General features: G+C 70.8%; 48 protein-coding genes and 3 pseudogenes (2 of these 51 running past the window's edge). 32 read left to right on the forward strand and 19 right to left on the reverse strand.

The features are described from left to right. The 8 genes from AB0D93_RS16535 to AB0D93_RS16570 form a co-directional block, all read right to left on the reverse strand. Positions 1-149: the 5' end (the start) of a 3-hydroxybutyryl-CoA dehydrogenase gene (locus AB0D93_RS16535; protein ID WP_362119706.1), read on the reverse strand. 712 nt of this gene lie to the left of the window's left edge; 149 of the gene's 861 nt are visible here — the first part of the coding sequence; its start codon is at positions 147-149; its stop codon lies beyond the left edge, outside the window. A gap of 8 nt (positions 150-157) precedes the next feature. Continuing rightward, positions 158-2,158, reverse strand: coding sequence for a biotin carboxylase N-terminal domain-containing protein (locus AB0D93_RS16540; protein WP_362119708.1), 2,001 nt, complete (start codon positions 2,156-2,158; stop codon positions 158-160). 9 nt (positions 2,159-2,167) lie between these two features. Further along, the gene (locus AB0D93_RS16545) at positions 2,168-3,772 is read right to left on the reverse strand and encodes a carboxyl transferase domain-containing protein (RefSeq protein WP_362119710.1); all 1,605 of its coding nucleotides are present in this window, start codon (positions 3,770-3,772) and stop codon (positions 2,168-2,170) included. Between the two features lies 1 nt (position 3,773). Further along, positions 3,774-4,961 (reverse strand): MFS transporter, encoded by a 1,188-nt coding sequence (locus tag AB0D93_RS16550; RefSeq protein WP_362119712.1) that lies wholly within the window; start codon positions 4,959-4,961, stop codon positions 3,774-3,776. 88 nt (positions 4,962-5,049) lie between these two features. Then, on the reverse strand, positions 5,050-6,249 hold the full coding sequence (locus AB0D93_RS16555; protein ID WP_362119715.1) for an aminotransferase class I/II-fold pyridoxal phosphate-dependent enzyme: 1,200 nt from the start codon (positions 6,247-6,249) through the stop codon (positions 5,050-5,052). 371 nt (positions 6,250-6,620) lie between these two features. Further along, complete coding sequence (locus AB0D93_RS16560; protein ID WP_362119717.1) at positions 6,621-7,439, reverse strand: helix-turn-helix transcriptional regulator; 819 nt, start codon at positions 7,437-7,439, stop codon at positions 6,621-6,623. A 305-nt stretch (positions 7,440-7,744) separates the two neighbouring features. Continuing rightward, the gene (locus AB0D93_RS16565) at positions 7,745-8,431 is read right to left on the reverse strand and encodes a glycerophosphodiester phosphodiesterase (protein ID WP_362119719.1); all 687 of its coding nucleotides are present in this window, start codon (positions 8,429-8,431) and stop codon (positions 7,745-7,747) included. 20 nt (positions 8,432-8,451) lie between these two features. Beyond that, positions 8,452-9,519, reverse strand: coding sequence for an adenosine deaminase (locus tag AB0D93_RS16570; protein WP_362119721.1), 1,068 nt, complete (start codon positions 9,517-9,519; stop codon positions 8,452-8,454). Positions 9,520-9,672: 153 nt separating this feature from the next. On the opposite strand from AB0D93_RS16570, the gene AB0D93_RS16575 reads away from it, so the two are divergent. Continuing rightward, positions 9,673-10,530, forward strand: coding sequence for a DUF4190 domain-containing protein (locus tag AB0D93_RS16575; protein ID WP_362119723.1), 858 nt, complete (start codon positions 9,673-9,675; stop codon positions 10,528-10,530). Positions 10,531-10,562: 32 nt separating this feature from the next. On the opposite strand, the gene AB0D93_RS16580 is transcribed toward AB0D93_RS16575, so the two are convergent. Then, the gene (locus tag AB0D93_RS16580) at positions 10,563-11,129 is read right to left on the reverse strand and encodes an NADAR family protein (protein WP_362119725.1); all 567 of its coding nucleotides are present in this window, start codon (positions 11,127-11,129) and stop codon (positions 10,563-10,565) included. A gap of 208 nt (positions 11,130-11,337) precedes the next feature. On the opposite strand from AB0D93_RS16580, the gene AB0D93_RS16585 reads away from it, so the two are divergent. The 9 genes from AB0D93_RS16585 to AB0D93_RS16625 all read left to right on the forward strand — a co-directional run bounded on the left by AB0D93_RS16585 (position 11,338) and on the right by AB0D93_RS16625 (position 22,421). After that, positions 11,338-12,873 (forward strand): gamma-aminobutyraldehyde dehydrogenase, encoded by a 1,536-nt coding sequence (locus AB0D93_RS16585; protein ID WP_362119727.1) that lies wholly within the window; start codon positions 11,338-11,340, stop codon positions 12,871-12,873. Between the two features lie 87 nt (positions 12,874-12,960). After that, positions 12,961-14,208 (forward strand): spermidine/putrescine ABC transporter substrate-binding protein, encoded by a 1,248-nt coding sequence (locus AB0D93_RS16590; protein WP_362119729.1) that lies wholly within the window; start codon positions 12,961-12,963, stop codon positions 14,206-14,208. 8 nt (positions 14,209-14,216) lie between these two features. Then, positions 14,217-15,368, forward strand: coding sequence for an ABC transporter ATP-binding protein (locus AB0D93_RS16595; protein ID WP_362119731.1), 1,152 nt, complete (start codon positions 14,217-14,219; stop codon positions 15,366-15,368). Then, entirely contained in the window at positions 15,368-16,303 is a 936-nt protein-coding gene (locus tag AB0D93_RS16600; protein WP_362119733.1) for an ABC transporter permease, read from the forward strand. Before AB0D93_RS16595 ends, AB0D93_RS16600 begins: the two co-directional genes overlap by 1 nt. Continuing rightward, entirely contained in the window at positions 16,304-17,104 is an 801-nt protein-coding gene (locus AB0D93_RS16605; RefSeq protein ID WP_362119735.1) for an ABC transporter permease, read from the forward strand. A gap of 36 nt (positions 17,105-17,140) precedes the next feature. After that, positions 17,141-18,571 (forward strand): FAD-dependent oxidoreductase, encoded by a 1,431-nt coding sequence (locus AB0D93_RS16610; protein ID WP_362119737.1) that lies wholly within the window; start codon positions 17,141-17,143, stop codon positions 18,569-18,571. 150 nt (positions 18,572-18,721) lie between these two features. Then, positions 18,722-19,921 (forward strand): hypothetical protein, encoded by a 1,200-nt coding sequence (locus AB0D93_RS16615; protein ID WP_362119739.1) that lies wholly within the window; start codon positions 18,722-18,724, stop codon positions 19,919-19,921. Between the two features lie 115 nt (positions 19,922-20,036). After that, positions 20,037-20,495: a hypothetical protein gene (locus AB0D93_RS16620; RefSeq protein WP_362119741.1), complete on the forward strand. Its 459-nt coding sequence runs from the start codon at positions 20,037-20,039 to the stop codon at positions 20,493-20,495. An 84-nt stretch (positions 20,496-20,579) separates the two neighbouring features. Continuing rightward, on the forward strand, positions 20,580-22,421 hold the full coding sequence (locus tag AB0D93_RS16625; RefSeq protein ID WP_362119743.1) for a glycoside hydrolase family 18 protein: 1,842 nt from the start codon (positions 20,580-20,582) through the stop codon (positions 22,419-22,421). 70 nt (positions 22,422-22,491) lie between these two features. Here AB0D93_RS16625 and AB0D93_RS16630 read toward each other — a convergent pair. Together AB0D93_RS16630 and gabT are read right to left on the reverse strand one after the other, a co-directional pair. After that, positions 22,492-22,743, reverse strand: a pseudogene (locus AB0D93_RS16630) (phosphatase PAP2 family protein); the annotation flags it as partial. A gap of 666 nt (positions 22,744-23,409) precedes the next feature. Further along, positions 23,410-24,744, reverse strand: coding sequence for a 4-aminobutyrate--2-oxoglutarate transaminase (gabT, locus tag AB0D93_RS16635; RefSeq protein ID WP_362119745.1), 1,335 nt, complete (start codon positions 24,742-24,744; stop codon positions 23,410-23,412). A 313-nt stretch (positions 24,745-25,057) separates the two neighbouring features. On the opposite strand from gabT, the gene AB0D93_RS16640 reads away from it, so the two are divergent. From AB0D93_RS16640 to AB0D93_RS16655, 4 genes are all read left to right on the forward strand, one after another. Next, positions 25,058-27,544, forward strand: coding sequence for an ATP/GTP-binding protein (locus AB0D93_RS16640; RefSeq protein WP_362119747.1), 2,487 nt, complete (start codon positions 25,058-25,060; stop codon positions 27,542-27,544). A gap of 106 nt (positions 27,545-27,650) precedes the next feature. After that, a complete protein-coding gene (locus AB0D93_RS16645; protein ID WP_362119749.1) occupies positions 27,651-29,306 on the forward strand; it encodes a PucR family transcriptional regulator in 1,656 nt (551 codons plus the stop codon). A 175-nt stretch (positions 29,307-29,481) separates the two neighbouring features. Then, positions 29,482-30,927, forward strand: a complete 1,446-nt coding sequence (locus AB0D93_RS16650) for an aldehyde dehydrogenase family protein (RefSeq protein WP_362119751.1) — start codon at positions 29,482-29,484, stop codon at positions 30,925-30,927. Between the two features lie 263 nt (positions 30,928-31,190). After that, positions 31,191-32,558, forward strand: coding sequence for a S53 family peptidase (locus tag AB0D93_RS16655; protein ID WP_362119753.1), 1,368 nt, complete (start codon positions 31,191-31,193; stop codon positions 32,556-32,558). A gap of 157 nt (positions 32,559-32,715) precedes the next feature. Here the strand turns inward: AB0D93_RS16655 and AB0D93_RS16660 are convergent. Together AB0D93_RS16660 and AB0D93_RS16665 are read right to left on the reverse strand one after the other, a co-directional pair. Further along, positions 32,716-32,960: pseudogene (locus AB0D93_RS16660) on the reverse strand (family 31 glucosidase); the annotation flags it as partial. Positions 32,961-33,011: 51 nt separating this feature from the next. Next, on the reverse strand, positions 33,012-33,944 hold the full coding sequence (locus tag AB0D93_RS16665; protein ID WP_362119756.1) for a LacI family DNA-binding transcriptional regulator: 933 nt from the start codon (positions 33,942-33,944) through the stop codon (positions 33,012-33,014). Positions 33,945-34,089: 145 nt separating this feature from the next. Here AB0D93_RS16665 and AB0D93_RS16670 point away from each other — a divergent pair, with 145 nt between their 5' ends. After that, positions 34,090-36,027 (forward strand): acyl-CoA dehydrogenase family protein, encoded by a 1,938-nt coding sequence (locus tag AB0D93_RS16670; RefSeq protein ID WP_362119758.1) that lies wholly within the window; start codon positions 34,090-34,092, stop codon positions 36,025-36,027. Between the two features lie 39 nt (positions 36,028-36,066). On the opposite strand, the gene AB0D93_RS16675 is transcribed toward AB0D93_RS16670, so the two are convergent. Further along, positions 36,067-36,534 (reverse strand): hypothetical protein, encoded by a 468-nt coding sequence (locus AB0D93_RS16675; RefSeq protein WP_362119761.1) that lies wholly within the window; start codon positions 36,532-36,534, stop codon positions 36,067-36,069. 260 nt (positions 36,535-36,794) lie between these two features. On the opposite strand from AB0D93_RS16675, the gene dxr reads away from it, so the two are divergent. From dxr to ispG, 3 genes are all read left to right on the forward strand, one after another. Beyond that, entirely contained in the window at positions 36,795-38,066 is a 1,272-nt protein-coding gene (gene dxr, locus AB0D93_RS16680) for a 1-deoxy-D-xylulose-5-phosphate reductoisomerase (protein WP_362119763.1), read from the forward strand. Beyond that, positions 38,063-39,367, forward strand: coding sequence for a site-2 protease family protein (locus AB0D93_RS16685; RefSeq protein ID WP_362119765.1), 1,305 nt, complete (start codon positions 38,063-38,065; stop codon positions 39,365-39,367). The genes dxr and AB0D93_RS16685 overlap by 4 nt, the downstream gene beginning before the upstream one ends. Positions 39,368-39,537: 170 nt before the next feature. Beyond that, on the forward strand, positions 39,538-40,695 hold the full coding sequence (gene ispG, locus AB0D93_RS16690; protein WP_362119767.1) for a flavodoxin-dependent (E)-4-hydroxy-3-methylbut-2-enyl-diphosphate synthase: 1,158 nt from the start codon (positions 39,538-39,540) through the stop codon (positions 40,693-40,695). 24 nt (positions 40,696-40,719) lie between these two features. Here ispG and AB0D93_RS16695 read toward each other — a convergent pair whose 3' ends face one another. Further along, positions 40,720-41,139 carry an ATP-binding protein gene (locus AB0D93_RS16695; RefSeq protein ID WP_362119769.1) on the reverse strand — a complete coding sequence of 140 codons (420 nt, stop codon included), beginning with the start codon at positions 41,137-41,139 and terminating at the stop codon, positions 40,720-40,722. Between the two features lie 136 nt (positions 41,140-41,275). Here AB0D93_RS16695 and AB0D93_RS16700 point away from each other — a divergent pair, with 136 nt between their 5' ends. From AB0D93_RS16700 to AB0D93_RS16735, 8 genes and pseudogenes are all read left to right on the forward strand, one after another. Continuing rightward, a complete protein-coding gene (locus AB0D93_RS16700; RefSeq protein ID WP_362119771.1) occupies positions 41,276-42,127 on the forward strand; it encodes a helix-turn-helix transcriptional regulator in 852 nt (283 codons plus the stop codon). Next, a complete protein-coding gene (locus AB0D93_RS16705) occupies positions 42,124-42,321 on the forward strand; it encodes a DUF397 domain-containing protein (protein WP_362119773.1) in 198 nt (65 codons plus the stop codon). Before AB0D93_RS16700 ends, AB0D93_RS16705 begins: the two co-directional genes overlap by 4 nt. 104 nt (positions 42,322-42,425) lie before the next feature. Beyond that, the gene (locus AB0D93_RS16710; RefSeq protein WP_362119775.1) at positions 42,426-42,803 is read left to right on the forward strand and encodes a hypothetical protein; all 378 of its coding nucleotides are present in this window, start codon (positions 42,426-42,428) and stop codon (positions 42,801-42,803) included. 199 nt (positions 42,804-43,002) lie between these two features. Beyond that, a pseudogene (locus tag AB0D93_RS16715) lies at positions 43,003-45,114 on the forward strand (RHS repeat-associated core domain-containing protein); the annotation flags it as partial. Between the two features lie 59 nt (positions 45,115-45,173). Then, positions 45,174-45,590 carry a hypothetical protein gene (locus AB0D93_RS16720; protein WP_362119777.1) on the forward strand — a complete coding sequence of 139 codons (417 nt, stop codon included), beginning with the start codon at positions 45,174-45,176 and terminating at the stop codon, positions 45,588-45,590. Between the two features lie 197 nt (positions 45,591-45,787). Beyond that, positions 45,788-46,111 (forward strand): hypothetical protein, encoded by a 324-nt coding sequence (locus AB0D93_RS16725; protein WP_362119779.1) that lies wholly within the window; start codon positions 45,788-45,790, stop codon positions 46,109-46,111. A 105-nt stretch (positions 46,112-46,216) separates the two neighbouring features. Beyond that, complete coding sequence (locus AB0D93_RS16730) at positions 46,217-46,555, forward strand: barstar family protein (protein ID WP_362119781.1); 339 nt, start codon at positions 46,217-46,219, stop codon at positions 46,553-46,555. Positions 46,556-46,596: 41 nt separating this feature from the next. Continuing rightward, the gene (locus tag AB0D93_RS16735; RefSeq protein WP_362119784.1) at positions 46,597-47,445 is read left to right on the forward strand and encodes a GNAT family N-acetyltransferase; all 849 of its coding nucleotides are present in this window, start codon (positions 46,597-46,599) and stop codon (positions 47,443-47,445) included. Between the two features lie 7 nt (positions 47,446-47,452). Here AB0D93_RS16735 and AB0D93_RS16740 read toward each other — a convergent pair whose 3' ends face one another. Then, positions 47,453-48,496, reverse strand: a complete 1,044-nt coding sequence (locus AB0D93_RS16740; RefSeq protein ID WP_362119786.1) for a questin oxidase family protein — start codon at positions 48,494-48,496, stop codon at positions 47,453-47,455. 533 nt (positions 48,497-49,029) lie between these two features. On the opposite strand from AB0D93_RS16740, the gene AB0D93_RS16745 reads away from it, so the two are divergent. Both AB0D93_RS16745 and AB0D93_RS16750 read left to right on the forward strand, forming a co-directional pair. Further along, the gene (locus AB0D93_RS16745; protein ID WP_362119788.1) at positions 49,030-49,560 is read left to right on the forward strand and encodes a GNAT family N-acetyltransferase; all 531 of its coding nucleotides are present in this window, start codon (positions 49,030-49,032) and stop codon (positions 49,558-49,560) included. 73 nt (positions 49,561-49,633) lie between these two features. Next, on the forward strand, positions 49,634-51,337 hold the full coding sequence (locus AB0D93_RS16750) for a proline--tRNA ligase (RefSeq protein ID WP_362119790.1): 1,704 nt from the start codon (positions 49,634-49,636) through the stop codon (positions 51,335-51,337). A gap of 74 nt (positions 51,338-51,411) precedes the next feature. On the opposite strand, the gene AB0D93_RS16755 is transcribed toward AB0D93_RS16750, so the two are convergent. From AB0D93_RS16755 to AB0D93_RS16765, 3 genes are read right to left on the reverse strand one after another with little or no spacing between them, the layout of a single operon-like run. After that, a complete protein-coding gene (locus AB0D93_RS16755) occupies positions 51,412-52,311 on the reverse strand; it encodes an aminoglycoside phosphotransferase family protein (RefSeq protein WP_362119792.1) in 900 nt (299 codons plus the stop codon). 56 nt (positions 52,312-52,367) lie between these two features. Further along, positions 52,368-52,859 (reverse strand): ferritin-like domain-containing protein, encoded by a 492-nt coding sequence (locus AB0D93_RS16760; RefSeq protein WP_362119794.1) that lies wholly within the window; start codon positions 52,857-52,859, stop codon positions 52,368-52,370. Continuing rightward, positions 52,856-53,356 (reverse strand): hypothetical protein, encoded by a 501-nt coding sequence (locus AB0D93_RS16765; RefSeq protein ID WP_362119796.1) that lies wholly within the window; start codon positions 53,354-53,356, stop codon positions 52,856-52,858. The genes AB0D93_RS16760 and AB0D93_RS16765 overlap by 4 nt, the downstream gene beginning before the upstream one ends. Before the next feature lie 254 nt (positions 53,357-53,610). Between AB0D93_RS16765 and rimP the strand changes: the two genes are divergently transcribed. From rimP to infB, 4 genes are all read left to right on the forward strand, one after another. Further along, positions 53,611-54,129: a ribosome maturation factor RimP gene (gene rimP / locus AB0D93_RS16770; protein WP_362119798.1), complete on the forward strand. Its 519-nt coding sequence runs from the start codon at positions 53,611-53,613 to the stop codon at positions 54,127-54,129. 2 nt (positions 54,130-54,131) lie between these two features. Further along, entirely contained in the window at positions 54,132-55,118 is a 987-nt protein-coding gene (gene nusA / locus AB0D93_RS16775; RefSeq protein WP_362119800.1) for a transcription termination factor NusA, read from the forward strand. Positions 55,119-55,248: 130 nt separating this feature from the next. Continuing rightward, positions 55,249-55,545, forward strand: a complete 297-nt coding sequence (locus tag AB0D93_RS16780; RefSeq protein WP_362119802.1) for a YlxR family protein — start codon at positions 55,249-55,251, stop codon at positions 55,543-55,545. A 146-nt stretch (positions 55,546-55,691) separates the two neighbouring features. Further along, positions 55,692-57,671, forward strand: partial view of a translation initiation factor IF-2 gene (gene infB / locus AB0D93_RS16785; protein WP_362119804.1) — the 5' portion only. 1,101 nt of this gene lie beyond the right edge of the window; only the first 1,980 of its 3,081 coding nucleotides appear in the window; the start codon lies at positions 55,692-55,694; its stop codon lies beyond the right edge, outside the window.

The following is a 57,671-nucleotide window of genomic DNA, read 5'->3' on the forward strand; positions in this document are numbered from 1 at the left end:
GAGGCGAGGACGCGCTGCCGGCCGGTGGTCAGGGACGCCTCGCGGGAGACCGCGACGAGCACGTCCATGCCGGCGAGGGCGCTCACTTCGGCGATTCCGGCGCCCATGGCTCCCGAGCCGACCACTCCGACACGGCTGATGGGGATCATCTGGTTCTTCACTTCCGTTCGTTCTGCTGTGACTCGATCACGACGAGGACCTGGTCGGCCGAGACGATGTCGGCGAGGGCACAGCGGATCTCCTCGACCACCCCGGAGACGGGCGCGAGGATCCGGTTCTCCATCTTCATCGCCTCGACGATCGCGACCGTGTCGCCCTGCTGGACCAGGTCGCCCACGGCGACCGGGAGTTGGACCACCGTGCCGGGCATCGGCGAGGTGACCGCGTCGCCGCCGGCCGCGCCGTCGTCCTCGCCGGCCACGCCGAGCGTGAGGCTCAGCCGACGGCCGTCGACGACGAGTTCGCAGCCGTCGCCCCGGCGCAGGCCCGTCCACCGTGCCTCGCCGACCGTGCCGCGCAGCAGCTCCCCGTCCGGTGCGCACGTGACGGTGAGGCGCTCGCCCGCCACCGACACCGTGAGCGTGTCCCCGCGCCGGGAGAGCAGCGAGGCTTCCAGCGGACGGCCGCCGACGCGCGTCGCCACCCGGCCCAACGGGGCGTCCGGGTCGAGGAGTCGCCGGTCGAGGGCGCCGAGCGAACCGCTCCACGGCGACTCGGCCGTACGGCCGCCGGTGCCGGCGGGCAGGCTCATCGCGGCCGCACAGGCCGCCGCCGACGGTTCGATGTCCGGCCGCGTGCCGGCGGCGCGGGCGGTGAACTCGTCCACCAGGTGGGTGTCGATCAGCCCGGCGCGCACCCGGGTGTCGCTCAGCAGGTCGGCGAGGAACCCGAGGTTGGTGGTCAGGCCGAGCACGGCGGTGGAGCGTACGGCGTCCAGCAGCCGGGCGAGGGCCGCGGGGCGTCCGGGTCCGTGCGCGACGAGCTTGGCGATCATCGGGTCGTAGAAGACCGGGACGTCGCCCGCGCGGTCGAAGGCCGCGTCGACCCGCAGGCCGGCCGGCCACACGGCGGCCAGTGCCCGGCCGGGGGCGGGGCGGAAGTCCGCGTCCGGGTCCTCGGCGTACACCCGGACCTCGACGGCGTGCCCGGACGCGGTGATCTCGCCCTGGGTCAGCGGGAGTCGCTCGCCCGCGGCGACCCGCAGCTGCCACTCGACCAGGTCCAGGCCGGTGACGGCCTCGGTGACCGGGTGCTCGACCTGGAGGCGGGTGTTGACCTCCAGGAAGTAGAACCCGTCCCCGTTGTCGCTCCTGCCCTCGCTGTCGAGGATGAACTCGAAGGTGCCCGCGTTGACGTAGCCGATGGCCCGCGCGCCGCGTACGGCGGCCGACAGCAACGCCTCCCGTACGTCCGCCGGAAGACAGGCGGCCGGTGCCTCCTCGACGATCTTCTGGTGCCGGCGCTGGAGCGAGCACTCCCGCTCGTAGAGGTGCACCACGTTGCCGTGCGTGTCGCCGAACACCTGCACCTCGATGTGCCGGGGCCGGCGCAGATACCGCTCGACCAGCAGCCGGCCGTCGCCGAAGTTGGCGAGGGCCAGCCGCACGGCCGCCTCGACGGCGGGGGCGAGGTCGCTCTCCCGCTCGATGACGTGCATGCCCTTGCCGCCGCCCCCGGCGACCGGCTTGAGGATCACCGGGTAACCGATGCGCGCCGCGTGCGCCCGGATCTCGTCCACCGAGTCCGTGGCGTCCGCCGAACCCGGCAGCACCGGCACACCTGCCTCGCCCATCCGCCGCTTCGCGGTGGCCTTGTCGCCCATGGCGGCGATGGTGTGTGCGTCGGGACCCACGAACACCAGGCCCGCATCGGCGACCGCGGCGGCGAACGCCGCGTTCTCCGAGAGGAACCCGTAGCCCGGATGGACGGCGTCACAGCCGGTGCGCAGGGCCGCGTCGACCAGGGCGTCGGCGCGCAGATAGCTGTCGGCCGCCGGGGAGGGACCGAGCAGGACCTGGTCGAAGGCGCCCTCCAGATGGGCCGCCGCGCCGTCCGCCTCGGAGTGGACGGCGACGTACTCGATGCCGAGGCGCCGGCAGGTGCGGGCGATACGGCGGGCGATCTCACCCCGGTTGGCGATCAGCAGTCGTTTCACCATGACGGACCATCACATCCTGAACACGCCGAAGCGCGTCTCTCGTTGCGGTGCTGCCGCGGCCAGGGCAAGGCTCAGCGTCAGCCATTCACGGGTGTCGCAGGGGTCGACCAGGGCGTCCACCCACAGCCGGGCGGCCACATACAGGGGCTGGCCCTCGCGGTCGTAGTTGTCCCGGATCGGCTTCTTGAAGGCCTCTTCCTCCTCCGGGGTCATCGCACCGCCCCGCTTGGCCAGTTGCTCGTTCTTGATGAGCGCCATCACGGTCGCGGCCTGCTCGCCGCCCACCACGGACGTCCGCGCGTTGGGCCACATGCCCATCAGCTGCGGGCCGATCGAGCGGCCGCACATCGCCAGGTTGCCCGCGCCGTAACTGCCGCCGACCAGCACGCTGAACTTCGGAACGGCGGCGCACGAGGCGGCGTTCACCATCTTGGCGCCATGTTTGGCGATGCCACCCGCTTCGTACTCGGCGCCGACCATGAACCCGTTGATGTTGTGCAGGAACAGCAGCGGGATACCGCGCTGGGAGCACAGCTCGATGAAGTTCGCGGCCTTCTGCGCGCTCTCGGAGAAGAGCACGCCGTCGTTGATGAGCACCCCCACCGGGTAGCCGCCGATCCGGCCGGTGCCGCACACGATCGTCGGCCCGAACCGGGCGCGGTACTCGGTGAACTCGCTGCCGTCCAGCAGCCGGGCGAGGATCTCCCGGGCCGGTATCGGCTCGCGCGGGTTGGCGCTGACGACGCCCGGCAGCTCGGCCGGGTCGTACAGCGGCGGCACCGGTGTCTCCGGTGGCGCGGCCGGGGTCCGCCTGCCGTGCCGGGCGGCGATCTCCCGGACGATGGAGAGCGCGTGCTCGTCGTTCAGGGCGAGATGGTCGGCGACACCGCTGGTCGCGGTGTGCAGGTCGGCCCCGCCGAGGGTCTCGGTGTCGACGATCACGCCGGTCGCCGCCCGCACCAGCTGCGGACCGCCCAGGAAGATCGACCCGTTGCCGCGCACGATCACGGTCTCGTCGCACATCGCCGGGATGTACGCGCCTCCGGCGGTGCACGACCCCAGCACGGCCGCGATCTGCGGCAGGCCCATCGCGGACATCTCCGCGATGTTGCGGAAGATCCTTCCGAAGTGGTTCTCGTCCGGGAAGATGTCCTCCTGCATCGGCAGGAAGACACCCCCGGAGTCCACCAGGTAGACACAGGGCAGCCCGTTCTCGCGGGCGACCTGCTGGGCCCGCAGGTGCTTGCGGACCGTCAGCGGGTAGTACGTACCGCCCTTCACGGTCGCGTCGTTGGCGAACACGACCGTGGGCCGGCCCTCCACCATGCCGACGCCGGTGACGATGCCCGCCGACGGCACGGCCTGCTCGTACACCTCGTGGGCGGCGAGCTGGCCGATCTCCAGGAACGGAGTGCCCGGGTCGAGCAGCCGGGTCACCCGCTCCCGCGCGGTGAGCTTGCCGCGCGCGGCGTGCCGGGCCTGTGCCTCGGCACCGCCGCCGGCCGTGGCCGCCGCCCGTGCCACGGCGATCTGCTCGCGCAGCACGCCGTAGGCCTCGCTGTTGCGGCGGAACACCTCGCTGGAGGGGTTGATGTGGGAACGCAGAACCGCCATGTCACTTCCCTTCCGTGGAGGCGGCGGACGCCGGCCCGTCAGCCGCCGCGGGGACGGCGATCCGGGTCATGAGCCAGGCCGCGACCCCCAGCGCGGCGGCGACCGAGGCCCAGGCGAGGTCGGCGTGCAGCAGCGCGGCACTGGCCGCGGCCACGCCCGCCATCGACTGCTGGAGGAAACCGCACAGCGAGACGGCGTAGGCGCCGTGGCTGTGCTGGCTGCTGACCGCGGTGGCCATGCTGTTGGGGAACAGCACGGACTGCCCGAACGTGGTCACGCAGTACAGCGCGACGAAGGCCACCAGGGCGCCGGTCTCCGGCAGTCCGGGCACCGACCACAGCACGATCATCAGCACACCGGTGGCGGTCATCACGAGCGATCCGGCGGTCATCAGACGGCCCGAACCCGCCCTGGCGACCAGGCGGTTGACGGCCATCGCCCCGGCGAAGTAGGCCAGGCCGAGCAGCAGGCCGAGGCTTCCGTACTGGTCGGTGGCGAGCCCGAAGTGCTGCTGGAAGACGAACGGGCTGACCTCCTGGAGCATCACGATCGTCGCGAACCCGGCACCACCGGCCAGCGCCGGCAGCAGGAAGGCCGGTTGCCGGCTGATGGCGAGGCAGATCCGCAGCACCTCCGACGGCCGCTGCACGGCACGGCCCGTCCCGAACGGCACGGTGAACGTCAGTGCCGCCGCGACCGTGCCGACCGTGGCGAGCACCACGAAACCGGCCTCCCAGTGGGAGTACCTGCCGATCAGGCCGCCGAGGAACTGGCCGCCGCCCATCGCCGTGATGAACGCGATCGACAGCACCGAAAGGCGCCGCGCCAGCTCGTCGCCGTTCCAGCGGTCGCGCACCAGGATGCGGGCGATGATCGCCGCGCCCCCCGCACCGATGCCCTGGAGCGCCCGCAGCACCAGCAGGACCTCGGGGGACCGGTTCAGCGTGATCGCCGCGCTGGTGAGCACGAACAGGGCCAGCGAGGCCAGCAGCGGGCCCCGGCGGCCGTACCGGTCCGCGGCCACGCCCCACAGCACCACCGGGGCCGCGGCGCCGATCACGAAAGCGGAAATGGACAGCGCCGCATAACTGCGTGACATTCCGAAGTCGTGCGCCACGATCGGAAGTGAGGGGAGATAGATGGTGGTTGCCATCTGGGCCATGAAGACCAGCAGACAGGAGAGTGCCATGATGCGCCGGTTCACACTCTGCGGCGACCGGGGCGGGTCCTGATTTTCTGCGGCCTTTTGGGTTCCGGCGGCCGGAGAAACCCTCGGCTCAGTCATTCTGGCTCCGCAGGTCATTGACCAGCCGGCCGAAGTGCTCGATGTCCGCCTGCGTCATGTCGGCGCGGAGCATGATGCGCAGCCCCGCCTTTCCGCGGGCGATGACCGGGAAGAACAGGGCCGAGGTGTAGTAGCCCTCGGAAAGAAGGGTCCGGCCGATACGGACGGTCTTCTCCTCCGAGCCGATGTCGATGAACCGGATGGGCAGCCCGTCGCCGCTCTGCGCGGTGGGCACCAGCGCGTCGAACCGGTCGATGTTCTCCTGGAGCCGGTCCTGGAGTTCCTTGAGCTCGGGCGAGGCGTGGAGCGCGGCGGAGGCGACGATCGCCCCGAGCCCGGCCGTGTTGATCCGCTGCGACCAGGTCAGCGGGCCGCCGTAGCGCAGGGCGAGGTCGCGGCGGCGCCGGGAACCCTGCGGCCCGAGGAAGATCGCGCCGCCGGACGCGCCGAAGCCCTTGTTCAGGGAGGTGATGATCAGCGTGCGGTCGTTGATCTCGCCCATCGTGTCGAGGACGAGTCCGCGCCCCTGGTCGCCGCAGGTCGACACGCCGTGCGCCTCGTCGAAGAACAGGAACAGCCCGTACTTCTCCTGGAGTCGCAGCAGTTCGCGCACCGGCGCGGCGCCGCCCGTGCTGTACACCCCGTCGGCCACGTAGGCGACGTTCCGGTGGGTGCGGCAGAGCTCTTCGAGGGCGTCGACGTCGTTGTGCGCGATGGTCCTGACCTCGGCCTCGTCGGCGACGCTCGGCTTCATCGCGTTCAGGCAGAAGTGCGCGTGCTTGTCGAACACCATGAGCGGCGGCACGTCGTCGGTGAAGGCGCCGGACGCCACCAGGGGCAGCGCGGACCAGGCCGCCGCGGCGCAGGAGGCGAGGGTGACCGCCTCCACCCGGAACAGGTCCGAGAGCGCGTCCTCGGCGTCCTTGAGGATTCCGAAGTGCACGCGCATCCGGGAGACCGAGGTGTTCAGCGAGGCGTTGTCGGTGACCGCGTCGGCGGCCGCGCGGATCAGCGCCGGGTGGGAGTCGAGACCGAGGTACGAGTACGACGACATGTTCAGGAACTCATGGCCGTCGGTCCGGGTGGCGTAGCGTCCGGCGCCGCGGTTCGCGGCGACGATTCCGGCCATTCCGGAGTCGGCGGTGACGTTCCAGAAGTCGTTGCTTATCCCGATCGTTTTCTTGATGTTCATGAAGGCGTGCAAGGCCGCTCCCGAAGAGATCCTCAGTCGAGTTCCGAGCCTGGAATCGCACCAGAGCGGGGCAGACGTGTGCCTCCAGGGGGGTCCCTACGGGCCCGGTGATCACAGAGATTCGCAACTGGGCGTAGCGAATGTCAACGGATTCGACCGGCAATGTTCTGCCGGTCGCGGGCGGGCGGCAGAAACGCGTGAGAAAGCGGTACCGGCAGATTTCTGCCGGTGTCCCGACCGGCAGAAATCTGCCGGTTCACGGCCTGTTCCGGATCGTTCCCGGACCGTTTCCCGGACCGTTCCCGGACCGGAAAATCTTTGCCGGTCGGCGGCCGTTGAAACACGCCGCCGGAATCGGCGAGACTGAGGGCTCAGCCTTCCTGGCCGTCGTCCTGGCGGCTGACGAAGGTGAGCCGGAGGCCGGGATAGCCGACGGGATGCAGGACCTGGGTGACGACGTCGATCGAGTGCGGGGCGAAGCGGGGGATGGTCAGGCGGAACGTGTGTCCGTCCCGGTTGGCGATGATGACCGGGCCGGCGTCCCAGATCCGCCGGCACTCGGGGACGGCGAGTGCGGTCCGCAGGATCTCGCGGAGTTCGGGATGCCCGGGGTACTGCGCCATGGCGTAGCGCAGCATCGCGAGGTAGGCCCGCGCGTGCCGGGGCCAGTCGCCGAGCTGCTCCCGGGCCTCGGGGTCGGTCAGCCCCCAGCGGATCAGGTTCGCGCCGGGGACCCGCACCCACGGGAACCACTCGGCCATCGCCGTGTTGTGGTCGAGCACGTTCCACGCGTTGTCGGTGAGATAGGCGGGCTGCGTCGGCTGGAGGTCCAACAGGCGGCGCAGCGGGGCCAGATCGACGCCGTCCACGGCGGACACGGCGGGGAAGGGCTCGCCGCCGGCGGCGTAGAGGAAGAGGGTCGCTCGCTCGTCGGCGCACAGCTGGAGCGCGTCCGCCAGCGCGGTCAGGGTCCGGGCGTCCAACCGGGGCGTGGACCCGCGTTCGAGGTCGCGGTACCAGCGTTCGCTCATGCCGACCTCGGCGGCGACCTCCACCTGCGGAAGCGGCTTGCCGAGGCCCAGTTTGCGGCCCGCTCGCGCGCGCCAGGCGCGCAGGAGCACGGCGAGGCCCACCGCTTCGTCCGGCGGCCCTACCAGGCCGGTCCGGTCTGTGGAGTTGTCGCGCTGCATGAAATTGGGCCTCTACTCTGAACTGCTTCCCCCGCGCACAAGGGTAACCCGAGCCGCCCCGGGCTCTGCGGCCTCGGCCCGTGAGCCGTGCGGGGCGCGGCTCCCCTCGGCCACCGCGTCCCGTACCGCCGGGGCCGGCCGGTGCGGTGGGTGGACGCCGGGGCGGTCACGGAGACGGCGGTCACGACGGCCCCCGGTGGTGCGGGCCGTGGACACGGGGGTCGCCGCCGACCGGGAAGCAGCTGTCCCGCACCCGGGGGGCACCCACCGACCAGCCGTGTGAACAAGGCTTCAGGTCAGCACACCTACCCGCCGTTGCGCAGGGCGTGCAGGACGTCGATCCGGTTCGTGGTGATCGAGTCGACGCCCAGGTCCAGCAGACGGCTCATCGCGCGGCGGGTGTCCGGGGTCCACACGGACAGCAGATAGCCGTCGTGGTGGACGCGGGCCGCCAACTCCTGGTTCAGCAGGGAGAACCGGTAGTTGAGCCAGCGGGGGCGGATCGCGTCCAGCAGCGCGGGGCGGACCGGGGCGAGACTCGTCCAGGTCAGTGCGATCTCGGCGGCCGGGTCGGCGGCGCGGACGGCGAGCATCGCCTCGGCACCCGCGCAGTAGTACACCCGCTCGCCGGCCCCGCTCTGCCGGACCACGTCCATGACCCGGTCCACCATCCGCCGCTCGACCCGCCCACACAGGTCCACCATCACCCGGCTGTCGCCGGTCGCGGCCAGTGCGTCCGCCAGCGTCGGCACACCGCCCGCCGTGAGCCCGCGCACCTCCTCGGCGGACAGCGCGGCGAGCGGCCGGCCGAGTTCCCACAGCCGCTGCAGCGTGTCGTCGTGCAGCAGCACGGGCACGCCGTCGCGGGTGAGCCGTACGTCGATCTCGACCGCGTCCGCGCCCCGTTCGAGCGCGGAACGCAGCGAGTCGACGGTGTTCTCACGGAAGCGGTAGGGGTCGCCGCGATGGGCCACGGCGGTCACGGTCTGCATGACCCCCATTGTGGGGTGCGTCAGGAGGCGAGCCAGGTGCTGGTGTAGGCGTCGATCTCCGCCGCGATCCGTGCCTTGCCCCCGGCGTCCAGGAACGAGGCCTCCACCGCGTTCTTGGCGAGGCCGGCCAGGCCCCGCTCGTCCAGGTCGAGCAGCCGGGCGGCGACCGCGTACTCGTTGTTCAGGTCGGTGCCGAACATCGGCGGGTCGTCGGAGTTGATCGTGACCAGCACCCCGGCCCGGGTGAACTCCTTGATCGGGTGCTCGTCCAGGGTGCGGACCGCGCGGGTGGCGATGTTCGAGGTCGGGCAGACCTCCAGCGGGATGCGGTGCTCGGCCAGGTGGGCGAGCAGCTTCGGGTCCCGCGCCGAACTGGTGCCGTGCCCGATGCGCTCGGCGCGCAGCTCGGTCAGCGCGTCCCACACCGTCTCCGGGCCGGTCGTCTCGCCGGCGTGCGGCACGGAGTGCAGACCGGCGGCGATGGCCCGGTCGAAGTACGGCTTGAACTGCGGCCGGGGCACGCCGATCTCGGGGCCGCCCAGCCCGAACGACACCAGGCCCTCCGGCCGGATCCGGTCGTCGGTGGCGAGCCGTGCCGTCTCCTCGGCGGACTCCAGCCCTGCCTCGCCGGGAATGTCGAAGCACCAGCGCAGCACGGTCCCGAACTCGGCCTCCGCCGCCTTGCGGGCGTCCTCGATCGCCGCCATGAAGGCCAGCTCGTCGATGCCGCGCCGGGTGGAGGAGAAGGGGGTGACGGTCAGCTCGGCGTAGCGCACCTGCTGCCGGGCCAGGTCGCGGGCCACCTCGAAGGTCAGCAGCCGGATGTCCTCCGGCGTGCGGATCAGGTCGACGACCGACAGGTACACGTCGATGAAGTGGGCGAAGTCGGTGAAGGTGAAGAAGTCGGCCAGGGCCTCGGGGTCGGAGGGGACCTTGGAGTCGGGGTGGCGGGCGGCCAGTTCCGAGACGATGCGCGGGGAGGCGGAGCCGACGTGGTGGACGTGCAGTTCGGCCTTGGGCAGTCCGGCGATGAAGGTCCGCAGATCGCGGTCGGCGGTGCCGGCGGCGGGTACGGAGCTGGCGGTCATGGGGTCCTCCCCGGGACGGGCGCCCGCCCAGCGGGGTCCGCGGTGCGGGCGCGGTGATCGGCTGATCGGTTGCGCGGGATCATCGTAGGCCGCGGCCCACACGGGCTTTGCCTGCCCTTAGCATTGCGGCAGAGCCAGCAGAGGGGTTTCGCCATGTCCGACGAGGTGCCGCAGTCCACGCCACAGGAGAACCGGCCGGCCGGCGAGGGACCCACGTCGCCCTGGGTGTCCCTGGACAAGCAGGGGACGGCCCCCGCTCAGGACGCGATACCCGAGTCCGGCCCGGCCGCCGCTCCGAGCGGCGATCACGTCCACTACCAGCCCACGCTGACCTCGCTGCCCGCATCGACCGGTGAGCCGGCGCCCGCCGACGCCGCGCCCTCGGCCTGGGCCCCGCCCGTGCCTCCGGCGCCGGACCCGTTCACGCCTCCGGCGGCCAACCCCTTCGCGCCCCCGGCGGCGGACCCGTTCGCGCCTGCGGCGGCCAACCCCTTCGCGCCCCCGGCGGCCACGCCCCCCGCGCACCCCTACGCCCCGCCGGCCGGCCCCGCGAACCCCTACGCGCCGCCCCCCGCGGCCCAGGCCTCCTCCTACGCCCCGCCCGCCGCACCGCACGGGGGACCGCAGCCCGTGCCCCCGCCGCCCATCGCACCGGACGGCCCCGGCCAGGTGCCGTACGGCTACCCGGGCACGCCCTCGGCCTACGGCTACCCCGCACAGCCCCAGCAGCCGTACGGCTACGGCTGGCCGGGCATGCAGCCGGTGCCGAGCAACGGCATGGGTATCGCCTCGCTGGTGCTGGGCATCCTCGCGGCGATCTGCTTCCTGGCGTGGCCGCTGGCCCTGGTGATGGGCATTCTCGCCATCATCTTCGGCGCGCTGGGCCGCGGGAAGGCCAAGCGGGGCGAGGCCACGAACCCCGGTCAGGCGCTGGCCGGCCTGATCTGCGGCGTGGCGGGCATCGTCCTGGTCCTCGTGTTCTTCGCCTTCGTGATCGCGTCCAGCGCCTGAGAGGTCGGCCGCCGTCCGCGAGCCTCGCGGGATCAGTCCGTTCGGTTCCCGGCCAGCGTCTCCCGGGCCTCCATCAGCGCGAAGCCCAGCAGGTTCGGGCCCTTCCACCGCTCCGGGTCCGCGGCCGCGTCGTCGTCGGCGGCGAGGCCGATGCCCCACACCCGGTCCACGGGACTGGCCTCCACCAGCACGCGGTCACCCGTACCGAGGAGGAACTCGCGGAGCGCGTCGTCGGCCGCGAACTTGTGCACGCTGCCCTCGACCACGATCCGGAAGCGCTCCCTCTCCCATATCGCCTCGTCGAAGCCCCGGACCAGCCGCCCCGCCTTCTTCGCCTCGGCCGGGTGCGCCGCCGCCAGAATCCGGCGCTCCGCCTCCGCGTCCCGGAACAGCCGCGCCTTGCCCGCCATCATCCAGTGCTCGGCCGTCGCGTAGGCGACCCCGTCCACCACGAACGGTGACGGCCACCACTGGCTCAGACAGCTCGCGCCGATCCGGCCGTCCGGCCTCGGCCGGTGCCCCCAGAAGTGGAGGTACTTGATCCGGCCACCGGCCCGGACCTCCCTGATCAGGGCTTCCACCCCGTCGATCTTCCCCATGCACGCGAGTGTGGCACGCACCACTGACACTCCGTCCGTCCTTTTCCGCCCCGACTCGACACCTGGTCGACAGATTCCGTCGCGTAACCAAAAGGCAACAACGGAATCACTTGTTGGAGTCCTATTGCTCTGTCAGGATCGGCACTCAAATCGAGCTGGAGCTACGCCACCCACCCCCGGGACGGGGCGCACGGCGGAGGAGAGCGACATGCACAACCCGGGCACCGCCACCCCGGAACGATTTCCCGCCCAGGAGCGATTCGCCGACGGCGCGCAGTTCATCGCGGGCCGCCTGACGAAGGGCACCTCGGGTCGCAGCCACGCCGTGGTCGACCCCGCCACCGGCGAGGAGGTGTACACCTACGAGCTGGCCGGCACCCACGACGTCGACGCGGCCGTCGCCGCCGCGCGCGAGGCCTTCCCGGGCTGGTCCTCGGCCACCCCGGGCGAGCGCTCCGACGCGCTGCACCGGTTCGCCGCCGTGCTCGCCGACCGCGCGGAGGACTTCGCCCGCGCCGAGTCCCTGCAGTGCGGCAAGCCGCTGAAGCTCTCCCGTGAGTTCGACGTGCCGGGGACCATCGACAACACCGCGTTCTTCGCGGGTGCCGCCCGGCACCTGCAGGGGCAGTCCGCCGGTGAGTACTCCGGCGACCACACGTCGTACGTCCGGCGCGAGCCGATCGGTGTCGTCGGGTCGATCGCTCCCTGGAACTACCCGCTCCAGATGGCCGCCTGGAAGATCCTCCCGGCGATCGCCGCCGGCAACACCGTCGTGCTGAAGCCCGCCGAGCTGACCCCGCTCACCTCGCTGCTCTTCGCCCAGGCCGCCACGGACGCCGGCGTCCCCGACGGTGTGATCAACATCGTCACCGGGACCGGCGGGGAGGCGGGGGAGCACCTCGTCGGCCACCCGGACGTCGCCATGACCTCCTTCACCGGGTCCACCCCGGTCGGCAAGCGCGTCGCCGAGGTCGCCACCGCCACGGTCAAGCGGCTGCACCTGGAGCTCGGCGGCAAGGCGCCCTTCGTCGTCTTCGACGACGCCGATCTGGAGGCCGCCGTCCACGGGGCCGTCGCCGGCGCCCTCATCAACACCGGGCAGGACTGCACGGCCGCCACCCGCGCGTACGTGCAGCGACCGCTGTACGAGGCGTTCGTCGAGCGGACCGCCGCCCTGATGGAGACCGTGCGGCTCGGGGACCCCTTCGCTCCCGGCACCGATCTCGGGCCGCTCATCTCGCACGCCCAGCGGGACCGGGTCGCCGCCTTCGTCGACCGGGCGCGTGCCTACGCGCGCGTGGTGACCGGCGGCGAGGCCCCGACGGGCGCTCTGGAGAAGGGCGCGTACTACCGGCCGACCCTGATCGCCGACGCGGCCCAGGACAGCGAGATCGTCCAGTCCGAGATCTTCGGCCCGGTCCTGGTCGTCCTGCCGTTCGACAGCGACGACGAGGGCATCCGGCTGGCCAACGACACCCCCTACGGGCTCGCCGCCTCCGCGTGGAGCGGCAACGTCTACCGCGCGAACCGCGCCACCCGCGAGATCAAGGCCGGCTGCGTGTGGATCAACGACCACATCCCGATCATCAGCGAGATGCCGCACGGCGGATACAAGGCGTCCGGCTTCGGCAAGGACATGTCGGCGTACTCCTTCGAGGAGTACACGCAGGTCAAGCACGTAATGTTCGACAACACCGCGGTGGCCCGGAAGGACTGGCACCGCACGGTCTTCGGGGACCGGTAACAGCCGTTCGACCGGCTGCCGCCGGGTGTGACGTCCCGGCCCTGGACCAGGCCGACCACCTCTTCCTCCCGAAAGGGCACCACGCGCATGGAGCAGTACGAGCCCGACCGCTTCACACCGGTCGAACTGGCCGCCGTACGGCGGAGCTTCCGAGGCGGCCGGGCCGCCATGACCCGCCGGTCGCTGCTGCGCGCCTCCGCGGGCGGCGCGCTCACGGTCGGCGCCCTCGGGGGGCTGAGTGCCTGCGGCATCCCCGCCGCGAGCAAGACGCAAGGGGGCGTGTCCGCCGACGACCACTCGGCCAAGGAGAAGGTCGTCAACTTCTCCAACTGGCCCGAGTACATCGACGTGGACGACAAGACGAAGCGGCACCCCACGCTCGACACGTTCGCCAAGGCGACCGGCATCCAGGTGAAGTACACCGAGGACATCAACGACAACGACGAGTTCTTCGGCAAGATCCAGCCGGAGCTCGCCGCCGGTCACGACACCGGCCGCGATCTCGTCGTCCTCACCGACTGGCTGGCCGCCCGGATGATCCGGCTCGGATACGTCCAGAAACTGGACCCGTCCAACCTGCCGCACGCCTTCGCCAACCTGTCGGACCAGTTCCGCGCGCCCGACTGGGATCCCGGCCGCGCCTACTCCTACCCGTGGCAGGGCGTCTCGACCGTCATCGCCTTCAACAAGAAGGCGCTCGCCGGCGTCGAGGTGAAGTCGGTCTCCGACCTGCTGGACAACCCGAAGCTCAAGGGACGCGTCAGCTTCCTGACCGAGATGCGCGACACCATCGGCATGACCATGCTCGACATGGGCAAGGACCCGGCGAAGTTCACCGACGACGACTTCGACGCGGTGGTCGCCCGCCTCCAGAAGGCAGTCGACAAGGGCCAGATCCGGCGCTTCACCGGCAACGACTACACGTCCGACCTCACCAAGGGCGACATCGCCGCCTGCGTCGCCTGGGGCGGCGACGTCGTCCAGCTCCAGGCGGACAACCCGGACGTGGGCTATGTCATCCCCGACAGCGGTTACATGACGTCGACCGACAACATGCTGATCCCCAACAGGGCGCGCCACAAGACGAACGCCGAGCGGCTCATCGACTTCTTCTACGAGCCGGAGCCGGCCGCCGAGCTCGCCGCGTACGTCAACTACGTGAGCCCCGTAGCGGGTGTGAAGCCCTACCTTGCGAAGATCGACAAGGGTGCGGCGAACAACCCGCTGATCGTTCCCGACAAGGCCATGCAGGCGAGGTCCCGTTCCTTCCGCGCGCTGACGCAGAAGGAAGAGACCGCCTACCAGCAGAAGTTCTCGAAGCTCACAGGGGCGTGACGACGACGATGACGACACCAGACAACAGCGGCGACGTCCGCCTCTCCGGTATCAGCAAGACCTATGACAACGGCTTCACCGCGGTACAGCCGCTGGACCTCACCGTGCCGCAGGGCTCCTTCTTCGCCCTGCTCGGCGCCTCCGGCTGCGGCAAGACGACCACCCTGCGCATGATCGCCGGCCTGGAGGAGCCCACGACGGGCGCCGTCCACCTCGGCGACCAGGAAGTGACCCACCTGCCGCCGTACAAGCGCCCGGTGAACACGGTCTTCCAGTCCTACGCCCTCTTCCCGCACCTCGACATCTTCGAGAACGTCGCCTTCGGCCTGCGCCGGCGCGGCATCAAGAGCGTGAAGAAGCAGGTCGAGGAGATGCTGGAGCTGGTCCAGCTCGGCGAGCAGGCCCGCAAGAAGCCGCACCAGCTCTCCGGCGGCCAGCAGCAGCGCGTCGCCGTCGCCCGCGCGCTCATCAACCACCCGAAGGTGCTCCTGCTCGACGAGCCGCTCGGCGCCCTCGACCTCAAGCTGCGCCGCCAGATGCAGCTGGAGCTCAAGCGCATCCAGACCGAGGTCGGCATCACCTTCGTGCACGTCACGCACGACCAGGAGGAGGCCATGACCATGGCCGACACGGTCGCCGTGATGAACGCGGGCCGCGTCGAACAGCTCGGCTCGCCGACCGACCTGTACGAGAACCCGAACACCACCTTCGTCGCCAACTTCCTCGGCACCTCCAACCTGATCGAGGCCGAGGTCGACACGAAGAACGGCGACGACATCGTGCTCAAGGCGGGCGACGGCAAGCTGGTGCTGCCCACAGCGCGATGTTCGGCGCCCACCACGGCCGGCGGCAAGGTGCTGGTCGGCATCCGCCCCGAGAAGATCTCCCTCACGCACGCCGACGACGCGGGGGAGATACCCGAGGGCCGCAACCGTCTCACCGGCAGGATCGCCGACGCCAGCTTCATCGGCGTCTCCACCCAGTACGTGATCGACAGCCCGGTCTGCGACGAGCTCTCGGTGTACGTGCAGAACGTCGAGCGCGACGGCCGGCTCGTGCCCGGCGCCGAGGTCGTGCTGCACTGGAGCCCGGCGCACACCTTCGGCCTGGACGCGGCCCAGGACATCGATGCGGGCACCGAGGAAGAGGCGGCCGCCTGATGACGACGCTCACCGAAGCCGAGGCACCCCCACCCCTCGCCCCCACCGCACCGGAGACGAAGCCACCGCGCAAACGCGGCCGCTTCACCCCGTACTGGCTGCTGCTGCCCGGCATCCTGTGGCTGGTCGTCTTCTTCGCGCTGCCGATGATCTACCAGGCCTCCACCTCCGTGCAGCAGGGCTCCCTGGAGGAGGGCTACAAGGTCACGTGGCACTTCGCGACGTACTGGAACGCCCTGTCCGAGTACTGGCCGCAGTTCCTGCGCTCCGTCGCCTACGCCGCCGCCGCGACCGTGCTGTGCCTGCTGCTCGGCTATCCGCTGGCCTACCTGATCGCCTTCCGCGCGGGCCGCTGGCGGAACCTGATCATGGTCCTGGTGATCGCGCCGTTCTTCACCAGCTTCCTGATCCGCACCCTGGCCTGGAAGACGATCCTCGCCGACAACGGTCCGGTCGTGCACACGCTGAACTCGCTGCACGTCCTGGACCTCACCAACTTCCTGGGCTGGACGGCCGGCGACCGCGTCCTCGCCACACCACTGGCGGTCGTCTGCGGTCTGACGTACAACTTCCTGCCGTTCATGATCCTGCCGCTGTACACCTCGCTGGAGCGGATCGACGGACGGCTGCACGAGGCGGCCGGCGACCTGTACGCCAGGCCCTGGACCACCTTCCGCAAGGTCACCTTCCCGCTGTCGATGCCCGGCGTGGTCTCCGGCACGCTGCTGACCTTCATCCCCGCGGCCGGCGACTACGTCAACGCCGAACTCCTCGGTTCCACCGACACGCGCATGATCGGCAACGTCATCCAGACGCAGTTCCTGCGCATCCTGGACTACCCGACCGCCGCGGCCCTCTCCTTCATCCTCATGGCCGCCATCCTGGCCATGGTCACCCTCTACATCCGCCGGTCCGGGACGGAGGACCTGGTCTAAATGCCCTTCGTCAACTGGCTCAAGCGCCGTCTCGTCGTCATCGCGGGCATCCTGACGCTCGCCTACCTCCTGCTGCCCAACGTCATCGTGACGGTGTTCTCCTTCAACAAGCCGAAGGGACGCTTCAACTACGAATGGCAGCGGTTCTCCCTCGACGCCTGGAAGCAGCCGTGCGGCGTCGCCGACATGTGCGGCTCGCTGTCCATCAGCCTCCAGATCGCCGTGTGGGCGACGATCGGCGCCACGATCCTCGGCACGATGATCGCCTTCGCGCTCGTCCGCTACCGCTTCCGCGCCCGCGGCGCCGTCAACTCGCTGATCTTCCTTCCGATGGCGATGCCCGAGGTCGTCATGGCCGCCTCGCTGCTCACCCTGTTCCTCAACATGGGCGCGCAACTCGGCTTCATGACGATCCTGATCGCGCACATCATGTTCTGCCTCAGCTTCGTCGTCACCGCGGTCAAGGCGCGTGTGATGTCGATGGACCCGCGCCTGGAGGAGGCCGCCCGGGACCTGTACGCGGGCCCCGTGCAGACCTTCCTGCGGGTCACCCTGCCGATCGCGGCCCCCGGAATCGCCGCTGGCGCGCTGCTCTCCTTCGCGCTCTCCTTCGACGATTTCATCATCACCAATTTCAACGCCGGCTCGACCGTCACCTTCCCCATGTTCGTGTGGGGTTCGGCGCAGCGCGGCACGCCCGTCCAGATCAACGTCATCGGTACGACCATGTTCCTCGTCGCCGTCCTGATCACGTTGTTCTCGATGTTCATCAGCAACAGCCGTAACAAACAAAAGGCATAGGCCTTTTCAGGAAAGCCCTCGTAGGGAGTTGAAATCATGGCCCCAAGCGCCATGAGCCGTGGCAAGGACAACTGGATCGCCTCTCTCTCCGAAGCCCAGCCGGTCCCGTACTGGCTGGAAGACCCCGGCAAGCCACCCGCCGAGCCCGCCCTCACCGGCACCGACACCTGCGACCTGCTGGTCGTCGGCGGCGGCTACAGCGGGCTGTGGACCGCGCTGAACGCGAAAGAGCGCGACCCGCGGCGTGACGTGGTGCTGCTGGAAGGCCGCGAGGTGGGCTGGGCCGCCTCCGGCCGCAACGGCGGCTTCTGCGCCGCCTCCCTCACGCACGGCCTGCCCAACGGCCTGGCCCGCTGGCCCGACGAGATCGGCAGGCTGGAGGAGCTGGGCCGGCGCAACCTCGACGAGATCGAGGCCGCGGTCGCCCGGCACGGCATCGACTGCGACTTCGAGCGCACCGGCGAGATCGACGTCGCCACCGAGACCTACCAGGCCAGGGAACTGCGCGACTGGCACCGGGAGTTGACCGAGAAGGGACTCGCGGACGGCATCGAGTTCCTCGACGCCGACGCCGTGCGCGAGCAGGTGAACTCGCCCACCTTCGAGGCCGGCCTGTGGGACCGCAGGGGTGTGGCCATGCTGCACCCGGCCAAGCTGGCCTGGGGCCTGAAGAAGGCGTGTCTGAGGCTCGGGGTGCGGGTGTACGAGCACACGCCCGCCCTGACCCTGAAGCAGTACGGCGCCGGGATGGCCGTACGCACGCCGTACGGCGCGGTCCGCGCTCGCCGGGTCGCGCTCGGCACGAACATCTTCCCGAACCTGCTGCGCCGAGTGCGCTCCTACACCGTCCCGGTCTACGACTACGCGCTGATGACCGAGCCGCTGACCGCCGCCCGGCTGGAGTCGATCGGCTGGAAGAACAGACAGGGGCTCGGCGACTCCGCCAACCAGTTCCACTACTTCCGCCTGTCCGCCGACAACCGGATCCTGTGGGGCGGCTACGACGCGATCCACCACTACGGCGGCCGGGTGCGGGCCGAGTACGACGACCGGCCGGAGACGTACGCCAAGCTCGCGGGCCACTTCTTCACCTGCTTCCCGCAGTTGGAGGGCGTCCGCTTCACGCACGCCTGGGGCGGGGCCATCGACACCTGCTCCCGCTTCTCGGCGTTCTTCGGTACGGCGCACGGGGGCCGGGTGGCGTACGCGGCGGGCTACACCGGCCTGGGCGTCGGTGCCACGCGCTTCGGCGCGGACGTGATGCTCGACCTGCTGGCCGGGGAGCGCACCGAGCGGACCGAGCTGGAGATGGTCCGCAGGAAGCCGCTGCCGTTCCCGCCGGAGCCGTTCGCCTGGACCGGGATCGCCCTCACCAAGTGGTCCCTGGCCCGCGCCGACGCGCACGGCGGCCGGCGCAACCTGTGGCTGCGGACGATGGACCGGCTGGGGCTGGGCTTCGACAGCTGAGCGGTGGCCGGGGGCCTTGTACTCGGTTCCCACGGCTGCGTCAAGCCACGAGTTTCCGGAGCATGACCACGCTGCCGCAGTCCGGCGTACTGGAAGCACGGGCCTCACCGGGAGGCACCGGCTTCGACACCGGATCGGCAGGAGAAGACCATGACCCGCATCACCCGTACGCACGACGACTCCCGCTCCCAGCGCCGCCTGGGCCTGGCGACGGCGGTGGCCTCCGCCGCCGTCGTCGCGGGAGGCGTCATGCTGCCGGCAGCGGCCGCCACGGCGGCTCCGATGCACCAGCCGTCGACCGCGAAGACGGCTCCCCAGCACCACCGCCACCACCACAAGCTGTACTGCTGGAAGGTCACCTACAAGTCGCACTGGAAGAAGCACCACAAGTTCTACTGCTGGGAGGACCACCACAAGTACTACTGGGACCACCACCACAACTGCTACTACGTGTGGTCGGGCCATCACCGGTACTACTTCTGGGACTCCTACGACAACGTCTCGTACTTCCACCACCATCGTCACGATCATCACTGCCACCACTGGAACCTGAACGACAAGGACCACTGGCAGAAGGACCCGAGCTCGCACGACTGGGACTCGAAGAAGCACGACCCGGGGAAGACGGAGCCCGGTAAGACGGATCCGGGGAAGACCGATCCGGGCAAGACGGACCCGGGGAAGACCGACCCGGGCAAGACGGACCCGGGGAAGACGGACCCGGGCAAGACCGACCCCGGTAAGACCGACCCGGGGAAGACGGATCCCGGCAAGACGGACCCGGGGAAGACGGATCCCGGTAAGACGGACCCGGGGAAGACGGACCCCGGTAAGACCGACCCGGGGAAGACGGATCCCGGCAAGACGGACCCGGGCAAGACCGACCCGGGGAAGACGGACCCCGGTAAGACCGACCCGGGCAAGACCGACCCGGGCAAGACCGACCCCGGTAAGACCGACCCGGGCAAGACCGACCCGGGCAAGACGGACCCCGGTAAGACCGACCCGGGCAAGACGGATCCCGGCAAGACGGACCCGGGCAAGACCGACCCCGGCAAGACGGACCCCGGTAAGACCGACCCGGGCAAGACCGACCCCGGCGACCCGAGCAAGACCGGCCCCGCCAAGACGGACACCGACTCCGGTAAGGCCGATCCCGGTCAGCAGCAGGACCAGCAGCAGCCTCAGCAGGACCAGCAGTCGCAGCAGGACCAGGCCCCTGCTCAGCAGGACCAGCAGGGCCAGCAGGACCAGGCTCCCGCTCAGCAGGACCAGCAGGGTCAGCAGGACCAGGCCCCCGCTCAGCAGGACCAGGCCCCGCAGGGTGCGGCCGATGACGCTGGGATGTGATGCAGATCACTTGAATCGGGGCGCGGAACCCGCGTAATGCCCCCGGAAAGCCTCCCTCTCTCCTCCCGACGCGACCGCGCAGGACGGTCGGGCGAGAGAAGAGGGAGGCCTTCTGGTGACTGGGGCCAAGGCAGCCGTCGAGTGGCTGGCATCCGTCGCACCGGACCCCGGGGCCTGCCGCTGGGAATGGGAGCGCAACCCCCTCGGGGTCGCGCTGCTGCCCGCCGGCAGCGCCTGGGACGTGCTGAGCCTGCCGGGCGACCTCGGTCATCCGACCCTGGGCGTGCTCACCCGGCTGCTCGACCGGCCCGGCCCGGTCCTCGCCGACTTCGGCGACGACCGGGTCGGGTTCTTCGTGCCGCCGGGCACCGCCGCCCGCTGGGTGGGCACCGGCATCCGCGCCGCGGGCCCCGGCACCTGGATCGTCGTGCCGCATCCGGGACGGCCCACCCGGAGCGTGCGCTGGCTGGTGCCGCCGGACGGCTCGGGCACGCTGACCGACCCCGCGCTGCTGGAGCTGGCCATGCACGAGGCGGCGGCGCGGCCGGCCAGGGGCGCGGACGGGGGCGGCTAGCTCCGCGGCACCTTGACAAGAGGATTGGTCTGGACCAAGTTGAGTGCGCTCCGCCCTCCAACTCCCCAGACTCCGGAGGCCCTTGTGGAACGCGCCCCACGCGCCGCGCGCGCACGCCGTCCCAGATCCGTCCTCGCCCTGCTCACGGCCGCCCTGCTGGCCGTGCCCGGCGTCACCGCCCTCTCGTCGGCCGCCCGTGCGGCCGATGCGGACCTCGTCACCAACGGCGGTTTCGAGTCCGGCCTCACCGGCTGGACCTGTACGGCGGGGAGCGGCACGACGGTCGGCTCACCCGTGCACAGCGGCAGTTCCGCGCTGCAGGCGACCCCGGCCGGCAGCGACAACGCGCAGTGCACGCAGACGGTGACCGTAAAGCCCAACTCGCCGTACACGCTGTCCGGTTACGTCCGGGGCGCGTACGTCTACCTCGGCGCGAGCGGCACCGGCACCACCGACGTCTCCACCTGGACCCAGTCCGCCCCGGACTGGCAGAAGCTGACCACCACCTTCACCACCGGCGCCGCCACCACGAAGGTGACGCTCTACACGCACGGCTGGTACGGCACCGGCGCGTACTACGCCGACGACATCTCCCTGGTCGGCCCCGGCGGCGGGACCGGCACCGGACAGCCGCCCGCCGCGCCCACCGGCCTGAGGACCACCGCCGTCACCTCGTCCTCCGTGGCCCTGTCCTGGTCGTCGGTGGCCGGTGCCACGAGCTACGCCGTCTACCGTGACGGGGTCAAGTCGCAGACGGTGACCGGCACTTCGGCCACCGTCACCGGCCTCGCCGCCTCGACGGCGTACAGCTTCCAGGTCACCGCGAGCAACGACGCCGGCGAGTCCGCGAAGTCCGCTGTCGTGACCGCGACGACCAGCGCGGGCACCGGCACCGGCGGCGGTTCCGCCGATCTGCCGGCCCACGCCCTCGTCGGCTATCTGCACGCGAGTTTCGCCAACGGCTCCGGCTACACCCGGCTCGCCGACGTTCCCGACAGCTGGGACGTCATCGACCTGGCCTTCGGCGAGCCCACCTCGCCCACCTCGGGGGACATCCGCTTCAACCGCTGCCCGGTCACCGAGTGCCCGAACGTGGAGAGCGACGCCGACTTCAGGGCCGCGATCAAGGCCAAGCAGGCGGCCGGCAAGAAGGTGCTGATCTCGATCGGCGGCCAGAACGGCCAGGTCCAGCTGACCACGACCGCGGCCCGCGACGCCTTCGTCTCCTCCGTCTCGAACATCATCGACACCTGGGGCCTGGACGGTCTGGACGTCGACTTCGAGGGCCATTCGCTGTCCCTCGACGCGAGCGACACGGACTTCAAGAACCCCACCACGCCGGTGATCGTGAACCTGATCTCGGCGCTGAAGACCCTGAAGGCCAAGTACGGCTCCAAGTTCGTGCTGAGCATGGCGCCCGAGACGTTCTTCGTGCAGAACGGCTACCAGTACTACGGCACCGGCAAGTGGGGCGGCCAGGACCCGCGCTGCGGGGCGTACCTCCCCGTCATCCACGCCCTGCGCGACGACCTCACCCTGCTGCACGTCCAGGACTACAACTCCGGGCCGATCATGGGTCTGGACAACCAGTACCACTCCATGGGCGGCGCCGACTTCCACATCGCCATGACCGACATGCTGCTCACCGGCTTCCCGGTGGCGGGGGACCCGAACAACGTCTTCCCGCCCCTGCGCCCCGACCAGGTGGCGATCGGCATGCCGGCGTCGACCAACGCGGGCAACGGGTACGTGGCCCCGTCCGAGGTCACGAAGGCCCTGGACTGCCTGACGAAGAAGACGAACTGCGGCTCGTACGCGACCCACGGGACCTGGCCGGCTCTCCGCGGCCTGATGACGTGGTCGGTGAACTGGGACCACTACTCGAACTGGGAGTTCCAGAAGAACTTCGACGCGTACTTCGGCTGACGCCCGGCACCAGGGACAGGGCGGTCAGCAGCACGGTGCACAGGCACCAGCTGGCGATCACGTCCAGCGGCCAGTGGTAGCCGTGCCGGACCAGGCCGTACGACACCCCGAGCACCAGGGCCGCGCACCCGGCGACCAGGCCGCGGCGCGCGGCCGTGGAGCGCAGCCAGGGGAGCAGGAGCAGTGCCGCGGAGCCGTAGGCGACGGCCGCCGTGGCCGTGTGCCCGGAGGGGAAATAGCCGACGGCCGGGGGCACCACGGGGGTCCCCGGCCGCGCGGTCCAGTCCTTGAGCGGTACGACGATCACCGGGACCAGCGCCATCAGTGCGACCGCGGCGGCGGGCGGCAGCCACCACAGCGGCGTGCGGGTCACCCGCCCCCGCCGGAGGACGTAGAGCACGGCCGTGGCGAGCACGGGCACGGCGACCTGGAAGTTGCCGAAGTCGGCGAGCGTCTCGGAGAACCCGTCCGGATGGACTAGGGCCCGGCTGAGGCGGGCGTCCAGGCGCAGCAGCGGGCCGTGGGCCACGACCTGCCAGGTGATCAGGGCGAGGAGGAGGGCCGGGAGGCCGAGGAGCGGGGCGCGGCGGGCTGCGGTCGACACGGCGCCCAGCTTCGCAGATTCTCTCGTGCGTGCGAGGAAGGAGGTCGGCCGCCCCGGAACAGGGGGGGTAGTTCCGAGGCGGCCGTCCGGACCGGAACGTCGCGCGCCCCGGGGGGTTTGGGGCGGCGACCGTCCGATCGGTGAGGAGATCCCGGAGCCGTCAGGCGCCGGTTGTGTGCGCGAGGGCACGACCAGGTCGAAGCTGGGGAGGCCCCGCCCTGAAGTCGCCCACAGTCCCCTGTGGGCGGGGTGTATCTCTCATCTGGGTAGAACCTACGGCAGGCCGAGGCGCTTGGGCAGACGGAATCGCGTCCCGTCATCCACCTCGCACACCTTCTTCACACGGCCTGCCGCAGGCGCCCTTCAGAGGTGCAGACCTGCTGCTCAGATGCGCGCGAACGCCTGCTCGATGATGTCGAGACCCTCGTTCAGCAGGTCCTCGCCGATCACCAGCGGGGGCAGGAAGCGCAGCACGTTGCCGTAGGTGCCGCAGGTCAGAACCAGCAGGCCCTCGGCGTGGCAGGCCTTCGCGAGCGCGGCGGTGGCCTCCGGGTTCGGCTCCTTGGTGGTGCGGTCCTTGACCAGCTCGATCGCGATCATCGCGCCACGCCCACGCACGTCACCGATGACGTCGAACTTCTCGGCCATGGCGGTGAGGCGACCCTTCATGATCTCCTCGATGCGCTTGGCCTTGCCGTTGAGGTCCTGCTCCTTCATGGTCTCGATGGCACCGAGCGCGCCGGCGCAGGCGACGGGGTTGCCGCCGTACGTGCCGCCCAGCCCACCGGCGTGCGCGGCGTCCATGATCTCGGCGCGGCCGGTGACGGCGGCGAGCGGCAGACCACCCGCGATGCCCTTGGCGGTCGTGATCAGGTCCGGGACGATCCCCTCGTCCTCGCAGGCGAACCACTGCCCGGTCCGGCAGAAACCGGACTGGATCTCGTCGGCGACGAACACGATCCCGTTGTCGGCGGCGAACTGCCGGATCGCCGGGAGGAAGCCCTTGGCCGGCTCGATGAAGCCGCCCTCGCCGAGGACCGGCTCGATGATGATCGCGGCGATGTTGTCCGCGCCGACCTGCTTGGACATCTGGTCGATGGCCTGCGCGGCGGCCTCCGGACCGGCGTTCTCCGCGCCCGTCGGCCAGCGGTAGCCGTAGGCCACCGGCACCCGGTACACCTCGGGCGCGAACGGCCCGAACCCGTGCTTGTACGGCATGTTCTTCGCCGTCAGCGCCATGGTCAGGTTGGTCCGGCCGTGGTACCCGTGGTCGAACACGACGACGGCCTGCCGCTTGGTGTAGGCGCGGGCGATCTTGACGGCGTTCTCGACGGCCTCGGCGCCGGAGTTGAACAGCGCGGACTTCTTGGCGTGGTCACCCGGGGTCAGCTCGGCGAGCGCCTCCGCGACCTCCACGTACCCCTCGTACGGGGTGACCATGAAACAGGTGTGGGTGAAGTCGGCGAGCTGCGCGGAGGCGCGCCGTACGACGGCCTCGGCGGAGGCGCCGACGCTGGTCACGGCGATACCGGACCCGAAGTCGATGAGCCGGTTGCCGTCGACGTCCTCGATGATCCCGCCGCCCGCGCGCGCGGTGAAGACCGGCAGCACGGAGCCCACGCCCTGGGCGACCGCGGCGGTACGGCGGGCCTGCAGCTCCTGCGACTTCGGGCCGGGGATGGCGGTGACGACGCGGCGCTCCTGCGGAAGTGCGGTCATGGGGGCTCCTGATGATCTTGCGTACCGGGCGGTCTGATCTGGCGTCCCGGACGGTTCCGGGCGGTGCGTTTTCGGCCGCATACCTATCTTTCTTCGCAGGCTAGGGCCGGGCGCGGAGGGTGGGCATGCTCCATGTGGGCGTTGTCGGCGAGCTGCGTTGTCCGCCTTGGACATAGAGGAACCGGGAGGGGGACGCGGTGGCGTGCTCATATCTCGCCGCGCGCCCTGCAGCGCAATCGCTGAACTCCCCTTGAAAGGGCATTAGATTGACTCGCTGATGGTGCACGGAGCGGCTGGTCAGGGAGCAGGGGCGATGGACAGCGACGGGACGCAGGACGCGCGGGGCACGCACGCACACCCCGTGCCGCGGCCGGCGGAGCCGACAGACATGCCCGCAGTACCCCGGAACGGGCCCGCGACGCCGTACAACGGCGCGGCGACGCCGTACGACGCCCCCACGATGCCGCCACGGCCGACGCGGGCGCCGGGGGTGCCGCCGCCCGTCGCGCAACGGGGGCACGCCCCCAACCCGCCGCATCCCCGCTCGCACGTCGCCGACTGGCTGGACCAGCCGCGCCCGGCCGTCGCCCCCGGTATCTGGCGCTACGGCTACCGCCCGCCCAAGGCGGCACGCCAGGGACAGCGGCTGGCCCCCGTAACCATCGTCGGCTTCGCCGTCCCCCTCGTGGCGGGACTGCTTCTGTGGTCACTGTGGCGGCACGGCAGCCTCCCCTACCAGTGGACCGTCCTCAAGCTGCTCACCCCCGACGGATGGTGGTGGCCCGGCACCACGACGCCGAAGGGCTACCAGGGCGCCGAGGCCATGACGGTCGCCAACGGCGTGTTCTTCGCGATCCTCGTCTATGTCATGGCACGTCTGGGCAGCTGGTCCGACATCATCCGGCATGTCGTCACCCGCCGAGACCAACCCGCTCGCGCCCTCATCGCCGCACTCGGCGCGCTGATCGCGCTGGCATTCGTCTTCCCGAGCGCCTTCGGCCTCGGCTGGGACGCTCTGCCCGTTCAGGACCCGGTGTTCTCCCTCATCGTTCTGATCACCGGCGATTACGGCGTCTTCGCCTCGGAGGTACTCACGGACGGGCTGTACGCGCTCATCACCCTGCTGGTGCTGTGGCCGTTCGCCCGGGTCGGGGGCTGGTGGCCCCTCGCGAAGGAGGTACTCGCCGCGCGGGCCCGGACGAGTGCGACCGAGGCCGTGGAGCCGGCCGTCGACCGGCGGCCGTCGCAGTGGCCCGAACTGCGGGAGGCCGGTCACCATCAGGCCGCAGATGTGCTGACCGCCGAGGTGGAGGCCGGCCGAATGAGCGATGTGGACTGCGCCAGGGTCGGCCACATGTGGACCGTGGCGCAGATCCGCGCCCGGCTGTCCTCCTTCACCGACACGGTGCTGCGCGAGGGCGGAGCCGCCTGGACTCACCCCTCCGGCCACCGTGACCTGCCGGGCCGGGCCGCCCAGCATGATCTCCTCGCCAGTCAGGTGCGCATCGGGAGGTGGGTGGCAGGCGACCGCACCCCGCCGGCCTACGCCGGCGCCGGTGCGGCGCTTGCACCGGACGCTCTCGGCACCTCGTTGCTGGCCGTCGGACCCTCGGGCTCGGGCAAGACACGCCACCTGATTCGCCCCGTCGTCGAATCGCTGGGTCTGCAGGCGCTCGCCGGACAGTGCGCCGTCGTTGCCGTGTGCGGGGCCGACACCCCGCTCGGACCCGACTCGGCCTTCGATGTCGTCGTACGCCTCGGCGACCCGGCGTCCGTGCACGACCTGGATCTCTACGCGGACTGCGACGACCCCGATGAAGCGGCCGCCTTCCTGGCGGAGGGGCTGGCCGGCGACCTGGACGCGGTGACCGGCCGGCGGTCGGTCACCGTGCTCGCTCAGCTCCTCGGCCCCTACCGGGCGGCGTACGGACGCTTCCCGACTCTTCCCGAGCTACGGGAACTCCTGGAAGGAGAGTCCTCGGCACTGGCGGCACTGCGCGATGCGCTCACGACGGACGGGCACACGGCGATGCGCCGCGATCTCGATGCGCGTGCCAGGCAGTCGGGCACCGCTGGGGATCCGGGTCCGGTTCTGGCCGACCGGCTCGCCGTACTGGACCGGCCGGCGTTCGCCGAATTCTTCGGCGGGGAGGGCGGGGGAGCCCGCCCGTTCTCCCTGCGCGCGGTCGCCCACCATCCGCTGCGCGTCCGTGTCGACCTGCCCGCCCGAGGGCACGAAGAGGCGTCCCGGATCATCACCCGGCTGCTGCTCGCCCAGTTCGGTGCGGTGGCGCTGGCGGGCGAGCGGACCCACTTCGCCTGTCTCGTCCTCGACGACGCCACCGGTGCGGTGACGACCGAGTCCGTCCGCCGCATTCAGCGCCTGCGCTCCCGGAACGCCGGTGTGGTACTCGCCCTGCGGACCGTGGGCGACGTACCCGAGGCGCTGCACGCTCCGCTGTATGCGGCCGTCGGCTGTCACATGGCGTTCTCCGGAGTGACCACATGGGACGGCGGCAGGTTCGCGGACGCCTGGGGCACCCAGTGGGTGGAGACCCGGGACGTGGCCCAGCACACCGTCTTCGCGGACCAGCCGATGACGCGCGCCATCCATGCCCTGCGCAAGCTGGTGACCGGCAAGGCGGTGACAACGGAGGCCGTCACCGTCCGGCAGGTGGAGCGGGAGCGTTGGTCGGCTTCTGAGTTGGCTCATGGGGTGCCGGCGGGGCATGCCGTGTTGTCGTTGACGAGTGTCCGGGGCGAGCACGCGCCGCCGTTGCTGGTGGATTTGAGGGGGTGAGGAGGCAGCGCGGGACCATACGGTGAGGCAGAATCGGTGGAGGTCGTTCATACGCTTCGGCCAAAAGATCACGTGATCGCCTCATCTCCCTCACCGTGAAGGCCCCATGCCCCCGACCCTCGCCTCGCTCGTCCACCACTCCGCGCTCAAACTGACCGTCCGCGCGGGCGAGGACCGCCTCGACGTACCCGTCCGCTGGGCCCACGTCAGCGAGCTGGCCGACCCCGTGCCGTACATGGAGGGCGGCGAGCTGCTGCTGATCACCGCGCTCAAGCTGGACGCGGAGGATCCCGAGGCCATGCGGCGGTACGTGAAGCGGCTGGTCGGTGCGGGCGTCGTCGGGCTCGGCTTCGCCGTGGGGGTCAACTACGAGGAGATCCCCACGGCCCTCGTCGACGCCGCGCGGGAAGAGGGGCTGCCGCTGCTCGAAGTGCCCCGCCGCACCCCCTTCCTCGCGATCAGCAAGGCCGTGTCCGCCGCCATCGCCGCCGACCAGTACCGGGCGGTCACCGCTGGGTTCGCCGCGCAGCGGGAGCTGACCAAGCAGACGCTGAACGCCGGCCCCGAGGGGCTCCTCGGCGCGCTCGCCGGGCAGGTCGACGGGTGGGCCGCGCTGTACGACGCCTCGGGCGCCGTCGTCGCCGCCGCGCCCGAGTGGGCCGGTCGGCGCGCCGCCCGGCTGACCGCCGAGGTGGAGCGGCTGCGGGAGCGGGCGGCGCCCGCATCGTCCGTCGTCGGCGGGCCCGACCACGAGGACCGGGTGGAACTGCACTCCCTGGGCACGGGGCGGCGGCCGCGCGCCGCGCTCGCCGTCGGCACGGCCGCGGCCCTCGGCACCGCCGAGCGCTACGCCGTGCACTCCGCCATCGCCCTGCTCACCCTCACCACCGAACGTTCCCGCTCCCTGCACGCGGCCGAACAGCGCGTGGGCACGGCGGTGCTGCGCATGCTGCTCGCCGGTGAGCCCGACCACGCCCGGGCCGTCGCCGGGGACCTGTACGGCGGGCTGCTCGACGCGCCGTTCCGGATGATCGTCGCCGAGTCCGTGTCCGGTTCGGCCGCGCGGGCGCACGCCGATGCCCACGGCCACGTGCGGGCGCCGGGTGCCGGTGCCGCCGCGCTCGCCGCCGACGTCGGCGGCGATCCCCTGGGCGGGCTCGCCGAGAGCGTGGAGGCCGCCGCCGCCCGTTCCGGGGAGGCCGTGCTGGTCGTGCCCGAGGGGGAGCGGCTGGTGGTGCTCGCCGCCGACGGGGGCGCGGCGGTGGAGGCCTGCACGAGGTACGCGGCGGCGCTGGAGGCGGCGCGTGCGGTGCCCGAGCAGGCCGGCGGCGACGAGGACGAGCTGGTCGTCGGGCTGTCCGCGCCGACCGGCCCGATCGCCGCCGCGGCGGCCTACAAGCAGGCCGAACAGGCGCTGTCGGTGGCCCGGCGGCGGGGGCGGGTGCTGGTGGAGCACGAGCAGCTGGCGGCGGGGTCCGTACTGCCGTTGCTGGCCGACGACGCGGTGAAGGCGTTCGCCGACGGGCTGCTGCGGGCGTTGCACGAGCACGACGCGACGGGGCGGGGGGATCTGGTCGCCTCGCTGCGGGCGTGGCTGTCGCGGCACGGGCAGTGGGACGCGGCCGCGGCGGACCTGGGGGTGCACCGGCACACGCTGCGGTACCGGATGCGGCGGGTGGAGGAGATCCTGGGGCGGTCGCTGGACGATCCCGACGTGCGCATGGAGCTGTGGCTCGCCCTGAAGGCGACCAGCGCCGAGTAGGCCGCCCGGGCGGTGTGAGCCGAGCGGTGCGGACCGAGCAGCCCGTGCGAGTAGTCCAAACAGTAGTGCCCGGTCCGGCTACTGCTACGACTCGGACAAGCGACCCCCGGCCACCCCCGCCCTACCGTGGACCACGAAAGCCAAGCACACCTCCAACGCGGAAGGGCCGGGACACATGACTTCCACCCACGCCTTCTGGCTCGCCGGCCGCCAGGTCACCGGCGAGGACACCTTCGACGTCACCTCCCCGTGGGACGGCCGGCTCGTCGGCAAGGTCAGCGTGCCGTCCGACGCCCAGGTCGAGGAGGCCGTGGCCGCCGCGTACGCCGTGCGGGACGAGTTCGCCGCCACCCCGGCGCACGTGCGTGCCGCCGCCCTGGACCACGTCAGCAAGCGCCTGGTCGAGCGCACCGAGGAGATCGCCCAGCTGATCTCCGCCGAGAACGGCAAGCCGATCAAGTGGGCCCGAGGGGAGGTCGGGCGCGCCGTCTCCGTGTTCCGGTTCGCCGCCGAGGAGGCCCGCCGGTTCAACGGCGGCGAGGCCCAGCGGCTCGACACCGACGCCGGCGGCCAGGGCCGGCTGGCACTGACCCGCCGCTTCCCGAAGGGCGTCGTGCTCGGCATCGCGCCGTTCAACTTCCCGCTGAACCTGTGCGCCCACAAGATCGCCCCGGCCATCGCCGCCGGTGCGCCCATCATCCTGAAGCCCGCCCCGGCCACCCCGCTCTCGGGCCTGATCATCGGTGACCTGCTCGCCGAGACCGACCTGCCGGCCGGTTCCTGGTCGATCCTCCCGGTCAGCAACGACCGCATGCCCGCCCTCGTCCAGGACGAGCGCCTGCCGGTCATCTCCTTCACGGGTTCCGAGAAGGTCGGCTACGCGATCATGGACTCGGTGCCGCGCAAGCACTGCACGCTGGAACTGGGCGGCAACGGCGCGGCCGTGGTCCTCGGCGACTACGCCTCCGACGCCGACCTGGACTGGGCCGCGACCCGCATCGCGACCTTCTCCAACTACCAGGGCGGCCAGTCCTGCATCTCCGTGCAGCGCGTGATCGCCGACGCCTCCGTCTACGACCGCCTGCTGCCGCGCATCGTCGCCGCCGTCGAGGCCCAGGTCACCGGCGACCCGTCCGACGCCAAGACGGACGTCGGCCCGCTGGTCAGCGAGGACGCCGCCAAGCGCGTGGAGTCCTGGGTGAAGGAGGCGGTCGAGGCCGGCGCCACGCTGCTCACCGGCGGCGACCGCGACGGCGCCTCCTACGCGCCGACCGTCCTCACCGACGTACCGGCCGACACGACGATCTCCTGCGAGGAGGTCTTCGGCCCGGTCCTGACCGTGCGGAAGGTGGACGGCGAGGCCGAGGCCTTCGCCGCCGTGAACGACTCCAAGTACGGCCTCCAGGCAGGTGTGTTCACCCACGACCTGCAGGTCGCCTTCCGCGCCCACCGCGCCCTCGAGGTCGGCGGCGTGGTGATCGGTGACGTTCCGTCCTACCGCGCCGACCAGATGCCGTACGGCGGCGCCAAGCAGTCCGGTGTGGGCCGTGAGGGCGTCAAGTTCGCGATGGACGACTACACATACGAGCGCGTGCTGGTCCTGACCGGCCTCGCGCTCTGACCTGCCACGGACAGGTCGGAACCGGAAACGGCCGCAGCCCACTGTGCGGGGGCTGCGGCCGTCTCTCTGTGAGGGGACCGAGGGATAACCCTCTGTGCGTGCGGCCGTTTTCTCCTCCCTGGTAAAGGATTCGGCATCGGCTGTTCAAGAGTGTCGCCCTACGCCTTGTTCTGTCCATGACTCTCCAGATGGGATGCGCCTGACCAGTTCGTCCGGTCCGGGTCCACCCGTTCCGGACGTGTCAGGACCATTCAGGGGACCACATGCACATAGCCCGAACCGGGCGCGGCCTCGCGGCCTCCGCCGCCACCGCCGCACTCGTCGCCGCAGGACTGGCGACCATCTCCTCGGCCGGCGCCACCACCGACGCGCCCGCCGGCGTGCCACACACCTTCGCGCAGCCGGCCATCGCGGGGCACACCCTCGTCCGCGACGTGCCCAGCCCCCTGCCCATCGCGCAGTGCCAGGCCAAGTGGCACATCAACTGCTACAGCCCGCTGCAGTACCGCACCGCGTACAACCTGAACCCGCTGTACAAGAAGGGCGTCACGGGCAAGGGCCGCACGATCGTCATCGTCGACTCGTTCGGTTCCCCGACCGTCCAGCACGACCTGGACGTCTACAGCAAGCAGTTCGGGCTGCGCAGCACCAAGGTCAACGTGGTCAAGTGGGGCCACGTCCCGAAGTTCGACCCGAAGAACTCCGACATGACCGGCTGGGCCGGCGAGACCACGCTGGACGTCGAGATGGCCCACGCCGTCGCGCCGGACGCGAAGATCGTGCTGGTGGAGACGGCGGTCGCGGAGACCGAGGGCACCACCGGTCTGCCGGAGATGATGTCCGCGGAGAAGTACCTGATCGACCACGGTGTCGGCGATGTCATCAGCCAGAGCTTCGGCGCCACCGAGAACACGTTCCCGGGCTTCGACAAGGGCGACCTCTCCAGCATCAAGAAGCTGCGGTACGCCTTCCAGGACGCGCAGCGCAAGCACGTGACCGTCCTCGCCTCCTCGGGCGACGGCGGTGCCACCGACATGAAGGCCGACGGCAAGACGTACTACAAGAAGCGCGTCAACTCCTGGCCGTCCTCCGACCCGTTGGTCACCTCCATCGGCGGCACCCAGCTCCACCTGAACGACAAGGGCGAGCGCGTCAAGCCGGACAGCGTCTACAACGACTACGGCGCGGGCGGCGGCGGCCAGTCCCATGTGTTCACCCGCCCGGCCTTCCAGGACGGTGTGAAGAACGTCGTCGGCACCCGCCGCGGCACCCCGGACATCTCGATGGCCGCCGCGGTCAACGGCGGTGCCTGGGTGTACTCCAGCTACGACCCGACGGCCACCGGCTGGGACGTCTCCGGCGGCACCAGCGAGGCCAGCCCGCTCTTCTCGGGCATCGTCGCCCTCGCCGACCAGGCGGCCGGCCACCGTGTGGGCGACATCAACGCGGCCCTCTACACCCTTCTGAAGCAGAAGAACCCGGGCGTCGTCGACGTCAACGACGGCACGGACAACAGCTACGAAGGCGTCAAGGGCTACAAGGCCGTGAACGGCTACGACATGGCCACGGGCGTGGGCACGCTGGACGCCCTGCGCTTCGTGCCGGCCCTCGCCAAGGCGAGCCGCGGCTGACGCTCCCACGGTCCGGCGACCGCGGTCGCCGGTCACCTGCGAACGGCCCGGGTCCCCGACCCGGGCCGTTTCGCGTGGCCGTACGGGAGAAGGAACCCGGCACCGCTGCCATCCGGTGCCGGCCCCCTTCCCGTCGCCGGTTTCCGCGGACCCTCAACCGGAGAAACCGACGCCCTCGGCGCTCACCTCCACGGTCAGCGCGCCGACCGTCAGCCGCGCCTCCCCGTCACCGATCTCGACCGTGGCGTCCCGCGCGGGCGGGGAGTCGGGGAGCGCGCCCGGCAGGCCGGGCAGCACGGGTCCGCCGAGCCGGGCGCGCCCCCGGACCGCGGCCGGACCCCACGGCTCGATCCACACGGTCTCCTGGCGGCCGCTCCACTCCAGCGCCCCGTCCCGCTCACGGACAAAGCAGGCAGAGGCGTGCCCCGGGTGCCCGGAGCACGGGAAGGTGCGTCAGGAGGCGGCCGGTGCCGGGCCCGAACTCGCCCGTGCCGTCAGCCCGGGCGTGAGCAGCACGACCTCGTCGCTGCCCCGCCCGTCCAGCTTGGCCACCAGACGCTCGACCGCGTGCCGGCCCATCTCCTGTGCCGGGATGGCGACCGAGGTCAGCCGCACCGAGGCCTGGACGGCGACCTGGTCCGGGCAGATCGCGACCATGGACACGTCCTCCGGCACGGCCCGGCCCTGCTGGCGCAGCAGCGCGAGCAGTGGCTCCACCGCCGACTCGTTCTGCACCACGAACCCGGTCGTCGCCGGGCGCTCGTCGAAGACCCGGGCCAGGGTGAGGGCCATCGCGTCGTACCCGCCCTCGCACGGCCGGTGCAGCACCCGGACGCCCGACTCGCGGGCCCGGGAGCGCAGCCCGTCCAGGGTGCGCTCGGCGAAGCCGGTGTGCCGCTCGTAGACGGCGGGGGCCTCACCTATGACAGCGATGTCACGGTGACCGAGTCCCGCCAGATGCTCCACGCACAGCGCGCCCGTCGCACTCCAGTCCAGGTCCACACAGGTCAGGCCTGTGGTGTCGGCCGGCAGGCCGATCAGCACGGAGGGCTGGCCGGTCGCCCGCAGCAGCGGCAGCCGCTCGTTCTCCAGCTCGACGTCCATCAGGATCATGGCGTCGGCGAGCCCGCTGCCGGTCACCCGGCGCACCGCGTCGGGCCCCTCCTCTCCGGTGAGCAGCAGGACGTCGTAGCCGTGCGTACGGTCCGTGGTGGCCACCGCGATGGCAATCTCCATCATCACCGGCACGTACATGTCGGTGCGCAGCGGGACCATCAGCGCGATGATGTTCGACCGCTTGCCGGCCAGGGCCCGGGCGCCGGCGTTCGGGTGGTAGCCCAGTTCCCGGATGCTCTGTGGCGGAGGCCGCCCGGCAGCAGTACACACCCGCGAGCCCCCGCTTCGGCCACCTTTCCACCGTTCGGCGCGCGAGGGGTGGTGGGGTCGGCCCGTTTCGGGTACCAACGATCCAGTAGCACTGGTCGGTAACGAACGGTCCGCAATCATCCCTCTTCGCGGCGAGGTGAGCCTCATGTCCGCCCCCACCAAGTCACGCACCACCGTCACCGAGCGCGAGGCGCGCCAGGTGGCGGAGGCCGCCCGGCAGCAGGACTGGCACAAGCCCAGCTTCGCCAAGGAGCTGTTCCTAGGGCGCTTCCGGCTCGACCTCATCCACCCCCACCCGCTCCCGGACCCCGAGAGCGTGCAGCGCGGTGAGGAGTTCCTCGCCAAACTGCGCGCGTTCTGCGAGTCCACGATCGACCCGGCCCGCATCGAACGCGAGGCCCGCATCCCCGACGAGGTCGTCGCCGGCCTGAAGGAACTCGGCGCCCTCGGCATGAAGATCGACCCCAAGTACGGCGGCCTCGGCCTCACCCAGCTCTACTACAACAAGGCCCTCGCCCTGGTCGGCTCAGCGAGCCCCGCGGTCGGCGCCCTGCTCTCCGCCCACCAGTCGATCGGCGTACCCCAGCCGCTGAAGCTCTTCGGCACCCAGGAGCAGAAGGACGCCTTCCTGCCCCGCTGCGCCCGCACCGACATCTCCGCTTTCCTGCTCACCGAACCGGACGTGGGCTCCGACCCGGCCCGCCTCGCCACCACGGCCGTACCCGAGGGGGACGAGTACGTCCTCGACGGGGTGAAACTGTGGACCACCAACGGGGTGGTCGCCGACCTGCTGGTCGTCATGGCGCGGGTGCCGAAGTCCGAGGGGCACAAGGGCGGCATCACCGCGTTCGTCGTGGAGGCGACCTCGGAGGGCGTCACCGTCGAGAACCGCAACGCCTTCATGGGCCTGCGCGGCATCGAGAACGGCGTCACCCGCTTCCACCAGGTCCGGGTCCCGGCCGCCAACCGGATCGGCCCCGAGGGCGCGGGCCTGAAGATCGCGCTGACGACGTTGAACACCGGCCGGCTGTCCCTGCCCGCGATGTGCGCGGGCGCCGGCAAGTGGTGCCTGAAGATCGCCCGCGAATGGTCGGCCGAGCGGGAGCAGTGGGGCAAGCCGGTGGCGCTGCACGAGGCCGTCGGCTCCAAGATCAGCTTCATCGCGGCCACCACCTTCGCCCTGGAGGCCGTCCTCGACCTCTCCTCGCAGATGGCCGACGAGGACCGCAACGACATCCGCATCGAGGCCGCGCTGGCCAAGCTCTACGGCTCCGAGATGTCCTGGAAGATGGCCGACGAACTGGTCCAGATCCGCGGTGGACGCGGGTACGAGACCGCCGAGTCGCTGAAGGCGCGCGGCGAGCGCGGGGTCCCCGCCGAGCAGATCCTGCGCGACCTGCGCATCAACCGCATCTTCGAGGGTTCGACGGAGATCATGCACTTGCTGATCGCGCGCGAGGCCGTCGACGCCCACCTCTCCGTGGCCGGCGACCTCATCGACCCCGACAAGTCCCTGTCCGACAAGGCGAAGGCGGGTGCCAACGCGGGCGTCTTCTACGCCAAGTGGCTGCCCAAACTGGTCGCCGGGCCGGGGCAACTCCCCACGGCCTACGGCCAGTTCAAGCACGGTGTCGATCTGTCCGTCCATCTGCGCTATGTCGAGCGCACCGCCCGCAAGCTGGCCCGCTCCACCTTCTACGCCATGTCCCGCTGGCAGGGCCGGATGGAGACCAAGCAGGGCTTCCTGGGCCGGATCGTGGACATCGGCGCCGAGCTGTTCGCGATGAGCGCGGCCTGCGTCCGTGCCGAACTGCTGCGCGGCCGGGACGAACACGGCCGCGAGGCCTACCAGCTGGCCGACGCCTTCTGCCGGCAGGCTCGCATCCGGGTCGAGGAACTCTTCGACCGCCTGTGGACCAACACCGACGAACTGGACCGCAAGGTGGTCAAGCAGGTCCTCGGCGGCGCCTACACCTGGCTGGAGGAAGGTGTCGTCGACCCGTCCGGCGACGGCCCGTGGATCGCCGACGCGACCCCCGGACCGTCCGCACGGGAGAACGAGCGCCGCCCCTTCGGGGACTGAGCCGCCCCTCCCACCTGCCGACCGGGCGCCCGGGGCCGGTCAGTTGCCCCAGGTGCCCTGGTCCACGGCGCAGTTCCAGCCCGAGCCGTGCAGGGTGAACTTCACCTTGTAGGAGTGGGTGTTGAGCAGATGCGTCTGCACCTTCACCCCGAGGCTCGCCTTCTTGTTGAGGGTCCCCGCGTACACGGTCACCGTCTTCGACGTCTTGTGGGTGATCTTGCCACCCGTGGCCCTGGCCGAGCCGAAGCGGATGTTCTTGACGTCCGTGACGGTGAAGCTGACCTTCTTGAAGGACGTGGTCGTGCTCTTGTTCTTGATGCCGAAGTACAGGCCTCCGTTGGTCACCCAGCCGTGCGAGTCGATGTAGAAGCGGCTCGGGTAGACCAGGTTGAGCGGGCAACCGGCGCGCTGCGGCGCCGAGGTGGCGGCGAACGCGCCGGTGGCCAGGCCGAGCTGAGCGGCGGTCAGGACCCCTGCCGTCGCCAGGACGGCCGCAGTCGTACGCATACGGGTCATGGTGGTGACTCCTCCCCCTTGTCGCGCCCTCCTTGACGGGCGCCTACGGAAGGATGCCATCACCCGGCCCGGGAAGCCCGCGATTTCGTCGACGTCAGCCGTCCGAGTGGACGCGACCACGTCTTGATCACGCATTCTTTACTCGTACTTCACATTTGGACAACCACACCATCCAGTGACGAACCCCCGCGGCGCACCCGCCCGGGGGACGCCCTGTCCGGCCGGTCGCCGGTTGCGGCAACAATGGGGGGATGACCGACAGCCCCGCCCATCCGGCACCCCTCGCCGACCCGCACCTCGTCTACGACCCCCTCGCGGGCGACGGCCCCAAGGACGTGGTGATCCTCGGCTCCACCGGATCGATCGGCACCCAGGCCATCGACCTCGTGCTGCGCCACCCCGACCGCTTCCGGGTCAGCGCCCTGTCCGCGAACGGCGGCCGGGTCGCCCTCCTCGCCGAGCAGGCGCACCGGCTGCGGGTGCGGACCGTCGCGGTCGCCCGCGAGGACGCCGTACCCGCCCTGCGCGAGGCGCTCGCCGCCGCGTACGGCCCCGGGGAGCCGCTGCCCGAGATCCTCGCCGGACCGGAGGCGGCCACCCGCGTCGCCGCCTCCGAATGCCACACCGTGCTGAACGGCATCACCGGCTCCATCGGCCTCGCCCCCACCCTCGCCGCCCTGGAGGCCGGCCACACCCTGGCGCTCGCCAACAAGGAGTCGCTCATCGTCGGCGGGCCACTGGTCAAGGCCCTCGCCAAGCCGGGCCAGATCATCCCGGTCGACTCCGAGCACGCCGCCCTCTTCCAGGCCCTCGCCTCCGGCACCCGCGCCGACGTCCGCAAGCTGGTCGTCACCGCCTCCGGCGGCCCCTTCCGCGGCCGTACCAAGGCCGAGCTGGCGAACGTCACCGTCGAGGACGCCCTCGCCCACCCCACCTGGGCCATGGGCCCCGTGATCACGATCAACTCCGCGACCCTCGTCAACAAGGGCCTGGAGGTGATCGAGGCACACCTCCTCTACGACATTCCCTTCGACCGCATTGAGGTGGTCGTGCATCCCCAGTCGTATGTCCACTCGATGGTCGAGTTCACCGACGGATCCACGATCGCCCAGGCGACGCCCCCCGACATGCGCGGGCCCATCGCCATCGGTCTGGGCTGGCCCGAACGCGTCCCGGACGCGGCGCCCGCCTTCGACTGGAGCAAGGCCTCCACGTGGGAGTTCTTCCCGCTGGACAACGAGGCCTTCCCCTCGGTGAACCTCGCCCGGCACGTGGGGCAGCTCGCGGGGACCGCCCCGGCGGTGTTCAATGCGGCCAACGAGGAGTGCGTCGAGGCCTTCCGCAGCGGCGCGCTGCCCTTCAACGGGATCATGGAGACCGTCACCCGGGTCGTCGAGGAGCACGGCACCCCGGTCACGGGAACTTCACTCACGGTGTCGGACGTCCTCGAAGCGGAGGCCTGGGCCCGCGCCCGGGCCCGCGAACTCACAGCCACGACGGCGACCGCGGAGGCGCGTGCATGACGACCTTGATGTTCATCCTCGGCATAGTGGTCTTCGCGGTGGGCCTGCTCGTCTCGATCGCGTGGCACGAGCTGGGGCACCTGTCCACGGCCAAGCTCTTCGGCATCCGCGTCCCGCAGTACATGGTCGGCTTCGGCCCGACCGTCTGGTCGCGGAAGAAGGGTGAGACCGAGTACGGAGTCAAGGCCGTGCCGCTCGGCGGCTACATCCGCATGATCGGGATGTTCCCGCCCGACGACGAGGGCCGCGTCTCCGCCCGCTCGACCTCCCCGTGGCGCGGCATGATCGAGGACGCCCGCTCGGCGGCCTTCGAGGAACTGCAGCCCGGTGACGAGACGCGCATGTTCTACACGCGCAAGCCGTGGAAGCGCGTCATCGTCATGTTCGCGGGCCCGTTCATGAACCTCATCCTCGCCGTCGCCCTGTTCTTCACCGTCCTCATGGGCTTCGGCATCCAGCAGCAGACCACCACGGTCGCCTCGGTCTCGCCCTGCGTCATCGCAGAGAGCGAGCACCGCGACAGCTGCAAGAAGTCCGACCCGGCGTCCCCGGCCGAGGCCGCCGGCATGCAGAAGCGCGACAAGATCGTCTCCTTCGCCGGCCGGCCGACCGGCGACTGGAACACCCTCTCGGACCTGATCCGGGACAGCGCGGGCAAGACCGTCCCGATCGTCGTCGAGCGCGACGGCAGGCAGGTCACCCTGCACGCCACCATCGCCACCAACCTGGTCGCCAAGAAGGACTCCAGCGGCCAGTACGTCGAGGGCAAGTACGTCAAGGCCGGCTTCCTCGGCTTCAGCTCCGCCACCGGCGTCGTGCACCAGGACTTCGGCCAGTCCGTGACCTGGATGACCGACCGGGTGGGCGACGCGGTCGACTCCCTCGCCGCCCTGCCCGCCAAGATCCCGGCGCTGTGGGACTCGGCCTTCGGCAACGCCCCGCGCCAGCCGGACTCCCCGATCGGCATCGTCGGTGCCGCCCGCATAACAGGTGACATCGCCACCCTCGACATCCCCGCCTCCCAGCAGGTGGCGATGTTCGTGATGCTGCTCGCCGGCTTCAACCTCTCCCTGTTCCTGTTCAACATGCTCCCGCTGCTCCCGCTCGACGGCGGGCACATCGCGGGCGCCCTGTGGGAGGCCCTGCGGCGCAACGTGGCACGGGTGCTGCGCCGCCCGGACCCCGGCCCGTTCGACGTGGCGAAGCTGATGCCGGTGGCTTACGTGGTGGCGGGGATCTTCGTGTGCTTCACGGTGCTCGTCCTGATCGCGGATGTCGTTAACCCGGTCAAGATCAGCTAGCCATACGCTGTTCACGGCGGCCCGGAACCTCGTGCTCCGGGCCGCCTTCCATCGAGTGGGTTTGCCGGGTGGGATGTGCTCAGGCCAAGGCTCGTACCGTAATCTCGAAGCCTGGAGCCCGCCGGCCCGCGGGACCGGACCTTGATCCACGACTTGGGGTTGCACAGCAGATGACTGCGATTTCTCTCGGCATGCCGTCCGTTCCGACCAAGCTCGCCGAGCGCCGGAAGAGCCGGCAGATCCAGGTCGGAAGCGTGGCGGTCGGCGGAGACGCGCCCGTCTCGGTCCAGTCGATGACCACGACCCGTACGTCCGACATCGGCGCCACGCTCCAGCAGATCGCCGAGCTGACCGCGTCCGGCTGCCAGATCGTCCGAGTGGCCTGCCCCACCCAGGACGACGCCGACGCCCTGGCGACCATCGCGAAGAAGTCCCAGATCCCGGTCATCGCCGACATCCACTTCCAGCCCAAGTACGTCTTCGCCGCCATCGAGGCCGGCTGTGCCGCGGTCCGCGTCAACCCCGGCAACATCAAGCAGTTCGACGACAAGGTCAAGGAGATCGCCAAGGCCGCCAAGGACCACGGCACTCCGATCCGCATCGGGGTCAACGCCGGCTCCCTGGACAAGCGCCTGCTCCAGAAGTACGGCAAGGCGACCCCGGAGGCCCTGGTCGAGTCGGCCCTGTGGGAGGCGTCCCTCTTCGAGGAGCACGACTTCCGGGACATCAAGATCTCCGTCAAGCACAACGACCCGGTCGTCATGATCGAGGCCTACCGCCAGCTCGCCGAGCAGTGTGAGTACCCGCTGCACCTGGGCGTGACGGAGGCCGGTCCCGCCTTCCAGGGCACGATCAAGTCGGCGGTGGCCTTCGGCGCGCTCCTGTCCCAGGGCATCGGTGACACGATCCGCGTGTCCCTCTCGGCTCCCCCCGTCGAGGAGGTCAAGGTCGGCCTCCAGATCCTGCAGTCGCTCGGCCTGCGCCAGCGCGGCCTGGAGATCGTCTCCTGCCCGTCCTGCGGCCGCGCCCAGGTCGACGTCTACAAGCTGGCCGAGGAGGTCACGGCGGGCCTGACCGGCATGGAGGTCCCGCTGCGCGTGGCCGTCATGGGCTGCGTGGTGAACGGCCCGGGCGAGGCCCGTGAGGCCGACCTCGGCGTCGCCTCCGGCAACGGCAAGGGCCAGATCTTCGTCAAGGGCGAGGTCATCAAGACCGTCCCCGAGTCCAAGATCGTCGAGACCCTCATCGAGGAGGCCATGAAGCTGGCCGAGAAGATGCAGGACGAGGGCGTGGAGTCGGGCGAGCCGTCGGTGTCGGTGGCCGGCTGACCTTTTGATCTTTCCGGAGTCCCGTCACCGCTGGGTGGCGGGACTCAGCCGTACCTCCGCCCACACGCACTTGCCGGGCTGCCGCGGCACGACCCCCCACTTGTCGGCGAGCGCCTCGACCAGCAGCAGCCCCCGGCCCCCCTCGTCGGTCGCGACCCGCAGCTCGGGCAGCCGCTCGGTGCGGGTGTCGGAGACCTCCAGGCGCAGGGTGCCGGACGACTCGGTGAGCCGGAGGCGGAAGTCCCGCCCGGGTACATGCCCGTGCCGTACGGCGTTCACGGCGAGCTCGGCGGCGATCAGCGTGACGGCTTCGTTCACAGGGCCGTCGTAAAGATGCCCCCACTCGTGCAGCCGGAGCGAGACGAGCCGCCGGGCGAGGCGGGCGCCGCGCGGGGTGGAGGTGAAGCGCATGGCGAATTCACGGGTGGAGATTTCCGACTTCATGTCGCTTACGCTCGCGCACGCTCAGTAACGTTGAACAGCTGCTGCACCTTGACCATCGCGGGTTGTACGAGCGTGGGGTGCCGCTGTACATGGGCGCGCCGTGACCGGCGGTGGCGCGAGGACATTGGGGGTGTACGTGAGCGAAGAAGCGCAGGTGGACCAGGAAGTATCGGAATCGGAGGAGTCCGAGCTGGGATCGGGCGTTCCGCTCATCTTCGGGCGGCTGTTGAAGCGGCTACGGACACAAGCGGGGATGGAACGCGCCGAACTCGGCTCCCGTACCGGCTACTCGGCGGCAACCATCGCATCGTTCGAGCAGGGCAGGCGCATTCCGTCGGCGAGGTTCATCAGGCAGGCCGACGAGGTCCTGAGCGCGCAGGGGGCGCTGGTGGACTTCGTCGAGGACATGGAGAAGGCCCAGTATCCGGCGTTCTTCCGGGATGCGGCGAAGCTGGAGAGGGAGGCGGTCGCGTGGCATGTGTACGACACGCTCGTGGTCAATGGCCTTTTGCAGACGGAGGACTACGCACGGGCTGTGTTCACCATGCGGCGCCCCCCGTTGGACGACGCGACGATCGAGCAGCGCGTGACGGCGAGGCTGGTCCGGCAGGAGATCTTCGGCCGCAAGCCGCTACCCACCATCAGCTTTGTGATGCAGGAGGGCGTTCTGCGTATGTGCCTGGGCGGATTGGCCGTCTGGCGTGGCCAGTTGGAGCAGATTCTGCTGATCGGTGAGCGGCCCAATGTCGAGATCCAGGTGATGCCGGACGCCCGCGAGGAACACGCGGCACTCTCTGGTCCGTTCACCTTGATCGAGACGGAGAAAGGGCGCAGGATCGCCTACACGGAGGTGCACAGGTACAGCCGCCTCTTCACTGATCGTCGGACGGTCAGAGAGCTGGAGGACCAGTACGGGCTCCTCCGCGCGCAGGCGTTGAGCCCGCGTGAGTCGATGGCCCTTGTAGAGAAGTTGCTGGGGGAGTCATGAACGTCGAAGAGTTGTCGGACCTGACGTGGTTCAAGAGCAGCTACAGCAGTGGCGAGGGCGGCCAATGCGTTGAGGTCGCCGTCACCCTCACCACCATCCACGTCCGCGACTCCAAGCAGAACCCCATCACCGCCCCCGCCCTCGCGCTGCCCCCCGCCGCCTGGCAGGCGTTCCTCAGCCTGGCGCGATCCTGAACGGATCTTTACCGTCCCTTTGGTGCCGATCCCGATTGCGAACTCGTCTTCCCTGCTAAGGGCTTCGGGCCGGTTAGCAGTCTGACGGGGAGGGGCGCGGCGCCATGGGTGACCAGGGCGGCAGCGGTGGCGACGGCAAGATACTCGACATCAAGATGGCCGATCTGAAGAAGACGGCTCCGGATTTCCACACGCACAGCACTGACCTGACCAAGGCGCTCACCAAGCTCAAGGCGGCGCTCGCTGCGGCCGGTTCGCCGTGGGGCGACGACAAGCAGGGCAAGGAGTTCCACAAGGCGTACGGGCCGAATGTGGGGAAGATCGAGCACGCCGCGTCCATCCTCGCGCAGGGCCTGGCCAGCATCGAGGAGGCCATGACCGACATGGCGGACGGCCACATCGACAACGAGCAGCTCGTCCGCTCGATGTTCAGCCGGATCCATGTGCAGGGCCACGGCCAGGGCGGGGGTCAGGCCAAGTGAGCGCGGCCGACAAGGCGAAGCAGATCGTCCAGGACATGACCGGCATGTGGTGGCCGGACGCCGACGAGGACGGTCTCCGGGCGGCGGCCAAGGCCTGGCGGGCCTTCGCGGACGACATCGAGGACGTGCTGTCCGCAGCGAACAAGTCGGCCCGCGGCATCATCGAGGACAACAAGGGCGAGGCGATCTCCGCCTTCGACTGGAAGGCCACTTGGCCCGCCGCACGGCCCCCGACGGCACGACGGAGAGCTGGACGTACGACGGCGAGGGCAACTGCACCAGCCACACCGACCCCGTCGGCGGCGTCACCCGCTTCGAGTACACCCACTTCGACCTCCTGTCGGCCCGCACGGGTCCGGACGGCGTCCGCTACGCGTTCACCCACGACACCGAGCTGAACCTGACGAAGGTGACGAATCCGCAGGGTCTGACCTGGGAGTACGCCTACGACCCCGTTGGCCGCCTGCTGTCGGAGAAGGACTTCGACGACCGCACGCTGACGTACGAGCACGACGCGGCAGGCCGCCTGACCTCACGCCGGAACGCCCTCGGCGAGGTGACGTCGTTCGAACGTGACGCCCTGGGGCGTATCACCGCGAAGAACGCTGCAGGCGCCGTCACCACGTACGCCTACGACTTCACCGACCAGTTGGCCCAGGCCACGGGACCGGACGGCACGGCCCTGACGCTGCTGCGCGACCGCTATGGCCGCCTGCACTCCGAAACGGTCAACGGCCGGACGCTGATGTATGCCTACGACTCCTTGGGCCGGCTCACGGGCCGCACCACACCCACAGGTGCCGTAACCACGTGGTCGTACGACGCAGCGGGCCGCCGCACGGGCATGGTGGCATCGGGCCGCACGATCGACTTCGGCTACGACGAGGCTGGCCGCGAACTGACCCGTCGCATAGCCGGAACGATCACTCTGGAGCACACCTTCGACTCCCTGGGCCGCCTGACCACCCAGTCGGTGACCGGCGCACAGGGCCGCAGGCTGCAAAGCCGGGCATACACTTATCGCGCCGACGGCCATCTGACCGCCATGGACGACCACCTGTCCGGCACCCGCCGCTTCGAACTGGACGCGACAGGCCGGGTGACGGCGGTGCACGCGGCGAACTGGACGGAGCGCTACGCCTACGACGAGGCGGGCAACCAGACAGAAGCCGGCTGGCCGGCGAACCACCCGAGCGCAGAGGCAACGGGCCCCCGCACCTACACGGGCACCCGCATCACCCGAGCCGGCAACGTCCGCTACGAACACGACGCCCTCGGCCGCATCACCCTTCGACAGAAGACCCGCCTGTCGAGGAAGCCGGACACCTGGCGCTACGAGTGGGACACCGAGGACCGCCTGACCTCGGTGGTAACCCCCGACGGCACCCGCTGGCGCTACACCTACGACCCCCTGGGCCGCCGCACGGCAAAACTCCGCCTAGCGGAAGACGGCGAAACGGTCCTGGAGCGGGTGGACTTCACCTGGGACGGCACCACTCTCTGCGAGCAGACGACAACCTCTTCGGCCATCCCCAAGCCGGTCACCCTCACCTGGGACCACGCAGGCCTACGCCCCCTCGCTCAAACTGAACGCATCACCGCGGCCGACGCCCCGCAGGACGAGATCGACTCCCGCTTCTTCGCGATCGTCACCGACCTGCTCGGCACCCCCAGCGAACTCATAGACGAACAGGGCGACATCGCCTGGCGCACCCGCAGCACTCTCTGGGGCACCACGGCATGGGCGGCCGACAGCGTCACCTACACACCCCTACGCTTTCCAGGCCAGTACTACGACCCCGAGACAGGCCTGCACTACAACTACTTCCGCCACTACGATCCCGAAGTCGCCCGGTATCTCACCCCCGACCCCCTCGGTCTCGCACCGGCGCCCAATCCCTCGACGTACGTCGACAATCCACACACCTGGTGTGACCCGCTGGGCCTGGCTCCGGAGTACGACAAGAAGCCGAAGCGACCACCGGAGATAACTGTCGGAAAGGATCCCGACGGCAAGATACCTTTCGACAGCTTCGAGCAGGCAAGAAACAAGGCTCTCGACATCATTGGGGAAATTGACCCGCATACGAGGCAGCCCTACATAAGCAGACTGGAGAACTCTGCAGCACACGGCGAGGTTGTGGGATTCGAAACGCGGGTCAACGGTGAATGGAAGCAATTCCGCATCGACTATGACCCCGCCAAGGGGCCGCACATCAATGTGGCCATTGGAAAGGGTGAGGCTCGCTATGCAGTGCGGTGGAACGGAACAGAAGCGGACATGCTTCGAATCCCGAAGAGGAACACATAGTGAGTAACCGTCACCCTTACGGAAGTGGCAGGGCTCGACTCGATGATCTCCTGAGAGGTATGGAGCCCGAAGAGCGGCAGAATCTGCTGATCCTGGAAAAAAGGGAAAGCGATTCTTTCGAGGCGGGCAGCCTGAATAGGTTTCCGCACTCTGCCTGGGAGGGCATCGACTGGGAGGTGGCCGATTTCCTGGACCAGGAGTACACCTCTGGAGAACGCGAGGCGGCCGAGTTGATGCGCGACTGGCTGACGCGCGTCACCTCACCGACATCCCTCTTGGTTGTTTTCTGGGGCAACGCCGTGGTTCCGACCGTCGCGCTGCCTGTAGAAGAGGCGAAGAGGCATGCTGAGGAAATCTTGTACACCAGTGCGGATGTATGGCTATTTTCCGTTGACGACCATATCTTGATCGAATACACCCACGATGGACGCCTCACAATGGCCGAGGTCAAGCGTGGCGACATTCACGATCGGTGACGCCCTGTCACCGTTGCCGAGTACGCGGACACCGGTACGAGGTCGTCAGCCGGCTGATCGAGGACTACGAGTCCTGATGTAGGAGCCACCGTCAGAGTTCCCGTGTGATTCGCCTTCGAGAACTGACGGTTGACGAAGGCGGACAGGGCTGCCGAGCTCGATACACCAGGAGGTGTTCAACAAGAAGGGGCTGAGCATTGGCACCTACGACCCAGATCTCAACTACCTCAAGAAGTGACACGTTCTCCATTCGGGTCGTCTCCGTCCCATCGCCCGTCGAAGCCGAGGCCGGCGTCGGTGCGGTCGGCCGCATTACGGTGCGGGACTTCGGAGAGAATTTTCCGATGGATCTGACCTGCTGGGATGTGGAACTCGCAGAGCTCTTCGATGGTATTTTTATGCTCCTTGAGGATTACGAAGTCGAGCCAGACCTAAGAGAGCCTGGAGACTTGTCCGCTTCAGAGCTTTTCGCGGCGGCTCGCGAAGTCTGGGACACCTTCCGCCGTTCGGGGGCGGAATGATCTGGTGGCCACAGAGCGACGCGGGAATCCGAATCCGCCCGGCCGGGTCACCCGAGCCCCCTGGCCCACGCCCTGCCCCCCACCGGCCTGATCTACTCGGCCCGGATGCAGGGCCAGGAGATGCGCGACGCCGACCGAGTGTTCGCCCAGTTCCATGAGGCACTGCGCCTCCCGGACTACTTCGGCTGGAACTGGGACGCCCTCCGCGACTGCCTGCACGACCTGCACTGGCTCGGCGCCCCGCACGTTCTCATCACCGTCGATGATGCCGATGACGTGCTCGCGGACGCCCCGGACGAGCGCGGGATCCTCCTGCGGGCCCTGGAGGACGCCGTCGCCCACTGGGCGGGGAAAGCGGAGCTGCCGGGGCAGGAGAAGCCCAGCCTGGGCGTCGTACTGCTGGGCCGTTCTCACCCAGAAGCGCTCCACAATCGCTCGGGGTAAAGTGCCGAGACCAGCAGAACCCCCAGGGTGAGGCCCCGCACGTGTTGACCCAGACCACCTCACGAGTGCTCGAACCGAGTGACCTTGACGCCGCGCTCGCCGTCCTCCGCCGCGAGCCGGTCGCGAACGCCTTCGTGACCTCCCGGGTGCAGGTCGCCGGCCTGGACCCGTGGCGGCTCGGTGGCGAGATGTGGGGCTGGTACGAGGACGGCATGCTCACGTCCCTCTGCTACGCGGGCGCCAACCTGGTCCCCGTCTGCGCCACCCCGCGTGCCGTGCGCGCCTTCGCCGACCGGGCGCGGAGGGCCGGCCGCCGCTGCTCCTCCATCGTCGGCCCCGCCGAGTCCACCGCCGCGCTGTGGCGCCTGCTGGAACCCCACTGGGGCCCCGCCCGCGAGGTCCGCGCCCACCAGCCCCTGATGGTCACCGACCGCATGCCCGCCGACATCGCCCCGGACCCGTACGTCCGTCGCGTCCGCAAGGACGAGATGGAGACGATCATGCCGGCGTGCGTGGCGATGTTCACCGAGGAGGTCGGCGTATCGCCGCTGGCCGGCGACGGCGGCCTGCTGTACCAGGCCCGCGTCGCCGAACTCGTCGGCGCCGGCCGGTCCTTCGCCCGCATGGACGAGCACGGCAAGGTCGTCTTCAAGGCCGAGATCGGCGCGGCGACCAGCCAGGCCTGCCAGATCCAGGGCGTCTGGGTGGCCCCCGAGTACCGGGGGAGAGGCCTGGCGGCTCCGGGGATGGCGGCCGTCCTGCGCCATGCCCTCGCGGACGTGGCCCCGGTCGTGAGTCTCTACGTGAACGACTTCAACACCGCGGCGCGAAGGTCGTACCTGCGCGTCGGTTTCCGGGAGGTCGGCGCGTTCATGAGCGTGTTGTTCTAGGACCCTGCTAGACGCTCAACTCCTCGACCAGAGCGGCCGCGCGGACCACCGCCGCGAGCGTCTCGGGGCGGCCCGTGCGCGCATGCACGTCCAGGCAGGTGTCCGCGAGCTTGATGACGTGCGCGTCCCCGTGCCGGGCGGCCAGCTCGAACACCTCCTGCGCCGACTCGGGGGCGGCGGGCAGAGCGTCATCCCGGGCGGGCTCCGCGGGCGTGTAGGCCGCCGTCACCGCCGCGCTCGCCGCCCAGGCCGCGTGGAGGCTGTCGACCCAGAGGGCGCGGGGCAGCGCGGGGAGGGTGCGCAGGACGGCCATGGGCGCGGTCGCCGCGTGCACCAGCATCACGGGGGAGCCGTGTGCGTTCGGGAGGTAGTGCAGCGCCGCCGCCGTGGTCACCTCGGCCAGCAGCTCGCGGGCCTGCCCGGCGTCGCCGGCCGGGCGCAGGGCGGCCAGTGCTGGGGACCAGCCGCTGAGGCCGGAGAGCTGGCCGAGCCGGTGGTTGATGCCGGCGCTCTGGTCGGGGACCCGGGGCACACCGGCCAGGGCGGCGGCGGGCCCGGAGGTGCCCGACGGGACGGTGAGCGGGACCGGCTGCCAGCGCGCCGCCCAGTAGCCGAGGGCGTGGCCGAGCTCGGCAGTGCGGGGCGCGTCCTCCTGGTCCAGCAGGGCGTGGACGGCGTGGCCGGTGCGGATCACCCCGTGGGTGGCGCCGGCCGCGATGCCGGGCAGCAGCCGCGGCCACCACGTCTCCAGTACGTCCCGCCAGGGGCGCTCCCCGAGCTCCCGCGCGAAGAACGCGAGCCAGTCGCCGAGCCGGCCGGGGTCCCCGAGCGCGGCGCGCCAGTCGTCCCCGGTCACGGGAGACAGACCGCGCGGCAGTTCGTCGAGCCGGTCCATGTAGCGGTCCAGCCAGCGGTGGACACGGCGTGCGTGTCCGTGCCGGACCATCGCCTCCACGGCCATCGGGCCGTGATTGCTCAGCCATCCTTCGAACTCCGGCCCGGTGCGGTGGAGTCGGTCGTAGGCCTCGTCGAGTGTGCCGTCGGCGTCCATGACAAGAGACGTTAGGCGAGCGCCGGGGGCGGGCTCATCGGCCGCGGGGCCGAGCCGTGTCCGTTCGCCGGACCTAGGACCGTGGTCGGACCGGCCCACCCTGGCCGCTCCCGCTCGTCCGGCTGCGGTTGCTCATGCTCGCCCCGGCCGTGGTTGGTCCCGGTCGTCCGGCTGCGGTTGCTCATGCTCGCCCCGGCCGTGGTTGGTCCCGGTCGTCCGGCCGCGACAGCACACGCCCGCCCGGCTGCGTTTGCTCATGCTCGCCCCGGCCCTGGATGCTCCCGGCCGTCAGGCCACGGTTGCTCATGCTCGCCCGGCCGCGACAGCCCACGCCCGTCCATCCTCGCCGTCCGGTCGCGACAGCGCACGCCCGTCCAGCCTCGCCGTCCGGTCGCGACAGCGCACGCCGTTCAGCCCCGCCGTCCGGTCGCGATGACGCGCGCCCGTCCGGCCCCGTCGGGCGTGCGCGCCCGCCCGGTCGGCGGTTGCTCACGGCCGCCCGGCAGCCGTGCAGCCCCCTGTACGCTCCCGGCATGGACCTCGTGATCGGCACCCTGGACCTCTACGCCCACGTCGACGAGGCCTTGGCGGTCCAGGCCGTCGCTTTCGGGCTCGGTCCCGACGAGGTCGCCGTACGCCGGCAGATCGTCCAGCGTCACATGCAGTTCCCCGGCGCGCGGGCCCTGGGCGCGACCGTCGGCGGACACCTCGTCGGCTTCGTGTACGGCATGCCCAACTCCCGCACCCACTGGTGGTCCACGGTCGTCGAGCCCTACCTGCGCGCGAGCGGCAACGACTTCTGGCTGGACGGCTCGTTCGTGATCACGGAGCTGCACGTCCACCCCGACCACCAGAACCGCGGCATCGGCCGCCGCCTGATCACCACCATCACGGACTCCGCCACCGAACCACGTTCGATCCTCTCCGCGATCGACACCGACAGCCCGGCCCGCGGCCTCTACCACTCCCTCGGCTACGTCGACCTCGCCCGCCAGGTCCACTTCCCGAGCGCGCCGCGGCCGTACGCCGTGATGGGCGCCCCCCTTCCCCTCCGCAGGCGCTGACCGATTTCCACCCCCGCAGCGAGCCCGGCTAACCTCCTTGCCATCACCCTTACCCGGCAGGAGTACGAGAACCATGGCCAACGCACCGGTCCAGCGCATGTCCCAGTTGATGGCGAAGACGCTGCGCGACGACCCGGCGGACGCCGAGGTCCTCAGCCACAAGCTCCTCGTCCGCGCCGGTTACGTCCGCCGCACCGCCGCCGGCATCTGGAGCTGGCTGCCCCTCGGCAAGAAGGTCCTCTCCAACGTGGAGCGGATCGTCCGCGAGGAGATGGACGCCATCGGCGCGCAGGAGGTCACGCTCCCCGCGCTGCTGCCGCGCGAGCCCTACGAGGCGACCGGCCGCTGGGACGAGTACGGCCAGGAGCTGTTCCGGCTCAAGGACCGCAAGGGCGGCGACTATCTCCTCGGCCCCACCCACGAGGAGATCTTCACCCTCCTGGTCAAGGACCAGTGCACGTCCTACAAGGACCTGCCGGTGATCCTCTACCAGATCCAGACCAAGTTCCGTGACGAGGCCCGCCCCCGCGCCGGCATCCTGCGCGGCCGTGAGTTCCTGATGAAGGACTCGTACTCCTTCGACCTCGAGGACGAGGGTCTGGCCCAGTCCTACGCCCTGCACCGCCAGGCCTACCAGCGCGTCTTCGAGCGCCTCGGCCTCGACTACCGCATCTGCGCGGCCACCGCCGGCGCCATGGGCGGCTCGAAGTCGGAGGAGTTCCTGGCCCCGGCCGAGGCCGGCGAGGACACCTTCGCGGACTGCCCGAACTGCGACTTCGCCGCCAACACGGAGGCGATCACCTACGCGCTGCAGCCCGTCGACGCCTCGGACGTGCCCGCGCTCGAGGAGATCCCCACCCCGGACACCCCGACCATCGAGACCCTGGCCGCCTCCCTCGGCGTCCCCGCCTCCGCCACGCTGAAGAACCTGCTGGTGAAGGTGGACGGCGAGATCGTCGCCGTCGGCGTGCCCGGCGACCGCGAGGTCGACCTGGGCAAGGTCGAGGCGCACTTCGCCCCGGCCGTCGTCGAGATGGTCACCGAGGCCGACTTCGCCGGCCGCCCCGACCTCGTCCGCGGCTACGTCGGCCCGCAGGGCCTCGGTGAGAAGGTGAAGTACCTCGCCGACCCGCGGGTGGCCCCCGGCACCTCGTGGATCACCGGCGCCAACAAGGACAACACCCACGCCAGGAACGTGGTCGCCGGCCGCGACTTCGAGGTCGACGAGTACGTCGACGTCGTCGTGGTCCAGGAGGGCGACCCCTGCCCGAAGTGCGGCACCGGCCTGAAGCTGGACCGCGCCATCGAGATCGGCCACATCTTCCAGCTCGGCCGCAAGTACACCGACGCCCTCAAGCTCGACGTCCTCGGCCAGAACGGCAAGCCGGTCCGCGTCACCATGGGCTCCTACGGCATCGGCGTCTCCCGCGCGGTCGCGGCCATCGCCGAGCAGAGCGCCGACGACAAGGGTCTGGTCTGGTCCAAGGAGGTCGCTCCGGCCGACGTGCACGTGGTCGCCGCCGGCAAGGCCCTGCAGACCGAGCTGGCCCTCGACGTCGCCGAGAAGCTGGCCGCCGCGGGCGTCCGCGTCCTGGTCGACGACCGGGCCGGCGTCTCCCCGGGCGTGAAGTTCACCGACGCCGAGCTGATCGGCGTCCCGCAGATCCTGGTCGCCGGCCGCCGCTCCGCCGAGGGCGTCCTGGAACTGAAGGACCGCAAGACCGGCGAGCGCGAGGAACTCTCGGTCGAGGACGCGATCGCCCGTCTGACGGCGTAACAGAGCAAGCCCCTCGACGACAGGGAAAGCCCCCTGAGACCCGCGGCGGTCTCAGGGGGCTTCGCCCGTGGCCCTCACAGCCACCCGGCGAACTCCAGCAACAGCTCCCCGTCCTTGGGCCGCCCCACCCGGAACGCCCGCACACCGGACTCCACCGCACGGAACAACGTCCACCCCCGCAACCGCTCCTGATCGACCTCGAGCGACTCCGCGAGCCGCTTGATCCGCCGCCGGACGGCACTCGCGCCGGACGGCGCCGCGATCAGGTCCTCCACCCGGTCCCGCACCAACCGCGCCAGATCGAACGCGGACTCACCGACCACCGGGTCGGGGCCCACCGCCAGCCACGGCACCCGGTCCCCGGCCAGCACCTTGCTCTGCCGGAACGTACCGTGCAGCAGCCGGTGCTCGGGCGGCGCGGCCACCAGCTCCTCGCGGGCCGCGAGCGCCGCGTCGACCAGCGGCGCCATGTCGGGGTCGGCCTCCGCGCCCGCCCGCATCGCCGCCGCCTGCCGTCCCGTGCGCTCGGCGACGGTCTCGAAGACGGGACCGGCCGGCGGCTCGACCCACAGCCGCCGCAGGGCGCCCGCCGCCTCCAGCAGCGCCTTCGCCTCCGGCAGCGACCGCACGGACACGTCGGGGTGCAGCCGCTCCAGCAGCAGCGCGCCGTCCCCCGCACCGGTTTCCAGCAGCTGTACGGCGCCCAGCCCGCCCCAGTGCGCCAGCGCCGCCCGCTCGCTCTCCGGGCGCGCCCTGGGCGGGGCCAGCTTCAGCACCGCCGGGGTGTCGTCGGCCTGCCGCACCAGCACCACCAGGCTGCTGCGGCCGCCCGGCACCTGGACCCGCTCCACGGTCAACTCGCGCGTGGCGACGGCCTGTTCGGCGATCGCGGGCAGCTGCGCCAGCCAGTCGTCCCCGGCCGGTGCCGTCTCACCGAGCGCCTTCACCAGGCGCGGCGGCGGTTCGAAAGCCATGCGCGAGTCGTTCCCTTCCAGTCCGTGTCGTACGGGCTCTCACCGGGTCACCCGGATCACGGTGACACCGAGGCGGAGGCCGACGGCGTGGCACCGGCCGCGCCCGCCGGCTGCTCGGCCCGCTCGGCGAGCCCAGGGAAGGCTACGCTCTCCCCGCCCCAGCGCACCGCGCGCACCGCGGCCTCCCGCAGGGCCGCGGCCGCGGAGCCGCGCCGGGTGCCCGTCACCGCCCGCACCACGTCGGCGTACACGTCCGCCACCCGCTCCTCAAGGCGGGCGGCGAGCCGTACGGCGGCGGGCGAGTCCGGCACCGGGAACGGCAGCGCGTACGCGGCGCTCGCGGCGACCGGCTGCCCGCCCAGGTCGCGGACATCGCGGGTCAGCGCGTCCCGGCGCGCCCGGTGGGCGTCGTACGCCGCGCGTGCCTCGGCCCTGCGCGCCGCGCCGATCTGGCCGCCGACCACGCCGTAGCCGTACACCGCCGCGTGCTCCGCCGCCAGCGCGGCCTGCAGCGCGGTCAGTTCGGCCGACTTCGCCTGGTCGCTCACTTCGCTCCCTTCGTCAGCAGGTACGCGTGCGTGGCCCCGGCCGCCGCCGCCGACGCCAGCAGCCGCGCCAGCTCCCCCGGCACGTCGAGCAGGTCCTTGGCGCGCCAGTCGGCGAGGGTGCGTTCGGCGGTGGCCAGGCCGGCGAGCGCGTCCTTCTCGGCGGCCGGGACGGGCAACGGGGAGGCCGAGGTCCTGGCGGGCGTGGCTGCCGTGGCGTCCGTGAACGCCCGGACGTGGGCCGCGACCTGGGCGCGCAGCGGGCGCAACCGCCCGGCGAGCCCGGGATGCGCGGCGAGGACGGCGTCGTACCGCTCCAGCAGCCCCCGGCTGTCCCGCGCCGCACGCGCGCGTGCCAGGTCCGTCGCCGACGGGCCCTTGGTGGCGCCGGTGTCCGGCTCGGCCGAGCAGCCCACCAGCAGGGCGGCGCCGGCGGCCGAGGCGAGCAGGGATCTTCTGCGCGGACCCGAGGGGGTGCGCGGCGGCGAGGGGTACGGCACTGCAGACGTCCTCGGGGAACTCGTACGGAGGGGAGACCGGAAGGGGGGTCGGGCGGCACGCCCGTGATCACCGTACCCGCGCACCCGTCCCACGCCACTCACCGGCACCGGTCGTCCCTGCTCGGCCCGGTCCGTCCACAGGGATCGTCCCGGCTTGTCCACAGGTGGACGGCAACACTCCCTGCGACCGGATACCCTTTGACCAGACACGCGACCCATCCCACAACAGCACACGCGGCCGAGGAGTCACCCGGATGAGCACCACCCAGAGCGAGAGGCTGCGAGAGCTGCTGGAACCGCTCGTCACCTCCCAGGGACTGGATCTCGAAGAGATCGCCGTGGACTCCGTCGGACGCAAGCGGGTGCTGCGTGTGGTCGTCGATTCCGACGCCGGAGCCGATCTGGACGCCATCGCCGATGTGAGCCGTGCGCTCTCGGCGAAGCTCGACGAGACCGACGCGATGGGCGACGCGGCGTACGACCTGGAGGTCGGAACCCCCGGCGCGGAGCGCCTCCTCACCGAGCGCCGGCACTTCGTGCGCGCCACCGACCGGCTCGTGAAGTTCCAGCTGGCCGAGGACGGCGAGCTGGTCGCCCGGATCCTGAAGGTCGACGAGGACGGTCTCGACGTCGAGGTCCCCGGCGTCAAGGGCCGCAAGGCCACCAGCCGCAGGCTCGGCTTCCCGGAGATCGAGAGGGCGCGCGTGCAGGTCGAGTTCAACCGCAAGGACCAGGCGGACACGAAGGACATGAAGGAAGAGGAGGAGGCGTAGCCGTGGACATCGACATGAGCGCCCTGCGGGGCTTGGTTCGGGAGAAGGAGATCTCCTTCGACCTGCTGGTCGAGGCGATCGAGTCGGCCCTCCTCATCGCCTACCACCGCACCGAGGGAAGCCGCCGACACGCGCGCGTGGAGCTCAACCGGGAGACCGGGCATGTGACCGTGTGGGCGAAGGAGGACCCCGAGGACCTGGAGGAGGGGCAGGAGGCGCGGGAGTTCGACGACACCCCGTCCGGCTTCGGCCGTATCGCCGCCACCACCGCCAAGCAGGTGATCCTGCAGCGGCTGCGCGACGCCGAGGACGACGCGACGCTCGGCGAGTACGCGGGCCGCGAGGGCGACATCGTCACCGGCGTGGTCCAGCAGGGCCGCGACCCGAAGAACGTGCTGGTCGACATCGGCAAGCTGGAGGCCATCCTGCCGGTGCAGGAGCAGGTGCCGGGTGAGACCTACCCGCACGGCATGCGCCTGAGGTCGTACGTCGTCCGGGTGGCCAAGGGCGTGCGCGGACCGTCGGTCACCCTCTCCCGTACGCACCCCAACCTGGTGAAGAAGCTCTTCGCCCTGGAGGTGCCGGAGATCGCCGACGGGTCGGTCGAGATCGCGGCGATCGCCCGTGAGGCCGGTCACCGCACCAAGATCGCCGTGCGGTCCACCCGTTCGGGGCTGAACGCCAAGGGTGCCTGTATCGGCCCGATGGGCGGCCGGGTGCGCAACGTGATGGGCGAGCTGAACGGCGAGAAGATCGACATCGTCGACTGGTCGGACGACCCGGCCGAGATGGTGGCGAACGCCCTGTCACCCGCTCGGGTGAGCAAGGTGGAGGTCGTCGACATGGCCGCCCGCTCCGCCCGGGTGACCGTGCCGGACTACCAGCTGTCGCTCGCGATCGGCAAGGAGGGGCAGAACGCCCGCCTCGCCGCCCGGCTCACCGGCTGGCGGATCGACATCCGGCCCGACACCGAGCAGGTGGCCGAGTGACGCCGGGTGACGCCGCGTGACCGGGCGACTCCGGGAATAGATCCAAGCCGCATGTCGCTTGGTTTACGACAACAGCCGTTCGATCTTTCCCCCGAAGGGGTGAGGTCGGTACGGGGAGGTAGACTTAACTGTGTCTGGCCGGACGCACGCCCGGGCATGCCCTGAGCGCACCTGTGTGGGGTGCCGGGAGCGGGCGGCCAAGAACGATCTGCTGCGGATCGTGAGGATCGAGGACGCATGCGCCCCCGATCCTCGCGGTACGCTGCCCGGCCGGGGTGCCTATGTACACCCCGCCCTGGTCTGTCTCGACCAGGCGGTACGCCGCCGGGCGTTCCCGCGGGCACTGCGCGCCCCGGGGCCGCTCGACATTAAGGCGTTGCGCCGATACGTCGAGCAGACAACAGTTGCCGAGCAGGCAACACCGTAAGACGTGTCGCACGGAACCCCCCGTGCGGCCTGGTACCTCGCGAGTCGAAAGCAGGTCGAGATTGCGATGAGCACTCGATGAGTACGCGATGAGTACGCCCATGAACTAGCGACGGTCCGGCTTCACCCGGACCTCAAAGGAGCGAAGTGGCTAAGGTCCGGGTCTACGAACTCGCCAAGGAGTTCGGAGTTGAGAGCAAGGTCGTCATGGCCAAGCTCCAGGAACTCGGTGAATTCGTCCGTTCGGCGTCTTCGACCATCGAAGCGCCTGTAGTACGCAAGCTGACCGACGCCTTCCAGGGCGGTGGCAACGGCAAGTCCGCCGGCAAGCCCGCCCCGCGCAAGGCAGCCCCCAGGCCCGCCGCGCCCTCTCCGGCGCAGGCTGGGGGTACCCCCCACGGCGCCAAGCCGGTGGGGGACCGTCCGGCTGCCCCGAAGCCGGCCGCCCCCAAGCCTCCGACGGCGCCGGCTGCCCAGCAGCCCGCTGCCCCGTCGGCTCCCGCGGCGTCCGCACCGGCCCCGGGCCCTCGTCCGGTGCCGGGTCCGAAGCCCGCGCCGCGTCCGGCCCCGGCCGCCCCGGAGTTCACCGCTCCGCCGGCCGCACAGGCCCCGCAGGCCCCGGCCGCGCAGGGTCCGCGTCCGGGCGCCCGTCCCGGCGCGCCGAAGCCCGGTGGCGGCCGTCCCGGTGGTCCCGGCCAGGGCCAGGCGGCCCGTCCGGGCCAGGGTGGGCGTCCCGGCGGCCAGGCCCCGCGCCCGGGTGCCCGTCCGGCCGGTCCGCGTCCGGGTAACAACCCCTTCACCTCCGGTGGCTCCACCGGCATGGCCCGCCCGCAGGCGCCTCGTCCGCAGGGCGCGCGTCCGGGTGGTCCCGGTGCGCCCGGCGGTGGTCCGCGTCCGCAGGCGCCCGGCGCCCAGGGCGGCGGTCCGCGTCCGCAGGCCCCCGGCGGTCCCCGGCCGTCGCCGTCCGGCATGCCCCGCCCGCAGGGCGGTCCGCGTCCCGGCCCGGCCGGTCCGCGTCCGAACCCCGGCATGATGCCGCAGCGTCCCGCTGCCGGCCCGCGCCCCGGCCCCGGTGGCGGCGGTCGCGGTCCGGCCGGTGCCGGTCGTCCCGGCGGCGGCGGTCGTCCCGGTGGCGGCGGCTTCGCCGGTCGTCCCGGTGGTGGCGGTGCCCGTCCGGGTGGCGGCGGCTTCGCCGGTCGTCCCGGTGGCGGTGGCGGCGGCTTCGGCGGCGGTCCCGGTGGTGGCGGCGGTGGCCGTCCCGGCTTCGGTGGCCGTCCCGGCGGTCCCGGTGGCCGCGGTGGCACGCAGGGCGCCTTCGGCCGTCCCGGCGGTCCGGCGCGTCGTGGCCGCAAGTCGAAGCGGCAGCGTCGCCAGGAGTACGAGGCCATGCAGGCCCCGAGCGTCGGCGGCGTGATGCTGCCGCGCGGCAACGGCGAGACCATCCGTCTCTCCCGCGGCGCGTCGCTCACCGACTTCGCGGAGAAGATCAACGCCAACCCGGCGTCCCTCGTCGCGGTCATGATGAACCTCGGCGAGATGGTCACCGCCACGCAGTCCGTCTCCGACGAGACCCTGCAGCTCCTCGCCGACGAGATGAACTACTCGGTTCAGATCGTCAGCCCCGAGGAGGAGGACCGCGAGCTGCTCGAGTCCTTCGACATCGAGTTCGGCGAGGACGAGGGCGACGAGGAGGACCTGGTGGTCCGTCCGCCGGTCGTCACCGTCATGGGTCACGTCGACCACGGAAAGACCCGACTGCTCGACGCCATCCGCAAGACCAACGTCATCGCGGGCGAGGCCGGCGGCATCACCCAGCACATCGGTGCCTACCAGGTCGCGACCGAGGTCAACGACGAAGAGCGCAAGATCACCTTCATCGACACCCCGGGTCACGAGGCGTTCACCGCCATGCGTGCCCGTGGTGCGAAGTCGACCGACATCGCGATCCTCGTGGTGGCGGCCAACGACGGTGTGATGCCGCAGACGGTCGAGGCCCTGAACCACGCCAAGGCGGCCGACGTGCCGATCGTGGTCGCGGTCAACAAGATCGACGTCGAGGGCGCCGACCCGACCAAGGTGCGCGGTCAGCTGACCGAGTACGGCCTGGTGGCCGAGGAGTACGGCGGC

The organism is Streptomyces sp. NPDC048191, assembly GCF_040652655.1.
In the GTDB taxonomy this organism is placed as follows: Bacteria; Actinomycetota; Actinomycetes; order Streptomycetales; family Streptomycetaceae; genus Streptomyces.

Bases quoted from the DNA above. Each gene is read 5' to 3' on its own strand.
- AB0D93_RS16540 (WP_362119708.1), bottom strand. From the start codon at position 2,158: ATGGTGAAACGACTGCTGATCGCCAACCGGGGTGAGATCGCCCGCCGT.
- AB0D93_RS16545 (WP_362119710.1), bottom strand. From the start codon at position 3,772: ATGGCGGTTCTGCGTTCCCACATCAACCCCTCCAGCGAGGTGTTCCGC.
- AB0D93_RS16550 (WP_362119712.1), bottom strand. From the start codon at position 4,961: ATGGCACTCTCCTGTCTGCTGGTCTTCATGGCCCAGATGGCAACCACC.
- AB0D93_RS16555 (WP_362119715.1), bottom strand. From the start codon at position 6,249: ATGAACATCAAGAAAACGATCGGGATAAGCAACGACTTCTGGAACGTC.
- AB0D93_RS16560 (WP_362119717.1), bottom strand. From the start codon at position 7,439: ATGCAGCGCGACAACTCCACAGACCGGACCGGCCTGGTAGGGCCGCCG.
- AB0D93_RS16565 (WP_362119719.1), bottom strand. From the start codon at position 8,431: ATGCAGACCGTGACCGCCGTGGCCCATCGCGGCGACCCCTACCGCTTC.
- AB0D93_RS16570 (WP_362119721.1), bottom strand. From the start codon at position 9,519: ATGACCGCCAGCTCCGTACCCGCCGCCGGCACCGCCGACCGCGATCTG.
- AB0D93_RS16575 (WP_362119723.1), top strand. From the start codon at position 9,673: ATGTCCGACGAGGTGCCGCAGTCCACGCCACAGGAGAACCGGCCGGCC.
- AB0D93_RS16580 (WP_362119725.1), bottom strand. From the start codon at position 11,129: ATGGGGAAGATCGACGGGGTGGAAGCCCTGATCAGGGAGGTCCGGGCC.
- AB0D93_RS16585 (WP_362119727.1), top strand. From the start codon at position 11,338: ATGCACAACCCGGGCACCGCCACCCCGGAACGATTTCCCGCCCAGGAG.
- AB0D93_RS16590 (WP_362119729.1), top strand. From the start codon at position 12,961: ATGGAGCAGTACGAGCCCGACCGCTTCACACCGGTCGAACTGGCCGCC.
- AB0D93_RS16595 (WP_362119731.1), top strand. From the start codon at position 14,217: ATGACGACACCAGACAACAGCGGCGACGTCCGCCTCTCCGGTATCAGC.
- AB0D93_RS16600 (WP_362119733.1), top strand. From the start codon at position 15,368: ATGACGACGCTCACCGAAGCCGAGGCACCCCCACCCCTCGCCCCCACC.
- AB0D93_RS16605 (WP_362119735.1), top strand. From the start codon at position 16,304: ATGCCCTTCGTCAACTGGCTCAAGCGCCGTCTCGTCGTCATCGCGGGC.
- AB0D93_RS16610 (WP_362119737.1), top strand. From the start codon at position 17,141: ATGGCCCCAAGCGCCATGAGCCGTGGCAAGGACAACTGGATCGCCTCT.
- AB0D93_RS16615 (WP_362119739.1), top strand. From the start codon at position 18,722: ATGACCCGCATCACCCGTACGCACGACGACTCCCGCTCCCAGCGCCGC.
- gabT (WP_362119745.1), bottom strand. From the start codon at position 24,744: ATGACCGCACTTCCGCAGGAGCGCCGCGTCGTCACCGCCATCCCCGGC.
- AB0D93_RS16640 (WP_362119747.1), top strand. From the start codon at position 25,058: ATGGACAGCGACGGGACGCAGGACGCGCGGGGCACGCACGCACACCCC.
- AB0D93_RS16645 (WP_362119749.1), top strand. From the start codon at position 27,651: ATGCCCCCGACCCTCGCCTCGCTCGTCCACCACTCCGCGCTCAAACTG.
- AB0D93_RS16650 (WP_362119751.1), top strand. From the start codon at position 29,482: ATGACTTCCACCCACGCCTTCTGGCTCGCCGGCCGCCAGGTCACCGGC.
- AB0D93_RS16655 (WP_362119753.1), top strand. From the start codon at position 31,191: ATGCACATAGCCCGAACCGGGCGCGGCCTCGCGGCCTCCGCCGCCACC.
- AB0D93_RS16670 (WP_362119758.1), top strand. From the start codon at position 34,090: ATGTCCGCCCCCACCAAGTCACGCACCACCGTCACCGAGCGCGAGGCG.
- AB0D93_RS16675 (WP_362119761.1), bottom strand. From the start codon at position 36,534: ATGCGTACGACTGCGGCCGTCCTGGCGACGGCAGGGGTCCTGACCGCC.
- dxr (WP_362119763.1), top strand. From the start codon at position 36,795: ATGACCGACAGCCCCGCCCATCCGGCACCCCTCGCCGACCCGCACCTC.
- AB0D93_RS16685 (WP_362119765.1), top strand. From the start codon at position 38,063: ATGACGACCTTGATGTTCATCCTCGGCATAGTGGTCTTCGCGGTGGGC.
- ispG (WP_362119767.1), top strand. From the start codon at position 39,538: ATGACTGCGATTTCTCTCGGCATGCCGTCCGTTCCGACCAAGCTCGCC.
- AB0D93_RS16695 (WP_362119769.1), bottom strand. From the start codon at position 41,139: ATGAAGTCGGAAATCTCCACCCGTGAATTCGCCATGCGCTTCACCTCC.
- AB0D93_RS16705 (WP_362119773.1), top strand. From the start codon at position 42,124: ATGAACGTCGAAGAGTTGTCGGACCTGACGTGGTTCAAGAGCAGCTAC.
- AB0D93_RS16710 (WP_362119775.1), top strand. From the start codon at position 42,426: ATGGGTGACCAGGGCGGCAGCGGTGGCGACGGCAAGATACTCGACATC.
- AB0D93_RS16720 (WP_362119777.1), top strand. From the start codon at position 45,174: ATGGAGCCCGAAGAGCGGCAGAATCTGCTGATCCTGGAAAAAAGGGAA.
- AB0D93_RS16730 (WP_362119781.1), top strand. From the start codon at position 46,217: ATGCAGGGCCAGGAGATGCGCGACGCCGACCGAGTGTTCGCCCAGTTC.
- AB0D93_RS16740 (WP_362119786.1), bottom strand. From the start codon at position 48,496: ATGGACGCCGACGGCACACTCGACGAGGCCTACGACCGACTCCACCGC.
- AB0D93_RS16745 (WP_362119788.1), top strand. From the start codon at position 49,030: ATGGACCTCGTGATCGGCACCCTGGACCTCTACGCCCACGTCGACGAG.
- AB0D93_RS16750 (WP_362119790.1), top strand. From the start codon at position 49,634: ATGGCCAACGCACCGGTCCAGCGCATGTCCCAGTTGATGGCGAAGACG.
- AB0D93_RS16755 (WP_362119792.1), bottom strand. From the start codon at position 52,311: ATGGCTTTCGAACCGCCGCCGCGCCTGGTGAAGGCGCTCGGTGAGACG.
- rimP (WP_362119798.1), top strand. From the start codon at position 53,611: ATGAGCACCACCCAGAGCGAGAGGCTGCGAGAGCTGCTGGAACCGCTC.